Annotated in this window: 51 protein-coding genes (1 of these 51 running past the window's edge); 29 read left to right on the top strand and 22 right to left on the bottom strand. The window is 57.8% G+C overall.

Annotated features, from left to right (window positions below; genetic code table 11):
• From BMZ57_RS27155 to BMZ57_RS27140, 4 genes are all read right to left on the bottom strand, one after another.
• Positions 1-611: the 5' portion of a YciK family oxidoreductase gene (locus BMZ57_RS27155; protein ID WP_010211973.1), read on the bottom strand. It extends 130 nt beyond the left edge of the window; the window shows 611 of its 741 coding nt (coding positions 1-611); it begins with the start codon at positions 609-611; its stop codon lies off the left edge, out of view.
• A 177-nt stretch (positions 612-788) separates the two neighbouring features.
• Positions 789-1,460, bottom strand: coding sequence for an N-acetylmuramic acid 6-phosphate phosphatase MupP (mupP, locus tag BMZ57_RS27150; protein WP_021490951.1), 672 nt, complete (start codon positions 1,458-1,460; stop codon positions 789-791).
• A 4-nt stretch (positions 1,461-1,464) separates the two neighbouring features.
• Positions 1,465-2,163: a bifunctional 2-polyprenyl-6-hydroxyphenol methylase/3-demethylubiquinol 3-O-methyltransferase UbiG gene (gene ubiG / locus BMZ57_RS27145; protein ID WP_010211967.1), complete on the bottom strand. Its 699-nt coding sequence runs from the start codon at positions 2,161-2,163 to the stop codon at positions 1,465-1,467.
• Between the two features lie 64 nt (positions 2,164-2,227).
• Positions 2,228-3,559, bottom strand: a complete 1,332-nt coding sequence (locus BMZ57_RS27140; protein WP_010211965.1) for a TRZ/ATZ family hydrolase — start codon at positions 3,557-3,559, stop codon at positions 2,228-2,230.
• 108 nt (positions 3,560-3,667) lie between these two features.
• On the opposite strand from BMZ57_RS27140, the gene mtnA reads away from it, so the two are divergent.
• The 17 genes from mtnA to BMZ57_RS27055 all read left to right on the top strand — a co-directional run bounded on the left by mtnA (position 3,668) and on the right by BMZ57_RS27055 (position 25,591).
• Positions 3,668-4,744, top strand: coding sequence for an S-methyl-5-thioribose-1-phosphate isomerase (gene mtnA, locus BMZ57_RS27135; RefSeq protein ID WP_021490949.1), 1,077 nt, complete (start codon positions 3,668-3,670; stop codon positions 4,742-4,744).
• A gap of 424 nt (positions 4,745-5,168) precedes the next feature.
• Complete coding sequence (gyrA, locus tag BMZ57_RS27130; RefSeq protein ID WP_010211963.1) at positions 5,169-7,823, top strand: DNA gyrase subunit A; 2,655 nt, start codon at positions 5,169-5,171, stop codon at positions 7,821-7,823.
• A gap of 243 nt (positions 7,824-8,066) precedes the next feature.
• A complete protein-coding gene (gene serC / locus BMZ57_RS27125) occupies positions 8,067-9,152 on the top strand; it encodes a 3-phosphoserine/phosphohydroxythreonine transaminase (RefSeq protein WP_010211962.1) in 1,086 nt (361 codons plus the stop codon).
• On the top strand, positions 9,152-10,246 hold the full coding sequence (pheA, locus tag BMZ57_RS27120; RefSeq protein WP_003172650.1) for a prephenate dehydratase: 1,095 nt from the start codon (positions 9,152-9,154) through the stop codon (positions 10,244-10,246). The genes serC and pheA overlap by 1 nt, the downstream gene beginning before the upstream one ends.
• Before the next feature lie 9 nt (positions 10,247-10,255).
• Entirely contained in the window at positions 10,256-11,368 is a 1,113-nt protein-coding gene (gene hisC, locus BMZ57_RS27115) for a histidinol-phosphate transaminase (protein WP_010211961.1), read from the top strand.
• A 28-nt stretch (positions 11,369-11,396) separates the two neighbouring features.
• Positions 11,397-13,607, top strand: a complete 2,211-nt coding sequence (locus BMZ57_RS27110; RefSeq protein ID WP_038452970.1) for a bifunctional prephenate dehydrogenase/3-phosphoshikimate 1-carboxyvinyltransferase — start codon at positions 11,397-11,399, stop codon at positions 13,605-13,607.
• A complete protein-coding gene (gene cmk / locus BMZ57_RS27105) occupies positions 13,604-14,293 on the top strand; it encodes a (d)CMP kinase (RefSeq protein WP_010211955.1) in 690 nt (229 codons plus the stop codon). Before BMZ57_RS27110 ends, cmk begins: the two co-directional genes overlap by 4 nt.
• A gap of 120 nt (positions 14,294-14,413) precedes the next feature.
• Entirely contained in the window at positions 14,414-16,099 is a 1,686-nt protein-coding gene (gene rpsA / locus BMZ57_RS27100) for a 30S ribosomal protein S1 (protein ID WP_010211953.1), read from the top strand.
• Positions 16,100-16,261: 162 nt separating this feature from the next.
• On the top strand, positions 16,262-16,546 hold the full coding sequence (locus BMZ57_RS27095; RefSeq protein ID WP_042570764.1) for a lipoprotein: 285 nt from the start codon (positions 16,262-16,264) through the stop codon (positions 16,544-16,546).
• 132 nt (positions 16,547-16,678) lie between these two features.
• Complete coding sequence (ihfB, locus tag BMZ57_RS27090; protein WP_003218804.1) at positions 16,679-16,975, top strand: integration host factor subunit beta; 297 nt, start codon at positions 16,679-16,681, stop codon at positions 16,973-16,975.
• 20 nt (positions 16,976-16,995) lie between these two features.
• Complete coding sequence (locus tag BMZ57_RS27085; RefSeq protein WP_010211950.1) at positions 16,996-17,226, top strand: lipopolysaccharide assembly protein LapA domain-containing protein; 231 nt, start codon at positions 16,996-16,998, stop codon at positions 17,224-17,226.
• A 510-nt stretch (positions 17,227-17,736) separates the two neighbouring features.
• Positions 17,737-18,771 (top strand): polysaccharide biosynthesis protein, encoded by a 1,035-nt coding sequence (locus BMZ57_RS27080; RefSeq protein ID WP_010211948.1) that lies wholly within the window; start codon positions 17,737-17,739, stop codon positions 18,769-18,771.
• Positions 18,772-18,774: 3 nt separating this feature from the next.
• Positions 18,775-19,893, top strand: coding sequence for a UDP-2-acetamido-2,6-beta-L-arabino-hexul-4-ose reductase (gene wbjC / locus BMZ57_RS27075; RefSeq protein WP_038452973.1), 1,119 nt, complete (start codon positions 18,775-18,777; stop codon positions 19,891-19,893).
• A gap of 68 nt (positions 19,894-19,961) precedes the next feature.
• Entirely contained in the window at positions 19,962-21,092 is a 1,131-nt protein-coding gene (gene wecB / locus BMZ57_RS27070; protein WP_010211946.1) for a non-hydrolyzing UDP-N-acetylglucosamine 2-epimerase, read from the top strand.
• 6 nt (positions 21,093-21,098) lie between these two features.
• Positions 21,099-22,358 carry a glycosyltransferase family 4 protein gene (locus BMZ57_RS27065; RefSeq protein WP_031290440.1) on the top strand — a complete coding sequence of 420 codons (1,260 nt, stop codon included), beginning with the start codon at positions 21,099-21,101 and terminating at the stop codon, positions 22,356-22,358.
• Positions 22,359-22,486: 128 nt separating this feature from the next.
• Complete coding sequence (locus BMZ57_RS27060) at positions 22,487-23,500, top strand: MraY family glycosyltransferase (protein WP_010211944.1); 1,014 nt, start codon at positions 22,487-22,489, stop codon at positions 23,498-23,500.
• 96 nt (positions 23,501-23,596) lie between these two features.
• On the top strand, positions 23,597-25,591 hold the full coding sequence (locus BMZ57_RS27055; RefSeq protein ID WP_010211942.1) for a polysaccharide biosynthesis protein: 1,995 nt from the start codon (positions 23,597-23,599) through the stop codon (positions 25,589-25,591).
• 73 nt (positions 25,592-25,664) lie between these two features.
• Here the strand turns inward: BMZ57_RS27055 and BMZ57_RS27050 are convergent, their stop codons facing one another.
• The 11 genes from BMZ57_RS27050 to BMZ57_RS27000 are packed head-to-tail and all read right to left on the bottom strand — an operon-like array spanning position 25,665 to position 37,539.
• The gene (locus tag BMZ57_RS27050; RefSeq protein ID WP_010211941.1) at positions 25,665-26,882 is read right to left on the bottom strand and encodes a glycosyltransferase family protein; all 1,218 of its coding nucleotides are present in this window, start codon (positions 26,880-26,882) and stop codon (positions 25,665-25,667) included.
• On the bottom strand, positions 26,875-27,672 hold the full coding sequence (locus BMZ57_RS27045) for a glycosyltransferase (protein ID WP_010211940.1): 798 nt from the start codon (positions 27,670-27,672) through the stop codon (positions 26,875-26,877). The genes BMZ57_RS27050 and BMZ57_RS27045 overlap by 8 nt, the downstream gene beginning before the upstream one ends.
• A 42-nt stretch (positions 27,673-27,714) precedes the next feature.
• Entirely contained in the window at positions 27,715-28,359 is a 645-nt protein-coding gene (locus BMZ57_RS27040; protein ID WP_010211938.1) for a DapH/DapD/GlmU-related protein, read from the bottom strand.
• Between the two features lie 43 nt (positions 28,360-28,402).
• A complete protein-coding gene (locus BMZ57_RS27035; RefSeq protein ID WP_021490942.1) occupies positions 28,403-29,383 on the bottom strand; it encodes a glycosyltransferase family 2 protein in 981 nt (326 codons plus the stop codon).
• Positions 29,380-30,705 (bottom strand): hypothetical protein, encoded by a 1,326-nt coding sequence (locus tag BMZ57_RS27030; protein WP_231501102.1) that lies wholly within the window; start codon positions 30,703-30,705, stop codon positions 29,380-29,382. The genes BMZ57_RS27035 and BMZ57_RS27030 overlap by 4 nt, the downstream gene beginning before the upstream one ends.
• On the bottom strand, positions 30,687-31,619 hold the full coding sequence (locus BMZ57_RS27025) for an NAD-dependent epimerase/dehydratase family protein (RefSeq protein WP_038452977.1): 933 nt from the start codon (positions 31,617-31,619) through the stop codon (positions 30,687-30,689). The genes BMZ57_RS27030 and BMZ57_RS27025 overlap by 19 nt, the downstream gene beginning before the upstream one ends.
• Complete coding sequence (locus BMZ57_RS27020; RefSeq protein WP_069673327.1) at positions 31,619-33,334, bottom strand: thiamine pyrophosphate-binding protein; 1,716 nt, start codon at positions 33,332-33,334, stop codon at positions 31,619-31,621. Before BMZ57_RS27020 ends, BMZ57_RS27025 begins: the two co-directional genes overlap by 1 nt.
• 3 nt (positions 33,335-33,337) lie before the next feature.
• Positions 33,338-34,651 carry a lipopolysaccharide biosynthesis protein RfbH gene (gene rfbH, locus BMZ57_RS27015; protein WP_021490939.1) on the bottom strand — a complete coding sequence of 438 codons (1,314 nt, stop codon included), beginning with the start codon at positions 34,649-34,651 and terminating at the stop codon, positions 33,338-33,340.
• 24 nt (positions 34,652-34,675) lie between these two features.
• Positions 34,676-35,761 (bottom strand): CDP-glucose 4,6-dehydratase, encoded by a 1,086-nt coding sequence (gene rfbG, locus BMZ57_RS27010; protein WP_042570770.1) that lies wholly within the window; start codon positions 35,759-35,761, stop codon positions 34,676-34,678.
• A gap of 2 nt (positions 35,762-35,763) precedes the next feature.
• Positions 35,764-36,537, bottom strand: a complete 774-nt coding sequence (rfbF, locus tag BMZ57_RS27005; protein WP_010211927.1) for a glucose-1-phosphate cytidylyltransferase — start codon at positions 36,535-36,537, stop codon at positions 35,764-35,766.
• 12 nt (positions 36,538-36,549) lie between these two features.
• A complete protein-coding gene (locus BMZ57_RS27000) occupies positions 36,550-37,539 on the bottom strand; it encodes an FAD-binding oxidoreductase (RefSeq protein WP_010211926.1) in 990 nt (329 codons plus the stop codon).
• 559 nt (positions 37,540-38,098) lie between these two features.
• On the opposite strand from BMZ57_RS27000, the gene BMZ57_RS26995 reads away from it, so the two are divergent.
• Positions 38,099-38,431 carry a ComEA family DNA-binding protein gene (locus BMZ57_RS26995; protein ID WP_010211925.1) on the top strand — a complete coding sequence of 111 codons (333 nt, stop codon included), beginning with the start codon at positions 38,099-38,101 and terminating at the stop codon, positions 38,429-38,431.
• A gap of 18 nt (positions 38,432-38,449) precedes the next feature.
• Here BMZ57_RS26995 and BMZ57_RS26990 read toward each other — a convergent pair whose 3' ends face one another.
• Complete coding sequence (locus tag BMZ57_RS26990; protein ID WP_010211924.1) at positions 38,450-39,028, bottom strand: TetR/AcrR family transcriptional regulator; 579 nt, start codon at positions 39,026-39,028, stop codon at positions 38,450-38,452.
• 120 nt (positions 39,029-39,148) lie between these two features.
• Between BMZ57_RS26990 and BMZ57_RS26985 the strand changes: the two genes are divergently transcribed.
• Positions 39,149-39,793 (top strand): GntR family transcriptional regulator, encoded by a 645-nt coding sequence (locus tag BMZ57_RS26985; protein ID WP_029529202.1) that lies wholly within the window; start codon positions 39,149-39,151, stop codon positions 39,791-39,793.
• A gap of 15 nt (positions 39,794-39,808) precedes the next feature.
• Complete coding sequence (locus BMZ57_RS26980; RefSeq protein ID WP_010211920.1) at positions 39,809-40,657, top strand: urea carboxylase-associated family protein; 849 nt, start codon at positions 39,809-39,811, stop codon at positions 40,655-40,657.
• Positions 40,658-40,665: 8 nt separating this feature from the next.
• Here BMZ57_RS26980 and BMZ57_RS26975 read toward each other — a convergent pair whose 3' ends face one another.
• Positions 40,666-40,833 carry a DUF2897 family protein gene (locus BMZ57_RS26975; RefSeq protein ID WP_003172675.1) on the bottom strand — a complete coding sequence of 56 codons (168 nt, stop codon included), beginning with the start codon at positions 40,831-40,833 and terminating at the stop codon, positions 40,666-40,668.
• A gap of 112 nt (positions 40,834-40,945) precedes the next feature.
• Positions 40,946-42,310 carry an ethanolamine permease gene (eat, locus tag BMZ57_RS26970; RefSeq protein WP_010211919.1) on the bottom strand — a complete coding sequence of 455 codons (1,365 nt, stop codon included), beginning with the start codon at positions 42,308-42,310 and terminating at the stop codon, positions 40,946-40,948.
• Between the two features lie 394 nt (positions 42,311-42,704).
• Between eat and kdpF the strand changes: the two genes are divergently transcribed.
• The 6 genes from kdpF (at position 42,705) to BMZ57_RS26940 (ending at position 50,703) form a co-directional block, all read left to right on the top strand.
• Complete coding sequence (gene kdpF / locus BMZ57_RS26965) at positions 42,705-42,794, top strand: K(+)-transporting ATPase subunit F (protein WP_010211917.1); 90 nt, start codon at positions 42,705-42,707, stop codon at positions 42,792-42,794.
• Positions 42,795-42,803: 9 nt separating this feature from the next.
• A complete protein-coding gene (gene kdpA / locus BMZ57_RS26960; protein ID WP_010211915.1) occupies positions 42,804-44,498 on the top strand; it encodes a potassium-transporting ATPase subunit KdpA in 1,695 nt (564 codons plus the stop codon).
• Between the two features lie 12 nt (positions 44,499-44,510).
• A complete protein-coding gene (gene kdpB / locus BMZ57_RS26955) occupies positions 44,511-46,568 on the top strand; it encodes a potassium-transporting ATPase subunit KdpB (protein ID WP_010211913.1) in 2,058 nt (685 codons plus the stop codon).
• Positions 46,569-46,632: 64 nt separating this feature from the next.
• Complete coding sequence (kdpC, locus tag BMZ57_RS26950; protein ID WP_045791171.1) at positions 46,633-47,178, top strand: potassium-transporting ATPase subunit KdpC; 546 nt, start codon at positions 46,633-46,635, stop codon at positions 47,176-47,178.
• Positions 47,179-47,324: 146 nt separating this feature from the next.
• Positions 47,325-49,976 carry a DUF4118 domain-containing protein gene (locus BMZ57_RS26945; protein WP_010211911.1) on the top strand — a complete coding sequence of 884 codons (2,652 nt, stop codon included), beginning with the start codon at positions 47,325-47,327 and terminating at the stop codon, positions 49,974-49,976.
• Positions 49,977-50,013: 37 nt separating this feature from the next.
• A complete protein-coding gene (locus BMZ57_RS26940; protein ID WP_069673328.1) occupies positions 50,014-50,703 on the top strand; it encodes a response regulator in 690 nt (229 codons plus the stop codon).
• A gap of 131 nt (positions 50,704-50,834) precedes the next feature.
• Here the strand turns inward: BMZ57_RS26940 and BMZ57_RS26935 are convergent, their stop codons facing one another.
• Positions 50,835-51,872, bottom strand: a complete 1,038-nt coding sequence (locus BMZ57_RS26935) for a patatin-like phospholipase family protein (RefSeq protein ID WP_010211909.1) — start codon at positions 51,870-51,872, stop codon at positions 50,835-50,837.
• 216 nt (positions 51,873-52,088) lie between these two features.
• Between BMZ57_RS26935 and BMZ57_RS26930 the strand changes: the two genes are divergently transcribed.
• The 3 genes from BMZ57_RS26930 to BMZ57_RS26920 all read left to right on the top strand — a co-directional run bounded on the left by BMZ57_RS26930 (position 52,089) and on the right by BMZ57_RS26920 (position 54,061).
• Entirely contained in the window at positions 52,089-52,367 is a 279-nt protein-coding gene (locus BMZ57_RS26930; RefSeq protein WP_003172685.1) for a hypothetical protein, read from the top strand.
• 44 nt (positions 52,368-52,411) lie between these two features.
• Positions 52,412-53,173 (top strand): CHAD domain-containing protein, encoded by a 762-nt coding sequence (locus BMZ57_RS26925; RefSeq protein ID WP_069673329.1) that lies wholly within the window; start codon positions 52,412-52,414, stop codon positions 53,171-53,173.
• Positions 53,174-53,263: 90 nt separating this feature from the next.
• On the top strand, positions 53,264-54,061 hold the full coding sequence (locus BMZ57_RS26920; protein ID WP_010211907.1) for an acyl-CoA thioesterase: 798 nt from the start codon (positions 53,264-53,266) through the stop codon (positions 54,059-54,061).
• 2 nt (positions 54,062-54,063) lie between these two features.
• Here BMZ57_RS26920 and BMZ57_RS26915 read toward each other — a convergent pair whose 3' ends face one another.
• The 3 genes from BMZ57_RS26915 to BMZ57_RS26905 all read right to left on the bottom strand — a co-directional run.
• Complete coding sequence (locus BMZ57_RS26915) at positions 54,064-54,426, bottom strand: Mpo1-like protein (RefSeq protein ID WP_010211905.1); 363 nt, start codon at positions 54,424-54,426, stop codon at positions 54,064-54,066.
• Between the two features lie 123 nt (positions 54,427-54,549).
• On the bottom strand, positions 54,550-54,975 hold the full coding sequence (locus BMZ57_RS26910) for an Imm50 family immunity protein (RefSeq protein WP_044286853.1): 426 nt from the start codon (positions 54,973-54,975) through the stop codon (positions 54,550-54,552).
• The coding region (locus BMZ57_RS26905) for an RHS repeat-associated core domain-containing protein (protein WP_175497157.1) at positions 54,972-57,671 on the bottom strand (2,700 nt) is incomplete at its 5' end. The genes BMZ57_RS26905 and BMZ57_RS26910, both read right to left, overlap by 4 nt.

The following is a 57,671-nucleotide window of genomic DNA, read 5'->3' as shown; positions in this document are numbered from 1 at the left end:
ATGCTGGTGCGAGTGCCGCCGGGGTTGATGCTGTTGGCGCGTACCGCGGCCACATCCTCCAGTTCATCGGCCAGGGTTTGCATCAAGCCTTCGGTGGCAAACTTCGACACACCATAGGCGCCCCAGTAAGCCCGACCCTTGCGCCCGACACTGCTGGAAGTGAACACCACCGACGCATCCTGGGACAACTTGAGCAGCGGCAGCAGCGTGCTGGTCAACATGAACATCGCGTTGACGTTCACGTGCATCACGCGCATGAAATTCTCGCCGGACAATTGCTCGATCGGCGTGCGTGGGCCGATGATCGAGGCGTTGTGCAGCAGGCCGTCGAGGTGGCCGAATTCCTTTTCGATCATCGCGGCCAGTTCATCGTACTGATGGGGCAGGGCGGTCTCCAGGTTGAACGGGATCACCACCGGTTGCGGCTGGCCCGCCGCTTCGATTTCGTCATACACCTGGGCCAGGTTGGCTTCGGTCTTGCCCAGCAACAGCACCGTGGCACCATGGGCGGCATAGGTTTTCGCCGCCGCCGCGCCGATCCCGCGACCGGCACCGGTCACCAGGATCACCCGGCCTTTGAGCAGTTCTGGACGTGCGGAGTAATCAAACATAAATAGCCTCGACAAAATTCAAGGTGATACAGCTCTCAATGTGGAATCCAATTCCTGTGGGAGCTGGCTTGCCTGCGATAGCGGTCTGTAAGCTGGCATATGTGCTGGCTGACACTGCGCTATCGCAGGCAAGCCAGCTCCCACATTGACCTCAGTGTTTGCAGGGGCGGCAAACAATTAGCAGCTGCACAGCGCGTTATCCAATACCTTGCGCAGTTCCAACGGGTGATCCACCACCACATCGGCGCCCCAATGGCGTGGGTTGTCGTCCGGGTGGATGTAGCCGTAGGTGACCGCTGCAGTGCGCGTGCCGGCGTCGCGGCCGGATTCGATATCGCGCAGGTCATCACCCACGAACAGCACGCTGGCCGGGTCCAGGTCGAGCATCTTGCACGCCAGGATCATCGGCTCCGGGTCCGGCTTGCTGTTCTTCACGTGATCCGGGCAGATCAGCAGCGCCGAGCGCTCGGCCAGGCCCAGTTGCTGCATGATCGGCTCGGCAAAGCGCAGTGGCTTGTTGGTCACCACGCCCCAGATCAGCTTGGACTTCTCGATGTCCTCCAGCAGCTCGGCCATGCCGTCGAACAGTTTGCTGTGGACCGCGCAGCCCACAAGGTAGCGTTCGAGGAATTCCTGGCGCAGTTCTTCAAAGCCTGGAGATTCCGGGTCCATCGAGAAGGTCACGGCCACCATCGCCCGCGCACCGCCGGAGATTTCATCGCGGATGTGCTGGGGGTTGATCGGCGCCAGGTCGCGGTCGGCGCGCATGGCCTGGCAGATGGCGATAAAGTCCGGCGCGGTATCCAGCAGGGTACCGTCCATGTCGAAGAGAACCGCTCGCAACTTCACAGGCTCACTCCTCGCGCAGGGTCTGGATCATGTAGTTGACGTCAACGTCGTTGGCCAGCTTGTAGTGCTTGGTCAGCGGGTTGTAGGTGAGGCCGATGATGTCCTTGACGGTCAGCCCGGCCTGGCGGCTCCAGGCACCCAGCTCGGACGGGCGGATGAATTTCTTGAAGTCATGGGTGCCGCGCGGCAGCAGCTTCATGATGTATTCGGCGCCGATGATCGCGAACAGGTAGGCCTTGGGGTTGCGGTTGATGGTGGAGAAGAACACCTGGCCCCCCGGCTTGACCATGCGGAAGCAGGCGCGGATCACCGAGGACGGGTCCGGTACGTGTTCCAGCATTTCCAGGCAGGTAACCACGTCGAACTGCTCGGGCATCTCTTCGGCCAGGGCCTCGGCGGTGATCTGGCGGTATTCCACGTTCACGCCGGATTCCAGCTGGTGCAGCTGGGCCACGGCCAGGGGCGCTTCGCCCATGTCGATGCCCATTACGGTGGCGCCGCGCTGCGCCATGGCCTCGCTGAGAATGCCGCCGCCGCAGCCTACATCCAGCACCTTCTTGCCGGCCAGGTTGACGCGTTCATCAATCCAGTTGACCCGCAGCGGGTTGATGTCGTGCAGGGGCTTGAACTCACTCTCACGGTCCCACCAGCGGTGAGCCAGGGCTTCGAATTTGGCGATTTCGGCGTGGTCGACGTTGCTCATGGTGAATCCTCTAAATCTGATAAATCGGTTTGTCAGTCCTGAACCTCAGGGTTCAAAACCTTCGTTATTCGTGGTGCCCGCTGATGCGCTGGCCCCAGGCGATGGCCGTGGCGGTCAACTGTTGTTCATCCATGCGGGTCAATTGCCGGTCGTCGAGCAATTGCTTGCCGGCGACCCAAAGGTGTTTCACGCAGTCGCGTCCGGTGGCATATATAAGCTGTGAGACCGGATCGTAGATCGGTTGTTGCGCCAGCCCGGAAAGATCGAAGGCCACGATATCCGCCGCCTTGCCGACCTCCAGCGAGCCAATTTTGCTTTCCAGGCCCATGGCCCGCGCACCGTTGAGCGTCGCCATGCGCAAGGCGCGATGGGCATCCAGCGCGGTGGCCGAGCCGGCGACGGCCTTGGCCAACAGTGCGGCGGTGCGGGTTTCGCCCAGCAGGTCGAGGTCATTGTTACTGGCAGCGCCATCGGTGCCGATGGCCACGTTCACGCCAGCCTGCCACAGACGCTCCACCGGGCAAAAGCCGCTGGCCAATTTCAGGTTGGATTCCGGACAGTGAACGATGCTGGTGTTGCTTTCTACCAGCAAAGCCAGGTCATCCTCGCTGATTTGGGTCATATGAACGGCCTGGAAGCGCGGCCCCAACAGCCCGAGGCGACCCAGACGCGCCAATGGCCGTTCGCCAGTCTGCTCGACCGCTTGCTGCACTTCAGAGGCGGTTTCGTGAACATGCATGTGGATCGCGGCGTCCAGCTCTTCGGCGATCACCCGGATTTTCTCCAGGTTGTCATCACACACGGTGTAAGGCGCGTGCGGGCCGAAGGTGATCTTGATGCGTGGGTGGTGCTTGAGATCGCCGAACAGCTCGACGCCTTGGCGAATCGCCTCGTCGGGCGTACTGGCGCCGGGGATCGGGAAGTCGAGGATCGGAATTGCGATCTGCGCGCGGATGCCGCTGTTGTGCACGCAGTCACTGGCGACTTTGGGGTAGAAGTACATGTCGGAGAAGCAGGTGATGCCGCCCTTGAGCTGTTCGGCGATGGCCAGGTCGGTGCCATCGCGCACAAAGGCTTCATCGACCCACTTGGCCTCGGCAGGCCAGATGTGTTTTTCCAGCCAGGTCATCAGCGGCAGGTCGTCGGCCATGCCGCGAAACAGGCTCATCGCCGCATGTCCGTGGGCGTTGATCAGGCCGGGGCTGAGCAGCATGCCCGGCAGTTCGCGCACTTCGTTGGCCACCAGCTTGAGCGCTGCCGCCCGTGGCCCGATAAAGGCAATGCGCCCATCGCGAATGCCCAGGCCATGTTCCTTGAGCACCACGCCAGCGGGTTCGACAGGCACCAGCCATGTAGGCAGCAACAATAAGTCGAGCGGGGCGGCAGTGGCGGTCATCGCAGGCTTCTTCCCAGGCAGCTATAAAAGAAGGGCGAAGTATACCCGAGCGTCCTGGCTGGCGGATCGCTATAATCGGCGGCTTTGTTTATGAGTGCGGAGTAAGGGATGCGCGATCGACTGTTGGCAGCGGAGAAAGTGAAGGCCATCGATTGGCGTGATGGCGCGCTGTACCTGCTCGATCAGCGTGCCTTGCCATCCCGGGAAAGCTGGGTGGCTTGCTCTACGGTCGATGATGTGGCGGCGGCCATTCGTTCGATGGTGGTGCGCGGTGCACCGGCCATTGGTATCAGCGCGGCGTATGGCCTGGTGCTGGCGGCGCGTGAGCGGATCGCCGAGGGCGGTGACTGGCAGGCAGCGTGGGAAGAAGACTATGCACTGTTAGCCGATACCCGACCGACCGCGTCGAACCTGTTCTGGGCGTTGAAACGCATGCGTGACCGCCTGGATCGCGTCAAAAAGCACGCCGACCCGCTGGCGGTGCTTGAAGCAGAAGCCATTGCCATCCATGAAAGTGATCGCGAAGCCAATCTCACCATGGCTCAACTGGGGGTCGATTTGATCCGCAAGCACCAGGGCAATGCCCAGGCGATCCTCACCCACGGCAACGCTGGCGCCCTGGCGACCGGCGGTGTGGGTACGGCGCTCGGGGTGATTCGTGCGGCCTATCTGGAAGGCATGGTCGAGCAGGTCTACGTCAATGAAACCCGGCCCTGGCTGCAAGGTTCGCGGCTGACCGCCTGGGAGCTGGCGGGCGAGGGCATCCCTGTGACGGTGAATGCCGATTCCGCTGGCGCGCATATCCTCAAGACCAAAGGCGTGACCTGGGTGATCGTCGGTGCTGATTGCATTGCCGCCAATGGCGACGTGATCAGCAAGATCGGGACGTACCAGTTGGCAGTGTGTGCCATGCACCACGGCGTGCGGTTCATGGTGGTGGCGCCGAGTTCGACCCTGGACATGATGATGGCAACTGGCGATGACGTAGCGCTGGAAGAGCGCGACGCCGGTGAGTTGCTGGAAGTCGCCGGCCAGCGCTTCGCCGCGGATGTCGTCGCCTTCAATCCAGTGTTTGACGTGACCCCGGCCGACCTGATTGACGTGATCGTGACCGAAAAAGGCATCGTCGAACGGCCGGACACCGCCAAGCTGGCCAAGTTGATGTGCCGTAAACGCCTGCATTGAGGGCGTTGGCGCCTGTCCGATTGCATTCGCGAGCAAGCCCGCTCCCACATTTTGAATGTGTTCACCACTCAAATGTGGGCGCGGGCTTGCTCGCGAAGGGGTCTATAAGTCAAGAAAACCTTCGGATCTGCCTTCAAAAAATAGCACGACCCTGCCTCTGAGCCCCTCTCGTCGCCCTCAAGCCTGTCATCCGTCAACTTACTATGCTCCATGCGCATCAGGGGGATAGGTGCGTGGCGGCGATTGTGATAACATCCGGCGGTTTCCAGGGTCGCCCCGAGGGGTGGCCTATAACGTGCAGATCCGTGTCATAACTCGTTGATTTGTCGTAAGTCGTTGTCAGGCACTCTGCCGGCAGCGGCGAGCTTCGTTCGTCCCATATGGATGTGACGAGGTTTCACCCGAAAAAGGAATCAGGCTTCTCATGGGCGAACTGGCCAAAGAAATCCTCCCGGTCAATATCGAAGACGAGCTGAAACAGTCCTACCTCGACTACGCGATGAGCGTAATTGTCGGTCGGGCACTGCCTGATGCGCGCGATGGCTTGAAGCCCGTGCACCGGCGTGTGCTGTTCGCGATGAGCGAGCTGGGTAACGACTGGAACAAGCCGTACAAGAAATCTGCCCGTGTTGTCGGTGACGTGATCGGTAAGTATCACCCTCACGGCGACACTGCGGTGTACGACACCATCGTTCGGATGGCCCAGCCGTTTTCCCTGCGCTACCTGCTGGTAGACGGCCAGGGCAACTTCGGTTCGGTCGACGGCGACAACGCCGCGGCCATGCGATACACCGAAGTGCGCATGACCAAGCTGGCGCATGAGCTGCTGGCCGACCTGCATAAAGAAACCGTGGACTGGGTGCCGAACTACGACGGCACCGAAATGATCCCGGCGGTCATGCCGACCAAGATCCCCAACCTGCTGGTCAACGGTTCCAGCGGTATCGCCGTGGGCATGGCCACCAACATCCCGCCGCACAACCTCGGTGAAGTCATCGACGGTTGCCTGGCCCTCATCGACAACCCGGAGCTGACCGTCGATGAGCTGATGCAATACATCCCCGGCCCGGACTTCCCGACTGCCGCGATCATCAACGGTCGCGCCGGCATCATCGAAGCCTACCGCACCGGTCGCGGCCGCATTTACATGCGCGCCCGCTCGATCATCGAAGACATCGACAAGGTCGGTGGCCGCCAGCAGATCGTTATCACCGAACTGCCGTACCAGCTGAACAAGGCGCGCCTGATCGAGAAGATCGCCGAGCTGGTCAAAGAGAAGAAGCTCGAAGGCATCACCGAACTGCGCGACGAGTCCGACAAAGACGGTATGCGCGTGGTGATCGAGCTGCGTCGTGGCGAAGTGCCTGAGGTGATCCTCAACAACCTCTATGCCCAGACCCAGCTGCAAAGCGTGTTTGGTATCAACGTGGTTGCGCTGATCGACGGCCGCCCGCGCATCCTGAACCTCAAGGACCTGCTGGAAGCCTTCGTGCGTCACCGTCGCGAAGTGGTCACACGCCGCACCGTGTTCGAACTGCGCAAGGCCCGCGAGCGCGGCCACATCCTGGAAGGCCAGGCAGTTGCGCTGTCGAACATCGACCCGGTAATCGCCCTGATCAAGGCCTCGCCAACCCCGTCGGAAGCCAAGGAAGCGTTGATCAGCACGCCTTGGGAATCCAGCGCCGTGGTGGCCATGGTTGAACGTGCCGGCGCCGACTCGTGCCGTCCGGAGACCCTGGACCCGCAATACGGTCTGCGCGAAGGCAAGTACTTCCTGTCGCCGGAACAGGCCCAGGCCATCCTGGAGTTGCGCCTGCACCGCCTGACCGGTCTGGAGCACGAGAAGCTGCTGGCCGAGTACCAGGAGATCCTCAACCAGATCGGCGAGTTGATCCGCATCCTCAGCAGCGCCGTGCGCCTGATGGAAGTGATCCGCGAAGAACTGGAAGTGATCCGCGCCGAATACGGTGACGTGCGCCGTACCGAAATCCTCGATGCGCGCCTCGACCTGACCCTGGGTGACATGATCCCGGAAGAAGAGCGTGTGGTGACCATCTCCCACGGTGGCTACGCCAAGACCCAGCCATTGGCTGCGTACCAGGCCCAGCGTCGTGGTGGTAAAGGTAAATCGGCGACCGGCGTGAAGGATGAGGACTACATTGCTCACCTGTTGGTCGCCAACAGCCACACCACGCTGCTGCTGTTCTCCAGCAAAGGCAAGGTGTACTGGCTGAAAACCTACGAAATCCCGGAAGCGTCCCGTGCTGCCCGTGGTCGCCCACTGGTCAACCTGCTGCCACTGGACAGTGATGAATACATCACCACCATGCTGCCGGTCGAGGAATACACCGAAGGTCACTTCATCTTCATGGCCACCGCCAAAGGCACCGTGAAGAAGACCCCGCTGGAATCCTTCAGCCGTCAGCGCAGCGTGGGCCTGATCGCCCTGGAGCTGGACGAAGGCGACGTGCTGATCTCTGCGGCCATCACCGATGGCGAGCGTGAAGTCATGCTGTTCTCCGACGGCGGCAAGGTCACGCGCTTCAAGGAATCCGACGTTCGCGCCATGGGCCGTACCGCCCGCGGTGTGCGCGGCATGCGCCTGCCAGAAGGGCAGAAGCTGATTTCGATGCTGATCCCGGAAGAAGGCAGCCAGATCCTCACCGCTTCCGAGCGCGGTTATGGCAAACGCACCGCCATCAGCGAGTTCCCGGAGTATAAGCGTGGCGGCCAAGGCGTGATCGCCATGGTCAGCAACGACCGCAATGGCCGTCTGGTCGGCGCGGTCCAGGTGCTCGATGGCGAGGAGATCATGCTGATTTCCGACCAGGGCACCCTGGTACGTACCCGTGTGGCTGAAGTGTCGAGCCTGGGCCGTAATACCCAGGGCGTCACCCTGATCAAGCTGGCCAAGGACGAGAAACTGGTCGGCCTGGAGCGTGTCCAGGAGCCATCGGAAGTCGAAGGCGAAGAGCTGGAAGGCGAGGAATTCGAAGGCGAGGTGATCGCAGCAGGCGATGACAACGTCGACGAGCCAACCCTCGACGCTGCCGCAGACGAAGAAGAACCGCAGGAATAAGCGGACACACAGGGGGCGGATGAAGATTCGCCCCCTTGTTGTTTGTCCCTTGTGAAATAGCACGTCTTTTGGCTGGACGCGGTCAATGTGGGAGCTGGCTTGCCTGCGATGGCAGCGCCGCGGTATCACTGCGCTACCGAGGTGCCCTTATCGCAGGCAAGCCAGCTCCCACAAGGGTTCGCTCCAGAGAAAGGTTGTTGCCGAACATGATTGCAGCCCCACCAAATCAGAGTGAGATTGGATGTGAGCAAGAGAGCCTATAACTTCTGTGCCGGTCCCGCGGCGCTTCCTGAAGCAGTCCTGCAGCGTGCGCAGGGTGAACTCCTCGACTGGCATGGAAAAGGCCTCTCCGTGATGGAAATGAGCCATCGCAGCGATGAGTTCGTGTCCATCGCCACCAAGGCCGAGCAGGATCTGCGTGACTTGCTGGACATCCCATCCAACTACAAAGTGTTGTTCCTGCAGGGCGGCGCCAGCCAGCAGTTCGCCCAGATCCCGCTGAACCTGCTGCCGGAAGACGGCACGGCTGACTATATCGACACGGGTATCTGGGGTCAGAAGGCTATTGAAGAGGCCTCGCGTTACGGTCACGTCAATGTCGCGGGTACCGCCAAGCCGTACGACTACTTCGCCATTCCCGGTCAGAATGAGTGGAAGCTGTCGAAGGACGCGGCCTACGTGCACTACGTCGCGAACGAAACCATCGGCGGCCTGGAGTTTGATTGGGTGCCGGAAGTCGGTGACGTTCCGCTGGTGTGCGACATGTCCTCGGACATTCTCTCGCGCCCTATCGATGTGTCCAAGTACGGCATGATCTACGCCGGCGCCCAGAAGAACATCGGTCCGAGCGGCATCCTGGTCAACATCATCCGTGAGGACCTGTTGGGTCGCGCCCGTTCGCTGTGCCCGACCATGCTCAACTACAAGGTCGCGGCCGATAACGGCTCGATGTACAACACTCCGCCAGCGTTTGCCTGGTACCTCTCCGGCCTGGTGTTCGAATGGCTGAAAGAGCAGGGCGGTGTCGCCGCCATGGGCAAGCTCAACGAAGAGAAGAAGCGCGTCCTGTACGACTTCATCGACGCCAGCGGCCTGTACAGCAACCCGATCAACCTGACTGATCGCTCGTGGATGAACGTGCCGTTCCGCCTGGCTGATGATCGCCTGGACAAGCCGTTCCTGGTCGGTGCCGAAGAGCGTGGCCTGCTGAACCTCAAGGGGCACCGTTCGGTCGGTGGCATGCGCGCCTCCATCTACAATGCCGTCGACATCCACGCGATCAACGCGCTGGTTGAGTACATGGCAGCGTTCGAAAAGGAACACGGCTAATGTCTGAGCAAGAACTCAAGGCCCTGCGCGTGCGCATTGACAGCCTGGACGAGAAAGTCCTGGAGCTGATCAGTGAGCGCGCGCGGTGCGCCCAGGAAGTGGCACGGGTGAAGATGGCCTCCCTGGCCGAAGGCGAAGTGCCGGTGTTCTACCGTCCCGAGCGTGAAGCCCAGGTGCTCAAGCGTGTCATGGAGCGTAATAAGGGCCCACTGGGCAACGAAGAGATGGCGCGGTTGTTCCGCGAAATCATGTCTTCGTGCCTGGCGCTGGAACAACCGCTGAAAGTGGCTTATCTGGGTCCCGAGGGCACTTTCACCCAAGCGGCGGCCATGAAGCACTTCGGTCACGCGGTGATCAGCAAGCCAATGGCGGCGATCGATGAAGTGTTCCGTGAAGTGGCGGCCGGCGCGGTGAATTTTGGCGTGGTGCCGGTGGAAAACTCCACCGAAGGCGCGGTCAACCACACGCTGGACAGCTTCCTCGAACACGACATGGTCATCTGCGGCGAAGTCGAGCTGCGCATCCACCATCACCTGCTGGTGGGCGAGAATACCAAGACCGACAGTATCAGCCGCATCTACTCCCACGCCCAGTCCCTGGCCCAGTGCCGCAAGTGGCTGGACGCGCATTATCCGAATGTCGAGCGGGTAGCTGTCTCCAGCAACGCCGAGGCCGCCAAGCGGGTCAAGGGTGAGTGGAATTCGGCGGCCATCGCCGGTGATATGGCCGCTGGGCTGTACGGCCTGACGCGCCTGGCCGAGAAAATCGAGGACCGCCCGGACAACTCCACGCGCTTCCTGATGATCGGCAGCCAGGAAGTGCCGCCCACTGGCGACGACAAGACCTCGATCATTGTCTCCATGAGCAACAAGCCTGGCGCGCTGCATGAGCTGCTGGTGCCGTTCCATGATAACGGGATTGACCTGACGCGCATCGAGACTCGTCCTTCGCGCAGCGGTAAATGGACTTACGTGTTCTTTATCGACTTCATCGGCCATCACCGCGACCCGCTGGTCAAGGGTGTGCTGGAGAAAATCAGTCAGGAAGCCGTGGCACTCAAGGTGCTGGGCTCTTACCCGAAAGCGGTTTTGTGAGGCTTTAACATGAGTGGTAACTTCCTCACCCTGGCTCAGCCGGGCGTGCAACAACTGTCGCCTTACGTTCCGGGCAAGCCTGTGGATGAGCTGGCGCGTGAGTTGAACCTGGATCCGGCGAACATCGTCAAGCTGGCCAGTAACGAAAACCCGCTGGGCCCGAGCCCGAAGGTGTTGGCGGCGATTCGTGAAGAGTTGGCTGAGCTGACCCGCTATCCCGATGGTAACGGCTTTGCCTTGAAGTCTCTGCTGGCACAAAAGTGCGGTGTCGAGCTGAACCAGGTCACCCTGGGCAATGGCTCCAACGACATTCTTGAGCTGGTTGGTCGTGCGTATCTGGCGCCAGGTTTGAATGCGGTGTTCAGCGAGCATGCGTTTGCGGTCTATCCGATCGTGACCCAGGCGGTGGGCGCTGATGCGAAAGTGGTCCCCGCGAAAGAGTGGGGTCATGACCTGCCGGCCATGCTGGCGGCCATTGATGCCCAGACCCGCGTCGTGTTTATTGCGAACCCTAACAACCCGACCGGCACCTGGTTCGACGCGCAAGCGCTGAGCGACTTCCTGCAAGACGTGCCGGAGCATGTGTTGGTCGTGCTGGACGAGGCATACATCGAGTACGCCAAAGGCAGTGATCTGCCGAACGGCCTGGATTTCCTGGCGGCGTACCCGAACCTGCTGGTTTCGCGCACGTTCTCCAAGGCTTATGGCCTGGCATCGCTGCGAGTCGGCTACGGTTTGTCCACGGCAGTGGTTGCCGACGTGCTGAACCGTGTGCGTCAGCCGTTCAACGTCAACAGCCTCGCGCTGGCTGCAGCCTGTGCGGCGGTGAAGGATGCCGAGTACCTGGAAGAAGGCCGTCGCCTCAACGAAAGCGGCATGCTGCAGTTGCAGGAAGGCTTCCGTGAGTTGGGCCTGGGCTGGATTCCGTCCAAGGGCAACTTCATTTGTGTCGACCTCGGCCAGGTCGCTGCGCCGGTATTCCAGGGCCTGTTGCGCGAAGGCGTCATTGTGCGTCCGACCGCCAACTACGGCATGCCGAACCACCTGCGCATTACCATCGGTCTGCCGGCAGAAAACGCCCGCTTCCTGGAGGCGCTGGCCAAGGTTCTGGCCCGTGGTTGATGTCACTGCATTGAAACCTGCTGTGCCTATGATCGGTCGCCTGGTGGTGATCGGTCTGGGGTTGATCGGCGGCTCCTTCGCCAAAGGCCTGCGTGAAAGTGGGCTGTGTAGCGAAGTGGTTGGTGTGGACCTGGACCCGCAATCGCGCAAGTTGGCGGTTGAGTTGGGGGTGGTGGATCGCTGTGAAGCGGACCTGGCGCTCGCCTGCCAGGGCGCTGATGTGATCCAGTTGGCCGTGCCGATCCTGGCCATGGAGAAATTGCTCGGCGTACTGGCCGGCATGGACTTGGGGCAGGCGATACTGACGGATGTCGGCAGTGCCAAAGGCAATGTGGTGCGCGCGGCGCAACGGGCCTTTGGTGGTATGCCGGCGCGCTTCGTGCCGGGTCATCCGATTGCGGGCTCCGAACAGAGCGGAGTAGAGGCGTCCAATGCGCAGCTGTTCCGTCGCCATAAAGTCATCCTGACGCCGCTGGAACAGACCGATCCGGCTGCACTGGCGGTGGTGGACCGTCTGTGGCGTGAGCTGGGTGCGGATGTCGAGCATATGCAGGTCGAGCGTCACGACGAAGTGTTGGCCGCAACCAGCCATCTGCCGCATTTGCTCGCATTTGGCCTGGTGGACTCGTTGGCCAAGCGCAACGAGAACCTCGATATTTTCCGTTACGCCGCCGGTGGTTTTCGCGACTTCACGCGGATTGCCGGCAGCGACCCGGTGATGTGGCACGACATCTTCCTCGCCAATCGCGAAGCGGTGTTGCGCACCCTGGACACCTTCCGCAGCGACCTCGACGCCTTGCGCGACGCAGTTGATGCCGGAGATGGCCATCAATTATTGGGCGTGTTTACCCGTGCGCGGGTGGCGCGTGAGCATTTCAGCAAGATCCTGGCGCGCCGGGCCTACATGGAAACCGCTGTGACCGCTGATGAGCTGACCTTCCTCGCCGAACCGGGTGGCCGCTTGAGCGGGCGCATTCGGGTGCCGGGCGACAAGTCGATCTCCCATCGGTCGATCATGCTGGGTTCGTTGGCTGAGGGTGTGACTGAGGTCGAAGGTTTCCTTGAGGGCGAAGATGCCCTGGCGACCTTGCAGGCGTTTCGCGACATGGGCGTGGTGATCGAAGGTCCGCACCATGGGCGTGTGACCATTCATGGCGTGGGGCTGCATGGCTTGAAACCGGCGCCGGGGCCGATTTATCTCGGTAACTCCGGTACTTCCATGCGGTTGCTGTCTGGTTTGTTGGCAGCGCAGAGCTTTGACAGTGTGCTGACCGGCGACGCGTCCCTGTCCAAGCGCCCGATGAGTCGCGTGGCCAAGCCTCTGCGGGAAATGGGCGCGGTGATCGAGACGGGGCCGGAAGGGCGTCCGCCGCTGACCATTCGTGGTGGGCAGTCGTTGAAAGGCCTGGCTTACGCGATGCCGATGGCCAGTGCCCAGGTCAAATCCTGCCTGCTGCTGGCCGGGTTGTACGCTGAAGGTAAAACTGTGGTGGCCGAGCCTGCTCCGACCCGTGACCATACTGAACGCATGTTGCGCGGTTTTGGTTATCCGGTGGCGGTGGAGGGGGCGACGGCGTCCGTGGAGTCCGGTCATGCGCTGGCGGCTACCCATATTGAAGTGCCGGGGGATATATCTTCTTCGGCGTTCTTTCTGGTGGCGGCTTCGATTGCCGAGGGTTCTGAGCTGCTGCTGGAGCACGTCGGTGTCAATCCGACGCGTACCGGCGTGATCGATATTCTGCGGCTGATGGGCGCGGATATCACGCTGGAAAACCAGCGTGAGGTAGGTGGCGAGCCCGTCGCAGATCTGCGGGTGCGCGCGGCAGCGTTGAAGGGGATCGAGATTCCCGAAGCGCTGGTGCCGTTGGCGATCGATGAATTTCCGGTGCTCTTCGTCGCGGCGGCCTGTGCCGAGGGGCGAACCGTGTTGCGTGGGGCTCAAGAGCTGCGCGTGAAGGAGTCCGACCGTATCCAGGTCATGGCCGATGGTCTGTTGGCGCTGGGGGTGAAGTGTGAACCCACCGCCGATGGGATTATCATTGACGGTGGCCTGATAGGCGGTGGTGAAGTCCATGCCCATGGTGATCACCGGATTGCCATGGCGTTCAGTGTGGCCTCCCTGCGGGCGGCGACGCCGATTCGTATCCGTGACTGCGCCAATGTTGCTACGTCTTTTCCGAACTTTCTTACACTGTGTGCCCAAGTCGGCATCCGTGTTGCCCAAGAGGCTCAATTGTGAATATCAAAGCACCGGTGATTACCATCGACGGGCCAAGCGGCTCGGGCAAAGGCACGATCGCCGGCATCCTGGCCGAGCGCCTGGGCTGGTGCCTGCTGGATTCCGGCGCGCTGTACCGCCTGCTGGCATTCGCCGCACGCAACCATGGCGTCGACCTGACCAACGAAGAATCCCTGAAGCTGCTGGCAGCGCACCTCGATGTGCAGTTCGTCGGTGCGACGGAAGGTCATCCCCAGCGCATCATCCTCGAAGGAGACGATGTGACGGATGACCTGCGTAACGAACAAGTCGGTTCGTGGGCTTCCCAGGTTGCCGCGCTGCCGGCCGTGCGTGATGCGCTGCTGCAGCGCCAGCGGGCGTTCCAGGAGCCGCCGGGCCTGGTCGCCGATGGCCGTGACATGGGAACCGTGGTGTTTCCCGAGGCACCCTTGAAGATTTTCTTGACCGCCAGCGCCGAGGAGCGGGCTCGCCGCCGCTACTTGCAGTTGAAGGGCAAAGTCGATGGTGTTAGTCTGTCGAGTCTGCTAGATGAGATCCGTGCACGCGATGAGCGTGATACCCAGCGCGCAGTAGCCCCGCTCAAGCCGGCGGCTGATGCCATACAGCTGGATTCCACGGAGCTGTCCATCGAGCAGGTGCTGGAACGCATCTTGAGTGAAATCGCCATTCGCGATATCGCCGGGTGATCAAGAAGGCCGCAGGGGACCAGTCATAGTCCTGCGGTGGCTTCTTTTAACTGAAACTGACCCACACCGTCTGGGGTGTGGAGATGGGCGTATTCTTCGCCCTTATCAACAGGAATTAAAATGAGCGAAAGCTTTGCGGAACTCTTTGAAGAAAGCCTAAAAACCCTGAACCTTCAGGCAGGCTCCATCATCACCGGTGTTATCGTTGATATCGATTACCAAGCTCGCTGGGTAACCGTTCACGCTGGTCTGAAGTCTGAAGCTCTGATCCCGCTGGAACAGTTCTACAACGATGCTGGTGATCTGACAATCAATGTCGGTGACGAAGTTCACGTTGCTCTGGACTCGGTTGAAGACGGTTTCGGTGAAACCAAGCTGTCCCGTGAAAAAGCCAAGCGCGCTGAATGCTGGATTGTTCTCGAAGCAGCCTTCGCAGCTGAAGAAGTGGTCAAGGGCGTTATCAACGGTAAGGTTAAAGGCGGCTTCACTGTCGACGTTAACGGCATCCGTGCGTTCCTGCCAGGTTCTTTGGTCGACGTTCGTCCTGTGCGCGACACCACGCACCTGGAAGGCAAAGAACTCGAATTCAAGGTCATCAAACTCGACCAGAAGCGCAACAACGTTGTCGTTTCCCGTCGCAGCGTCCTGGAAGCAGAGAACTCCGCCGAGCGTGAAGCTCTGCTGGAATCCCTGCAGGAAGGCCAACAAGTCAAAGGTATCGTCAAGAACCTCACCGATTACGGCGCATTCGTCGATCTGGGTGGCGTCGATGGCCTGCTGCACATTACCGACATGGCTTGGAAGCGTATCAAGCATCCTTCCGAAATCGTCAACGTTGGCGACGAGATCGATGTCAAGGTTCTGAAATACGATCGCGAGCGCAACCGTGTTTCCCTGGGCCTGAAGCAACTGGGTGAAGATCCATGGGTTGCTATCAAAGCCCGTTACCCAGAAAGCACTCGCGTTACCGCGCGTGTGACCAACCTGACCGACTACGGCTGCTTCGCTGAGCTGGAAGAAGGCGTGGAAGGCCTGGTACACGTTTCCGAAATGGACTGGACCAACAAAAACATCCACCCTTCGAAAGTCGTACAAGTCGGCGACGAAGTGGAAGTTATGGTTCTGGACATCGACGAAGAGCGTCGTCGTATCTCCCTGGGCATCAAGCAGTGCAAATCTAACCCATGGGAAGATTTCTCTGGCCAGTTCAACAAGGGCGATAAAATCTCCGGCACCATCAAGTCGATCACCGATTTCGGTATCTTCATTGGTCTGGACGGCGGCATCGACGGCCTGGTTCACCTGTCCGACATCTCCTGGAACGAAGTGGGCGAAGAAGCTGTTCGTCGTTTCAAGAAGGGCGACGAGCTGGACACCGTTATCCTGTCGGTTGACCCAGAGCGCGAGCGCATCTCCCTGGGCATCAAGCAACTGGAAAGCGATCCGTTCTCCGAGTACGTTCAAGAGAACGACAAAGGCGCCATCGTTAAAGGCACTGTGAAAGAAGTTGACGCCAAAGGCGCCATCATCGTTCTGGCCGACGATATCGAAGCGACTCTGAAAGCCTCCGAAATCAGCCGTGACCGCGTTGAAGACGCGCGCAACGTTCTGAAGGAAGGCCAGGAAGTAGAAGCCAAGATCATCAGCGTTGACCGCAAGAGCCGCGTAATCCAACTCTCCATCAAGTCGAAAGACGAAGTGGAAGAGAAAGAAGCAATCCAGAGCCTGAAATCGGCTCCGGAAGCTGCACCAGGCGAGACCACCATGGCCTCCCTGCTGCGCGAAGCAATGGCTAAGCAGAACTAAGTTCTGTCAGGCCATAGAAAAAGGGCGACTTCGGTCGCCCTTTTTTGTGCCTGAAATTCGTTGAATCAACACCGAGAACCAAGGCGTATAGCTCAGTGTCAGAACTGATTGTAGTCTTAAGAAAAAAGCGGTTCTCGTGTTGTCGCTTCAATAAGGATTTGAATGAACAGGCTTATCGTAATGCTCGCAGTGGTCGTGCTTGCGGGCTGCTCCACCACCAGCGCGAAGACCCACGCCAAGCGCGGCGTCGGCGGCATCGAGATCGATTGCTCGGGCCTGGGTAACAAGTGGGAGAAGTGTGAAAAGCGCGCTGCACGAGAGTGCAAGATGCAGGGGTACAGGGTCATCACCAAGTCCAGCGACGCCGCGGACGAAGAGGGCGACTACCTGTTCGGCTGGAACCCCGCCGGCGCAGTAACTCGCACCATGCTGGTTATCTGTAATTGATGATGGAATGCGCCTATAGGAGGTTGCCATCGGTCCTGCAGATAAGTTGTCTAACGGGCTGTTCAAATTCATCAAGTCATGCTAAAACCTTCGAAGCGCTTTTCCTAGCTGCTTGAAAAAGAAGGGAAAAATATGACGAAGTCGGAGTTGATCGAACGAATTGTCACCCATCAAGGGCTGCTCTCATCCAAGGATGTCGAGCTGGCTATCAAGACTATGCTTGAGCAAATGTCCCAATGCCTGGCGACCGGTGATCGCATTGAGATCCGTGGGTTTGGGAGTTTTTCACTTCACTATCGCGCACCTCGTGTGGGTCGTAATCCAAAAACCGGCCAGTCCGTCAGTCTTGACGGCAAATTCGTACCTCATTTCAAGCCGGGGAAGGAATTGCGTGATCGGGTGAACGAAGACGAGGAAGAAGGCGTCTGATTGACTTTCAGGAGAACGTTATGGCTAGACTCAGGCGCTTTGCATCGATTGTATCTGTTTTGTTCTTCGCGCTCGTCGTCGTTTTTTTTGTGCTCGAGAATCAGCAAGGTGCAACACTGTCGTTTTTCGGTTGGTCCACGGTTGAGCTGCCAGTTTCAGTTTTCACCTTATTGGCGTTGCTGGTGGGAATGATCGTTGGTCCGGCGATAGCGGTCGTGTTCGGTCGTAAGAAAACCCGTCAGAAGGCTTGATCGGTATGTGCTTGGGGGCTGCCGTAGTCTAATGCTTGAACCCTGCGGCGTTCTATTCTCTTGGTAGACGTAACCTGACATAAGTCTGAGTTATTCCTCCTGTTTTAAGGTGAGAGTCTTTACTGTACTGATCAGGCTGTTGAGCGTTTATCTGTATGAAAACTTTCGTCATGTCACATCAATAACCAGTAGGCGTTAATCCCCCAAGGTGTCGGGTCTGGTTCCCGTCCTCTCATTACCGTTGAGGCATGCCCTCACGCATCTGTGTTCGCTTTTGACTTTAAGGACGCAGGCCTTAAAATAGCCACCAATTTCCATGCCCTTCATCTTTAACTGCACCACACAAAGCTTATTTTTCGGGCTGTTTGCTAACGAGCTTCGACGTTTTCCTTGAACCTCTTCACCGTTGAGTATTCCGGGGCGGCATGTTGGCTTTGTTGGTCTGCAGGCATTGAGGTGAGTGGCCGACTAGAAGCTTGTCGTGCTGTGCGCGTTGCTTTAGGACTTACTATGTTCAGCGGAAAAACGCTTCTAATCACCGGTGGCACCGGTTCATTCGGCAACGCCGTCCTCAAGCGTTTCCTCGACAGTGGTATCGCAGAAATCCGCATCTTCAGTCGCGATGAGAAGAAGCAGGACGACATGCGCAAGCGCTATGCCGACACCAAGCTGAAGTTTTACATAGGTGATGTGCGCGACTACCAGAGCGTTCTCAATGCCACTCGCGGCGTGGATTACATTTTTCACGCTGCCGCGCTGAAGCAGGTGCCTTCCTGTGAGTTTCATCCCATGGAGGCGGTCAAGACCAACGTTATTGGCACTGAAAATGTCCTGGAAGCCGCTATCCAGAATTCGGTCAAACGAGTGGTTTGCCTGAGTACCGACAAGGCTGTCTACCCCATCAATGCCATGGGTATCTCCAAGGCCATGATGGAAAAAGTCATGATTGCCAAATCTCGTAACGTGGATGATGCAAAGACAGTTATCTGCGGTACTCGCTACGGTAACGTCATGGCGTCACGGGGTTCTGTAATTCCTTTGTTCATCGAGCAGATTCGTGCAGGTAACGCGTTGACGTTGACCGACCCGAGCATGACTCGCTTCATGATGACGCTGGCTGATGCCGTAGACCTTGTGTTGTATGCTTTTGAACATGGTCGCAATGGTGATCTTTTTGTTCAGAAGGCACCGGCGGCGACAGTTGAAACCCTGGCCAAGGCCTTGACCGCAATGGTCGGCAAGCCTGAGCATCCTATTCAGGTTATCGGCACTCGTCATGGCGAAAAGTTGTTTGAAGCGTTGCTGAGCCGTGAAGAAATGGCTTGCGCTGAAGACAAGGGTGATTACTACCGCATCCCCCCTGATCTGCGTGACTTGAACTATTCGAAATTCGTGGAGCAGGGGGAAGAAAAAATCTCTCGCACGGAAGACTACAACTCTCATAACACCGAGAGGTTGGATGTGGCCGGCATGCAACGGCTGCTGCTCAAACTTGAGTTCATGAAGGCGATCCAGCGTGGCGAACTCGCTACGCCGGAGGAGTGAGTGATGAAGGTACTGATCACCGGCGCCAACGGTTTTGTCGGTAGGAACCTGATTGCGCATTTAAGTGAGCGCAATGATATCGACGTGGTCGCCTTCACCCGTGATAACAGCATCTCTCAATTGCCCGCGCTGGTTGCCGAGGTCGATTTTGTCTTCCACCTTGCAGGGGTCAATCGTCCGCAATCGTCCGATGAGTTCAAGGTGGGCAACACTGACTTGACCTTGGCCCTGTGCGACGCGATCAAAATGAGTGGCAAGCCCACTCCCGTGCTTTACACCTCCTCGACGCAGGCGGATCGAGATAATCCTTACGGTATCAGCAAGCTGGCTGCTGAGCATGCGTTGCACGATCTACAGGCGAGCCACGGTTCCAAGGTTCATGTCCTGCGCCTGCCCAACGTGTTTGGAAAATGGGCTCGGCCTGATTACAACTCGGCCGTGGCGACTTTCTGCCACAACATCACCCGAGGTCTGCCGATCCAGGTCAATGATCGACACGCGATGGTCAGCCTGGTTTACATCGACGATGTGGTCGACTGTTTCACTCAGCTAATGGACGCCGGCTCGCCTCAGGACTCAGTTGCTCAGGTGTCCCCGGTGTACAGCATTTCTGTGGGCGAGTTGGCGGATCAGTTGCATGCGTTTCGCGACAGTCGCGACACGCTGATCAGCGAGGCTGTGGGCACAGGCCTCGTGCGAGCACTTTACTCGACCTACGTCAGTTACCTGCCGGTCGAGCAATTTACCTACGACGTTCCGAAGTACGGTGACCCGCGCGGTGTTTTTGTTGAAATGCTGAAGACGCGGGACAGTGGGCAATTTTCTTATTTCACCGCCCACCCTGGCGTGACGCGTGGCGGTCATTACCACCACTCCAAGACCGAGAAATTCCTGGTAATCAAAGGCAAGGCCTGCTTTCGCTTTCGCCATATAGTATCAGGGGAGTTTTATGAGCTGTTTACCGAGGGTGAGCAGCCGCGGATAGTGGAAACGGTGCCAGGCTGGACTCACGACATTACCAATGTCGGGGAGGAAGAGATGATTGTCATGCTCTGGGCCAACGAGATCTTTGATCGTGAGCGCCCGGACACCTTTGCAATGCCGGTGGGTACTCAAGCCTGAGCATGGGTGCATCAGGCAATGCATGGGGCGGACGGCGCCGATGCCAATGATTCTGGAAGAGTGTTGAAATGAAAAAAATGAAAGTTGTCACGGTTGTGGGGACACGCCCTGAAATCATTCGATTGTCACGAGTGATTGCCAAGCTTGACGAACACTGTGAACACATTCTGGTGCATACCGGGCAGAACTACGATTACGAATTGAACGAGATTTTTTTCCAGGACCTCGGTATTCGCAAGCCTGACCATTTTCTCAACGCTGCTGGCGCAAGTGGTGCGCAAACGATCGGCAACGTGATCATTGCGGTGGATCAGGTGCTGGAGGAGGTGAAACCCGAAGCCCTCTTGATCCTCGGTGATACCAACAGCTGCATGGCTGTGATCCCGGCCAAGCGTCGTAAGATCCCGACATTTCACATGGAAGCCGGCAATCGCTGTTTTGACATGCGCGTGCCTGAAGAAATCAATCGCCGCATCGTTGATCACACCGCTGACATCAACCTGACCTACAGCAGCATTGCGCGTGATTACCTGTTGAGCGAAGGGCTGCCGCCGGACAGGGTGATAAAGACGGGCAGTCCTATGTTTGAAGTGCTCAATTACTACCGCGATGGCATCGAGGCTTCGGATGTACTGGGGCGGCTTGACTTGGAGGCCGGCAAGTTTTTCGTCGTGAGTGCGCATCGCGAAGAGAATATTGATTCCGACAAGAACTTCCTCAAGTTGGTCGAAGTATTGAACACCGTTGCTGCGCATTACGACTTGCCGGTGATCGTGACCACTCACCCTCGTACGCAAAAGCGCGTCGATGCCATGGGCGTTAGCTTCCACAAGAATGTGCAATTGCTCAAGCCGTTGGGGTTCAAGGACTACAACAAGTTGCAACTGACAGCCAAAGTGGTGTTGTCGGACAGCGGCACCATCAACGAAGAATCATCGATCCTCAATTTCCCCGCGCTGAATCTGCGTGAGGCCCATGAGCGGCCGGAAGGGATGGAAGAGGCGGCGGTCATGATGGTCGGTCTGGAAGTCGAGCGCGCCATGCAAGGCTTGCAGCTTCTGGAAAGCCAGGCCGCGGGGCAAGAACGGACGTTACGGCTTGTCGCGGATTACAGCATGCCCAATGTCGCTGAAAAAGTCGTTCGGATCATCCATAGTTACCGTGACTACGTCATGCGCACTGTATGGAAGCAATATTGAGTGGACATGCTCTCCCAGCAAAAGCCACTCAAGATTCTGGTGGTGACCCAGTACTTCTGGCCCGAAAATATGCGCATCAACAACATGGTCGAAGGCTTTGTCGCCAAAGGCCATGCGGTGACAGTGCTCACAGGTGTGCCCAATTATCCGGAAGGGCAGGTCTTTACCGATTTTCGGCGTGAGCCCGCGCAGTTTTCGAACTTTCGAGGGGCTCGTGTGATCAGGGTGCCGATGCTGGCGCGCGGCAAGGGCAACTTCACGCTGGCCTTGAATTACCTTTCGTATTTCAGCAGTGCCTCTATCGTGGGCAGTTACAAACTGCGTGGTGAGTCATTCGATTCGATTTTTGTGTATGGGGTATCGCCAATCATGGGGGCGATCCCGGCCCTGTTGCTTGGCCGCTTGAAAAAGGCCCCGGTACTCATTTGGGTGTTGGATCTGTGGCCGGAGAGCCTGAGGGCGGTTGGGGTTGTCAAGAGTCCCAGACTGCTTGGGCTTGTCGGCAAAGTGGTGTCCTGGATCTACAACCGTACCGATTACTTGTTGTTACAGTCGCGGTCGTTCGAGGAGAACGTCAAACAATACTGTACACGTGCAATGGGCGCAGATCGGCTCGTGTATTTTCCCAGTTGGGCTGAGGATGATTTTTCCGGCGAGGTACAGGCGTCTTCCGATCTGCTACAGAGCGACGATGCCGTGTTTACGATCCTCTTTGCCGGCAATATCGGTGATGCTCAGGATTTTCCGGCCATCATGGCTGCAGTCAAGGCTGTGAAGACAGACCTACCCGTGCGCTGGGTAATTGTGGGGGATGGCCGAGCCAGTCAATGGTTGGCCAAGCATGTGGCGGAAAACCGCATGGACAACGTCTTGCTGCTCGGCCGGCACCCTTTGGAAAAAATGCCGGCGCTGTTCGCCGTGGCTGACGCACTGCTGGTTTCGTTAAGGACAAACGACGTTTTCGAGAAAACCATCCCGGGTAAGGTCCAGGCTTACCTGGCATCGGGAAAACCCGTGATCGCCATGATTGACGGCGAAGCGGCCAACGTCGTTACCAGGTCGGGGGCAGGCATGGTCTGTGGTTCAGGCGATGCCCAGGGACTGGCAAGTATCGTGCGTACCATGGGCGCCTTGCCCAAGTCCGAGCTCGAGAGCATGGGCCTTTTGGGAAGGCGTTACTACCTTGAGCATTTTTCCAAAGAGAACTTGTTCGACCGCCTTGAAGCACTTTTCAGGAAGGCGACGTTGAGGCGGAACGAAAAATGACCGGAAATCTATGCTCACCGGCACCGCTCTTGGCAGTACAGCCTGGGCGATGCCTGCGCCAGTCAGTGTCGATCAGCAATGAATGCTAAGCCCTTTTGCCCGCATCTGTTTCAGGAACTGTTTCCTACATGACCATTTGGTTAGTGTTTACCGCCGTGCTCTCAGCATCGCTTCTATTGACTTGGGTCCTACGCCGTTATGCCCTATCGCGTAGTTTGATGGACATTCCCAATGGTCGCAGTTCGCATTCTGTACCGACGCCGCGAGGGGGGGGAGTCGCAATCGTACTGACCTACCTGGTGGCGTTGGTAGTCGTAGCTATTGCTGGCTGGATCAGTTGGGGTGTCGCGTGGCCATTGTTGGGGGCTGGGGCGTTGATCGCGGTCGTTGGTTTTCTCGACGATCATGGTCATATCGCAGCGCGCTGGCGTCTATTGGCCCACTTTGGCGCAGCGATCTGGGCGTTGGCCTGGATGGGAGGACTGCCCACGATCAGTCTTTTCGGCAATGAATTGGACCTTGGCTGGTTCGGGCACTTACTGGCAGCCTTGTATCTGGTCTGGATGCTGAACTTGTATAACTTCATGGACGGTATTGACGGTATTGCCAGCATCGAGGCCGTCTGCGCTTGTGCAGGCGCGTGCCTGGTGTACTGGCTGACTGGTCATGAAAACCTCATGCTTGCACCGATGCTGTTGGCGGTTGCGGTGCTTGGGTTTTTATACTGGAACTTCCCTCCCGCCCGCATTTTCATGGGCGATGCTGGGAGTGGCTTCCTGGGAGTGGTGATTGGCATCTTGTCGCTTCAGGCGGCGTGGGCTGCACCTGAGATGCTTTGGGTCTGGTTGATTTTGCTGGGCGTATTCGTTGTTGATGCGACCTTCACTTTAGGTCGACGCCTGTTGCGTGGGGACAAGGTCTATGAAGCGCATCGCAGTCACGCCTATCAGTTTGCATCCCGCGTGGCGGGGCGCCATTTGCCGGTTACGCTGACGGTGATGGCGATTAATTTGTTGTGGCTATTGCCTATCGCCCTCTTTGTCGGCCTGGGGTTTGACGGCGTTTTGGGGCTGCTGGTGGCGTATATTCCGTTGGTGTTGCTGGCTATCAAGTTTCACGCGGGGGAGCTTGAGAAAGCGTGATAATTGACTGGCGCTGTAGTTTCATGGGGCTGCTGCACACTCACATGACTGTCGTTTTTTGCTGGCAGTACTAGGGACTGAGGTATAAAAGGGTTTATGGATAGTTTACGTGCCCGATTGGTGGGCTTGCCGCGCAGGCAGAAACGTTTCTTGCAAGTGGCGACCGACATCGTTCTGGTATGGGCGGCGTTATGGTTGGCATTTGTCGTGCGCCTCGGGTTTGATGACCTCAACAACCCCTTCGTAGTCCATTTGTGGCTCTTTCTCAGTGCGCCGGTGATTGCCATCCCGCTTTTTATCCACTTTGGCATGTACCGGGCAGTCATGCGTTATTTCGGCAATGATGCGCTTATTGCGATCATCAAGGCCGTTAGTCTCTCCGCGTTGTTGCTGGCCCTTGTGGTGTACTTGTACAGCAATCACCAGACGGTGGTGCCACGTTCAATCGTATTCAACTATTGGTGGCTAAGCATGGTCATCATTGGCGGCTTGCGTTTGGCAATGCGTCAGTACTTTCAGGGGGACTGGTTTACCGCTGCGCAGCACGTGCCTTTCACCAGTCGTGATGATGGCCTTATCAAGGTGGCTATCTACGGGGCCGGTGCGGCGGGTAATCAATTGGTAGCGGCCTTACGCATGGGGCGGGTAATGCGTCCGGTCGCTTTTATCGATGATGACAGTGGCATCTCGGATCGCATCATTTCGGGGTTGCAGGTGTACAAACCCAAACGTATCCAGCAGATGATCGACGAGACTGGCGCTGAGGAACTGCTGCTGGCGATACCGTCATCCACGCGGGCTCGTCGCAGAGAGATACTGGGTTATCTGGAGGGTTACCCGCTGCATGTACGCAGTGTTCCCGGTTTTATGGACTTGGCCAGCGGTCGAGTCAAAGTCGACGATATCCAGGAAGTGGACATTGCTGACCTGCTGGGCAGAGATCCCGTCCCGGCGCAGCCTGAGTTGCTGGAGCGCTGCATCAAGCACCGTGTCGTGATGGTGTCCGGCGCGGGTGGCTCGATCGGATCGGAACTCTGCCGCCAGATTCTGACGCTGGAGCCTACCAGCCTGTTGTTGTTCGATCACAGTGAGTACAACCTTTACTGCATCCTCTCCGAACTTGAACAGCGCGTTCAATCAGAATCATTGAATGTAACGCTGCTGCCGATACTGGGTTCGGTGCGGCATCAGGACAAACTGCTGGAGGTCATGAATACCTGGTCGGTCGATACGGTCTACCATGCAGCAGCCTATAAACATGTGCCTATGGTGGAGCACAATATTGCCGAAGGTATTCTCAATAATGTAATTGGCACCCTTAATACCGCTCAGGCCGCCCTGCAGGCGGGTGTCGAGAACTTTGTACTTATTTCGACCGACAAGGCCGTGCGGCCAACCAACGTCATGGGTAGCACCAAACGGTTGGCGGAACTTGTTCTGCAAGCCTTGAGCAAAGAAGTGGCACCGACGTTGTTTGGTGATGCCTCGAACATCTCGCGGGTCAACAAGACCCGTTTCACCATGGTTCGCTTTGGCAACGTGCTGGGCTCGTCAGGTTCGGTCATTCCGCTGTTCCATAAGCAGATCCAGGCCGGCGGGCCCTTGACAGTGACCCATCCGAAAATAACCCGCTATTTCATGACGATACCCGAGGCGGCACAGCTGGTTATTCAAGCGGGTTCGATGGGGCAGGGGGGGGATGTCTTCGTGCTCGACATGGGCGAGCCTGTGAAAATCGTAGAGCTTGCCGAGAAGATGATTCATCTATCAGGCCTGAGTATCCGCTCCGACACCAATCCGCATGGGGATATCCTGATCAATTTCAGTGGGCTGCGGCCCGGTGAAAAACTGTATGAAGAATTGTTGATCGGCGACAACGTGGCTGCTACTCGTCATCCGATGATCATGCGGGCCAATGAAGAACTGTTGGGGTGGGAAGTGCTCAAAGCCCGGTTGCACGGGTTGTTGACGGCGGTTGAAGCGGGTGATTTTGCGCTCGTCAGGCAGCTCTTGAAAAACACCGTCAGTGGCTACAGTCCGGAAGGTGAAATTGTCGACTGGATGCACATTCAGCGACACCGCGAAGTCTGACATCGCCATGCCGCTCTGATGGGCCTGTCTTCCGGTCCATCAGAGCTCACAATAGAGCGCGATAGCCTTTACATTAGAGCTTCCACAACTTTTTGTTCAGTCGGAAGCTCGACAGGTAGACGAACAGCCTCGATAGGTTCATGAACCGATTGGGGCCTACCACGTACAGAATTCCCTTCAGTAAAGAATTGATGATCTGGAGCTTTCCGGAGTGAGTTTGCGCATCGCCAAACCCGGCGGGTTTGTATTGCCCACCTGCCTCGAACAAGTAGTTCTTCTTGGCAAATGTGTAAACAGGGCCGTTGGCATCAAAGGGGTCATGGCCGGTGGGTAGCTCATCCAGTACGCTGGCGTAGGCCCTTCTCAGCGTGGGGGATATGTATTTTCCATCGCTCATGTAATCAAATGCATAGGCTGCGCTGGAGGGGAAGGATGAGAAGTTGGAGAGTCGTTCTTTGTAATAGAAACTAACTTCCTGAAGGTCTTCACGTTTTTTCTCTCTTCCCGCAAATGCACGCTTGCTCAACAGTGCCGGGTTCTTCTCGTCAAACGAACTGAAATGGAAGAAAACCAGTGGGCATTCCCCGTTTACTGTATAGCCACCCCGGCCGTCAGGCGAGAGGGTTCGTTCATGGCTATTCCAAAAAGCCACGTTGTAACCAAGATTGAATGACACGTGCAGGGTCGGGAAGAAACAGGGAGCGATACTGACCCATTTCTGATCTGTCGAAAGTCCGAATTGCGTTTCGAAATAGCAGTGCTCCAGGCAGCGCTCATTCCACCACTGGAGAAACCGTATGCCTTCTGAGGTATTGGAAACCGCGTAGAAGCCCAGGTTGAAGGAGCCAAAGCGCAGCATCCCGATATCACCTTCAACATGAGGTGTGACGTAGTGGGGCGTTAGAATGATATCCCGCGTGTCGAGCTCTCTCCATAAGCCATCGAGGCGGCTAAATACGCAGGTATCCGGGTCCAGGAAGACCACCTTGTCGTGCTGCTCAAGGAGCTTTAAGGTGATCCAGGGCTTGAGGCTGGTGCTGAACTCGACGATGTCGTATTTGAAGGCGTAGTGCCGTACGTCGGCCAATCCGATCTCTTCAACCCAATAAAACTCCGCCAGGTCGGTCGGGAGGTCTATCTCGACCTTGCGATCAAAAATATAGATCTTCAGTTTCGGCTGATCGAATTTATCCAATGACTCGGCCAGCACCAGCGCCTTGGATAAATAAGCCAGATTACATACGGTAAAAATGGCTGAGCGCTCGCCGGTCATGCCTTTTTCATCAGTCACGTTTAAAAATTCCTAATGTATTGATTACCCTGACGAGGATCTGGGAGGCGCAATAGAGGGTCAGTAATCTAGTTATTCTCAGCGCGAAACCAACCTGGCGGCTCTTGAGCGCAGAAAAGATAAGTTTGAGATTCGAAGCAACAGTGTCTTTTATTCTGGACCCTGAATAGGCCCGCATTGAATACGTGCGGCCCGCGATGCGATAGCGACTATCAGCCTGCTCCGTGACATGATCGAAACCCGGTGTGGCACCGCAGACGCCAATGCGATAGCCCTTGTTTAACGAATCCAGGCAGAGCTTATAATCCACACTGTCGACGAAGTAGCTGCAGTCCATCCAATCAAGGGCATTGAGTTTATCCAGAAAGTAAAGGCTGCCGCTGTTGATCAGTAAAGGTACATCCCGTACCCGGGCGCTTCCATCGGCTTTAAAGGCAATTGCGCTGAACTCGCTGTAGGCGTCGATGTTGTCGGCATAGTTGTTTTCTATATAAGACAGTGTTTCGCTGCTGAACCCGGTGTCCTGATCAAAAAACAGCAGCGCTGAATGACCTTGTTGGTAGGCATTGGCACACACTGTTGAAATGCCGATGCCCAGCCCCAGATTTTTGCCACAGGTGAAATAATGGATGCGCGGGTCAGGCTCAGCGAGTTCTCGCACGTTGGTAACGTCAGGTGAGTTGTCGAACACGTAGACTTCAAATCCATTCGACGACGTCAATTCGAGCCTGCGCAATAATTCAGCGCCTGCGTGATAGACAACAATACCTACTGCAATCTTACGCGTCATGCCATACCTTTGATGTGTGGAGCCGCCTGTGCTGGGTCACGCTTAAACATTCAACCATTTGCTCTCTTTATCGCTCCAGACTTTCACGACCCTGGCAGGGCAGCCCACAGCAATGACATGACTGGGGATATCTTTGGTGACAATGCTGTTGGCGCCGATGATCGACCCATTGCCAATAGAGGTGTTCGGCAGTACGACGACATTGTCCCCGATCCATACGTTATCGCCAATGGTCACGGGGCCGCTGCTGGCCAGCTTTCTTTCAAAAGGTGTTTCGTAGGGGCTGGATTGGTTCTCCCCCGAGTAGGCGCCGTGGGAATGGTCGGTGATGTGAATCTTGCTGCCCATCAAGACATTGCGACCAATCGTTATTTTGTTGCAACACGCTATATGCAAATGGTCGCTGGCGGAGAAGTTCTCACCAATGTCGACCTGCGGCTGGTACTTGAACGTAAGGTATTGAGAGATCGCGTGTAGCCAGAGCCCTTCACCTACCCTGAAGTTATTACCCAGCGTAATGTGTTCCAGGCCAAAGACCTTGGGCGCACGGCCAAGGTAGGCACGTCGCCCGGGGGCTGGGAAGGCTCTGAGATGAATAAACGCTCGCCATACTAAAAGACATTGCCCGAACACCATAGGAACGATAAAGACGTGATGTTGCTTGAGTTTTTTTAAAAAATAGGACACCGCGGTCTACTCATGTTGGCTGGCGTAAACAGGTGGAAGCAAACTATTGGTTTGTCACCGGTAGAGTGCGTGTGCGTTTGAGATAGAGGTTGACCACCTTGCTGAGCATCGATCTTGGTACGACTGATATCACCATGACGATCCAGCTAGGGTAGGCTACGGAAAGCCTGAGGTCCGGTCGGTACGCTTTATAGATGCCGTAGTTTAACAACCCCCTGGCCCTCAGAGACAGCATACCCTTGATCGTGAACGCGCCGGATACTTGGCCAAAGCGGGTGCAGGCTTCAAGTTTTCCTTGCAATGAATAGCTGACCGGTAACGAAAATATAAAGTTAACCCAGCAGGTCAGGCCGATCTTGAATATTTTGTCTGTGTGGGCCCAGCTGGTTTTTGTGAGGTGCGGGCTTTCAAGTGACGTAATGGACACCTGGGGTAACCAATGAATTTGAAAGGGGCGGTTCGCAATAGACTCGAAGATGATACCTGTTTGTATGAAGTTTGAATCGTGATAGCGAGAAAAGTTGGCATCATTTATCAGTGCTTTGCTATAGATCAAGCAACTCATGCAGCTCATGAGCCCTGCGAGATCTTGTAACAATGCATTGGCGTCTTGATAGGTGGATTCTGGCGTTTCAATCTTGCCTACCAGATTTACCAGTACGGCGTCGTAAGGGGTGTTTGTATTTAAGCGAGTCAATACCTTGTCGAGGTCGTCGGCACAGAATTGAGAGGTATCGCCCAACAGCCATGTGTACGCGGTGTCCGATAAAGACAGTGCTTTTTCAAAGTTTAAATCAGCACCCAGGTTTTCGTGGTTACGTGAGTAGTGCAACAGGGGGTATTCGGCTTTCCATTTCTCGACAACCTGAAAGGTTTCATCTGTCGAGGCATTATCGGAAATGAAAATTTGAATGTTGTGGTGCTTTAGTATCGGCAGGTGTGCGGCCAGCGAACTGTCAAGGAAGTCCGCTCGGTTGTAGGTAGGCAGTGCAATGGACAATACAGGGTTAGGCTGAAGACTCATGATGAACGCCTTTTGAAAGATCTAAAAATCCAATAAACCCACGGCAAGACCAAGACGTACGCACTTGTGAAGCCAGAGAACAGGTATTCAAATGGAAGGTACTTCGCAGCCAGCAAGGTAGTGATCGCGACATATAGCCCGTTGACGACCGATACCACGACCAATGGTTCTTTTTTATAGGCCCTCATGTAGATCGCCATTGCATTGACGATTAACTGCATCAGCCATCCTGTACTGACCATCAACAGAGGGAGGGAGGGCAGCAGGCGGTTCTCTATCAACGGCTGGCCCTCCATCAGCCATAGGCCAGTGAAGAGCGTTACCATACCCATTGCATAAGTCGCTATTGCCAGTGCTAAGCCTTTTTTGAAGGCTTGATCGAGCGCCGTTGTATTACGATGGGCCGCATACATATTTATTTTTGGGGTGATAATGGTTACCCATATGTTCGCGATGCTGAACATGGCCATGCAAATCGCCATTGAAAAGCCAACTTGGCCCGCTTGTACGGCCCCGTGATAGCTGAAGGACAGGGGGGTAAATATAGACAGTACAAAATAGCCGCTGATCCAGCTCAATGCGAAGCGCCACAGGAGCGGCATTATTTCCTTGAACCAAGGGTGGCTGTTGACTTTTGTCAGTTTATAAAGCTGTCCCAACATGGCTTTGTAGCGATGAAGGATTATTGAGGTGCCTGCCAGTGCACCGGCTAATAACGAAAAGGCCAGAGCATACAAGTCTGCGCCGCTGATCAGCAGGATGACGGTCACGCACACACTGATCACGCTGATGTGGAAACGAATTTTCTGAATGTCACCAACACTGTCGCATCCTTCGATGAATGACAGTGCAATGCTATTAATGAATACAATGACGGATGCCACACCGTACACCAACCACGGTAGTTGCCAGTTGACCAGGGAGGTCTTTCCATTGAGTATGAAATACCCGATCAACAGCACGGCCGGGAAAACAACGAGCGCCATGGCGCCGGCCCAGCGCATGGCGAACGATAATAATGTCGCCAATCGGCTGATGTGCTCAGGTGTGCCACAAAGTTCTTTCTGATTGTTGAACTTGAGGTGTGCAAACTCATGCGAGGCGAACAATAGCAGTACGGCAGAAAATCCCATGTCTGCGAACACGGCGAGTGCGGCCATACTGATGAAGGTGTACCAGTATCCTTGGGCTTCGGACGACAGGTAAAGGGGGACTAGGATGAGCAACGCAGGTCCCGAGAGTAATCGCCATAACTGATTTATTGCAGTGTTGCGAAAGTCATGATCGAATATTTTTTTATAGTTCATTTGATGAATTGACATCTTTCGATTTCATGAGTCAATCCTTCAATGGAATTGAAATGTGGGGTGTAGCCCAATGTCGATGCCATTCTGTTTTCGGAGTAATAGTGCTGCTTTGCGCCGGTAGCATTAATGTGTTGGGTGGCTTTTTCGGTGGTGTATTGCAGGCCGAAATTACTCTGAAGATGGTCGAGTATTGAGAACTTGTCGGCTGGGGCTTTGGTATAGCAATCGACAGCTATATTGAGGTCGCCATTGAAGGCCAATGCCTTGGATATCAGCGTGTAAAAGTCCAAAGGGGTTATGTAGTCACGAAACATGTTGGCGGGAGACGTCGTCAGTACGGTGTTGTCCTTGATTGCGCGGACAGCGTCGGTCATGAAGTAACGTGCACTCAAGTCTTGTGTGTGACTGAAGTAGTTGAATACCCGGATATCCACAATGCTAAGACCCTGAAGCGCTCGGTGCCTCGTCTCGGCATAAAACTTTGCGACAGCGTACCAATCCGTTGTTTTCAAATTGTTTATGTCAAACGTGGCGAGTGTCTGGGCTTGCGCGGGGGTTTCGAAATCACCGCCATAAGCTGCACCACTGCTCAGAAATATATAGCGGCACTTGTTGTTGGCTTTGAGATAGTCGAGTGCGAGTTTGTCATACTCATAGGTGATATCGAAAATGGCAGACCCCATTTTCGATGCCACTGCAGGGTCACCGACCCCTACAAAGTTAATGATTGCATCGAACGCAGTGTTGCGATCGAAATCGGCGTATTCAAAGATTTTGATACTTCGTTGTCCTGTGGGTATCAATGCCGATGTGTCGAGTTTGTTTTTGTCCCGCACGAACAGGCTCAGGTCGAACGTTCGAGCTGCGGCGAGTGAACGGGTCAGGTCCTGGGCAATTTGGCTGTTCGCGCCGAATATTGCGATGTGCATCAGCGTGCTGTCCGCGTTTTTTCAGGCAACTGCTGATCAATCGAGCGGCCAAATTCCAGCCGAGGACGGCATTCTCGGGCGTCGGGCATCATCAGTTCGATCAGTGCGGGACGGGGTGATTCAATAAACATCCCGACCTGCGCCGCAAATTCCTCATGGGTGCCCACGACCGTGGAGCTGATGCCGTAAGCCTCACCAATGGCTTTGAACTGTGAGGTGTAGCCGTTCCAGTAGGTCGACGAGTTACGGCCTTCGAAATACATTTCCTGGAACCCGCGGACCATTCCCAGAGAGTGATTGTTAAGCACAATGATCAAGACGGGCAGTTGATCGCGGGCGATGATATCCAGTTCCTGGATATTGAGCTGGGCGCCCCCGTCACCTGTTATGACAATGACAGGTTTGTTGCCTGCATTGCAGGCGCCAATGGCCGCGGGGATCGCGAACCCCATGGTGCCCAGGCCACCTGAGTGGTGCATGGATTGGCCAGGGCTCAATCGCAACGTGTGTGCTGCCCACATCTGATTGTTGCCGACGTCGGCGACGAAATCGACACCATGCCCTTTGGTCAAAGCGCCAAGGGTTGAGCAGATGACGAAGGGGCTCACTGACCAATCAGTGTATTCATCGACAAAGCTCTGATCGAAATCAGCTCGCAAATCAGCAGCCCAGGCAGCCCATGCCGCGTTTTCTTGCACTTCGCAAAGGGGGAAGTCTGCGAAGAAGGTGTTCAGTTCCATCACGTAGGAGGCGTGCGCCTTAACGCGGTTGTTCAGTTGCCCTTCCATCAGGTCGATCTGGAAAACCTTGGCTTTGCGGGCGAAGTCCTCGGGTTTGGCACCGGTTTGCCGAACATCCAGGCGGCTGCCCAGTACCAGCAGAAAGTCGCAATTCTGCACGGCATGATTGGCTGCACGCGTTCCATAAGCGCCGAGCATGCCCAGGTAATTGGCGCTCGCCGGGATCTTTTCAGCCCCTTTCAAGCTGGCTACGTAAGGGATACCAGACGTCTCCAACTGATTGAGCCAATGTGCGAAGTTAGGCGTGTTGACGGCCCCCCCGCCCAGCAGGATCAACGGGTTCCGAGCGCAAGCCAGTGCATTGCTGATCGTCTCGAGGTCGGCTGCTTGCAGTGGCGCTGCAATCTGTTGCGCGCAAGGCAACAAAAACGCGCTGACCGCGGCATCATCGATGTCGGTTCGCTGAATATCCATCGGGATATCCAGCAGTACCGGGCCTGGTCGTCCTTCCCTGGCGAGGTCGATAGCCTTTTGTAAGCACGGAAGCAACTCGTCTACATGCCTGACCTGATAGGCGTACTTGGTAATACTGCTGACCAGCGCCACGCTATCCAGCTCCTGGAAACCCTGTTGGCGGATATTTCTCTCGCCCTTGAGTTCGTAGGTGTTGACCTGGCCCGTCAAGAAAAGACACGGATGGCTATCAAGCCAGCAATCGGCGATGCCGGTGATCAGGTTGGTGGCGCCGGGACCACTTGTGCCCAGGGCGACGCCGAGCACTTCGTGATGTGTGGCGCGGGAAACTGCGGATGCAGCAAACGCGGCCCCTTGTTCATGGTGAACCGAGACCAGCTTGGTCTTGCCCAACTGATTGATGCTGTCAACCAGGTGCGTGATCATTCCGCCGATCAACTCATAACCATACAGAACCTTGTTCTGCGCAAGAACCAACGCTACCGCATCTGATGCTTTCATTGTTTAGAAACCGATCCCGAAAAACTCTTCCAGCTTTTCACCCACAAAATCGAAATGTTCCTGGCCCAACGAAGGCTGTACACCGAGCCAGAAGGTCTGATTCATGGTGCGGTCGGTATTCGTCAGTTCGCCAACCACACGGTACTCCAGGTTCTGGAAGTAAGGCTGGCGTGTCAGGTTGCCGGCGAATAGCAGGCGCGTGCCGATTTTGTGCTGGTCAAGGTACTTGAGCAGGTCGACTCGTTTGACCCCGCTGCTTTCCTTGAGCGTCACCGGGAAACCGAACCACGATGGGTCGCTGTTAGGGGTTGCCTCGGCAATTTCGAGGAATTCGGACAGGCTGGACAAGCGCTCCTTGAGCAGCGCGAAGTTGCGCTTGCGCGTATCGATGAAGTCCTGGGCGCGTTCGAGCTGGGCCAGGCCGCAGGCGGCTTGCATGTCGGTGATTTTCAGGTTGTAGCCCAAATGCGCGTACACGTACTTGTGGTCATAACCTTGGGGCAAGCTGCCATATTGCTGGCCGAAACGGTCGCCGCAGGTGTTGTCACAACCCGGTGCGCAGTAGCAATCGCGGCCCCAGTCGCGGAACGACTCGGCAATCACCTTGAGCATCGGGTTGTTGGTGAACACTGCACCACCTTCGCCCATGGTGATGTGGTGCGCGGGGTAGAAGCTGAGGGTGGCGATGTCACCGAAAGTGCCTACCAGCTTACCGTCATAGGTTGCACCCAAGGCATCACAGCAGTCCTCCACCAGCCACAGGTTGTACTTTTCGCACAGGGCTTTGACCTTGCCCAGGTTGAATGGGTTGCCCAGGGTGTGGGCAAGCATGATTGCCTTGGTTTTTGGCGTGATGGCCGCTTCGATCAGGTCGGCGTTGATGTTGTGGGTGGCCATGTCAACGTCAACGAACACCGGGATCGCGCCGAATTGAACGATGGGGTTGACCGTGGTCGGGAAGCCCGCAGCCACGCCAATCACTTCATCGCCTTTCTTGATCGCGCGCTCACCGAGTTTGGGTGAGGTCAGGGTGCTGAAGGCAACCAGGTTGGCGGAAGAGCCGGAGTTGACCGACAGTAGGAATTTGACACCGATGAACTCAGCGAGCTTTTTCTCGAATTCGGCATTGAAACGGCCAGTGGTCAGCCATCCATCCAGGGAGGCCTCGACCATCAACTGCAACTCCCGCGCACCGATCACTTTGCCGGACGGTGGAATGACAGTTTCGCCGGCCACGAACGGCTTGCTCGCCAATGCAATGTTGGCGTACTGCTCGACGAGCTTGCTGATTTCCTGGCGGAGCATATCGGGTGTCATGAAAAATCCTGCTAAAAAATAGAGTTAGTTGCTGCTGGCATGCATGGCGAGCATGTAGGCATTGATTTCTTCCAGGCAAAGGGCCTGCATGTCGTTGCCGCTCAACCAGGCACGATGCCAGGTAACAATCCGGGCGAGCGTGGTTTCGAGGTTCCAGCTGGGGGCCCAGTGCAAGTGGGCGCGCGCCTTGGAAATATCTAGCTTGAGGTAGTTGGCCTCATGCGGTTGCGGGTCCTGGTCCAGTTGCCAACGGGCACCTGTACCCCAAGCCTGTACCATGTGATCGATGATCCACTCCACAGGGCGTGCATCTTCATCCTTGGGACCGAAATTCCAGCCCTGGGCAAAACGATGCCCATGGGTCCAGAGATGTTGTGCCAACACAAGGTAACCGCTCAGCGGCTCCAGCACGTGTTGCCACGGCCGGGTGGACTTCGGATTGCGTATCGTGACGGGCTGACCCTTCTCGAAGGCACCGAGAATATCAGGTATCAGCCGGTCTTCCGCCCAATCGCCGCCGCCAATCACATTGCCGGCCCTGCCGGACGCCAACGCAGCACCTTGCGGGTCATTGAAAAATGACTTGCGGTAGGCGCTGGTGATCAGCTCCACGCAGCCTTTGCTGTTGCTGTACGGGTCGTGACCACCCATGGGTTCGTCTTCACGATAGCCCCATTCCCACTCACGGTTTTCATAGCATTTGTCGGTGGTGACGTTGACGATAGCCCGCAGGTTGGGGCATTGGCGTGCGGCTTCCAGCACATGCAGGGTGCCCATTACGTTAGTGGCGTAGGTCTCGACGGGTTCGCGATAGGACAAACGGACCAACGGCTGCGCCGCCATGTGGATCAACACGTCGGGGTTGAAGCTCACCATGCTTTGGGCGATTACTGCGCGATCACGAATATCGCCTTGCTCCGACTCCATGCCTTGGGCCACCTTGGCCTCGACGAACAGGGCAGGGTGTGTCGGTGGCGCCAGGGCAAACCCCTTAACCTGCGCGCCCATGCTCGTTAGCCATAGCGCCAGCCAGCTACCTTTGAACCCGGTATGGCCGGTCAGGAAGACTCTTTTGCCTTGCCAGAAGGTAGGAGAAACGGTCGACTTCATATTCAGTCCCAGGATTTCCAGGGAGCTTTGCCAGACTGCCAAAGATCTTCCAGGTAGTGTTTGTCACGCAGCGTATCCATAGGTTGCCAGAACCCCGGGTGTTCGTAGGCCATGAGTTGGCCCTCGGCTGCAAGCTTCATCAGCGGCTCTTGTTCCCAGGTTGTGCTGTCGTCCTCCAGGTACTGGAGAACCGTGGGGCTCAAGACGAAGAAGCCGCCGTTGATCAGCGCGCCATCTCCTTTGGGTTTTTCCTTGAAGTTCAGCACTTGGCCTTTCTGGATATCCAGTGCGCCAAAACGGCCGGGGGGGAACGTTGCGGTGAGCGTTGCCGCCTTGCCATGTGCCTTGTGAAAGGCCAGGGTCGCGCTGATATCAAGATCGCTGACACCATCGCCATAAGTGAAGCAAAAGGCTTCTTCGTCCTTGACGTAGTCGGCGACACGACGCAGGCGACCGCCAGTCATGGACTCGTCGCCAGTATCGACCAGGGTGATGTTCCAGTCTTCAGCACGTTGGTCGTGCACTTTCATGGTGTTGTCGCGCATGTTGAACGTGACGTCGGACATGTGCAGGAAGTAGTTGGCAAAATACTCCTTGATCACATAGCCCTTGTAGCCGCAGCAGATAATGAAGTCATTGATGCCATGCGCGGAGTACATCTTCAGGATGTGCCAGAGGATGGGTTTGCCGCCGATCTCGACCATGGGTTTGGGGCGCACGCTGGTTTCTTCGCTTAGCCGTGTTCCCAGGCCACCGGCCAAAATAACTGCTTTCATGCTGTCTCCGGGTCAATTCGAGCTTACAAAGGCATCAGAATGGAAATGTTTGAGGGGCAGGCCAGCCTGTGTCAGCATCTCGCGCGCCGTATGGATCATGGCTTCAGAGCCACAGGCATAGACCGAGGTATCGGCCAGGTCAAGGTTTTCTGCAAGGACGGCCTGTTGAACGTATCCGGTGGCGCCTGGCCAGTGTTTACCCGCGCGTGAAAGCACGGGGCGGTAAGTCATGCCCAGCGTCGGGAAGTCAGGGAGCCAGTACAAGTCGTTTTCCGTACGCCCCCCCCAATAAACGTAAACGCGCTTGCCGATGAGGGGTTCGGATGTACTCGCCAAGGCTTCGAGCATGGCCTTTACGGGGGCGATCCCGGTACCTGTCGCCATGAACACCAAGTTTGTAGTGCTGGCGTTACGCAGGCAGAAGGTGCCAAGTGGGCCTTCCAGCCTCAGCAGGTCATTGACTTGGGCTTCACCAAACCAATACTGGCTCATCACTCCATCAGGTACTTGGCGGATATGCAGTTCGAGCTTGGCATCCTCGCGTACGGCGTTGGCAATCGAATAACTGCGGCGCACACCGTCTTTGCCTATGACGTCGATGTACTGCCCAGGAAGGTAGAACAGCGCGCTTTTGGGCGGTGTCCTGAGGACGACCCGTACCACGTCGTCCGCTAGGCGCTCCAGTGTATCGAGGCGGCAAGGCATGGTTTTGATCTGGATGTCGGCCAGCAAGCCCAAGTCTTCGATATCCAGTTCAACATCAGTCAACGCTGCTCGGCAGCACGTCAGGATGGCGCCGTTGGCACGCTCTTCGTCCGTAAGGGCGAGTTCTGGTTGCATCACCTCTGTATCACCCTGGAGCACGTTGGCCTTGCAGACGCCGCAACGACCGGTACGGCAGCTGTATTCCAGTACGGTACCTTGTGACTTTGCACACTCCAGAAGGCTTTTGCCGGATTCACCCGTGAATGACTTGTGGTTCGACAGCGTGACAATAGACATGCGTCAGGCACCACGCTCAACGTTGACGTCACAAGGATTCAATTCATCCCCTGACATGTGGGGAGCGGTGCACCTCTGCCCGAAGCTTTTGATACCCATGTACGTTTACATCTCCTGTCGTCATTACGCCGAACGTCATACCGCATTCAACGCGCAGACTACACCCCTGATGAGGGGCATTTTTAGTAGAGTTCAAAGCGGATAGAAGCAACCAGCGCTAACGCCCCACCGTTGAATCGCATACATAACAAACGGCAACATCGCAGTGAGTTGCCGTGTATTTAATAGTGAACGACCCGATGAGGCTTGCACTGTGTCGACCGGCGTTTAAGTTCGCATTGCGGCCGGGCTGCCCATAAGTGGCGGCAATTCTACCTGTTTGGGACCTTAACTGGAAATGCAGGATGGACGAGGCCTGAGCAGGCCGTCTCACTGGCCTTGCGGGTTGCGGTCATACTCTGTAACCCACCCGTTTTTGACTCCTACCCAACATCACCTAAGTTTGGGAGGCAGCTTAGGAAAGCTGCTTTTCCCTCATCGATGTCATGGAGCGTCACCAATGCAAAACACCTACATCTGCGCCCTTATCTTCGCGTTTCTCACCAGCATCTCCGCTACGACCACCGCAGCCCCTTCCATCAAGCCCGAAGCCCCAACCCCTATCGCCACTCAGATGTCCAAGGCCGAGCAATCCGCCAAGGTCAACCTGAACGCCGCTGATGCCGAAACCCTGCGCCGTGATCTCTTCGGCATCGGGGCTGCCAAGGCCAGGGCGATCGTTGCGTATCGCGAAAGCAATGGGCCGTTCACGGCGGTAGATGAGTTGTTGGAAGTGAAGGGGATTGGTAAGGCTTTGCTGGAGAAGAACCGCGAAAGGCTGGTGATCAATTAAGTCAGGCGAGAAAGCCGGTCACTGACCGGCTTTTTCACGCGTTGAAACCTGGGTTTTCAAACGCGCGCGCACAACCTCCAAGATTCGCATAGCCAATGCCGGATCTTCGACACTCCTGGCGAGCACCAATGCTCCGACCAGCGTCGACATCATCACCAGGCTTTGTTCATCACTCCGTCCATCCGCTAAAGCCGTATCAATCTGCTTTAGCCGCGCGTCGAGTACTGCGTCCGTCGTTGTACTGTGCTGGCCCCTTAGGCCGAGTTCGGAGGACATGGTAGGCAGTGGGCAGCCTTGGTCCGGAGACGTCATGTGCCATTTCGAGAGGTAACTGTCGATAAAGGCTTCCAGCGGCCGCTCCTGGCTGAACAGCATTTCGCAATGAGCATCCAGCTCTGCCGCAGCCGCCTGCAGCGCCTTCTCCACCAACTCATCCTTGGATTTGAAGTGCGCATAAAACCCACCATGCGTCAGGTTCAGCGCCTTCATCAATGGCTGTAAACCAGTCGCGCCGATGCCGTCGCGTCGAAAGCGTACGGAGGCTTCCTTGATGATACGTTGATGGGTCTGGGCTTTGTGGTCGGGTGAGTAACGCATGGGACGGCCTCAGTGACAGGTTGGCATTCTAACCAACTTGAATCTTTTTACACATCTGCACGTTGGCATGAAACGTGATTACCTAAACGTAAAAGATTGTTCAACAATCGTGAGGTGACCATGACGCTCAGCTTGTCGTTAGCCGACCAGATTGCCTTGGAGCTTCGCGCTGACATCATCGGTGGGCGGCTGCTACCAGGCATGCCGTTGATCGAAGTGGAGCTGGTGAAAGCCTATAACGCATCGCGCAATACCATCCGTGAAGCGTTGCACCGTTTAGGGCAAGAAGGCTTGACCCGTTATGTGCGCAACAAGGGGGTTATGGTGCGGCGGCTGGAGTGTGAGGAAGTGCGTGACTTATTTGTCGTTCGTCGCACCCTGGAACTGCAGGCCATCGCCCAGAGTGGTCCTCTGACAGAAGCCCAATCCGAACGCATGCAAAACGCCATCGACGCCACCACCCTGGCCCGTGAGCGCGAAGACTGGCGGGCGGTCGCCACCCACAGCCTGATGTTTCATCAGCAGATCGTAGGGTTGATGCGCAGCCCTTTGTTCGATGAGTTTTTTGCCCAGGTCATCGCCCAGTTGCGTCTGGTGTTCTGCGCTGCGCCTGATGAGCAACGCTTCCAATCGCCGTGGTTGGAGCGTGATCGTGAGATTTACACGTTATTGGTCCAGCAGGATAAACCGGCGGCAGGGGAGGCGATGAGCCTGTACCTGGATGACTCGGAACGCGTGTCCCTGGCCCTGTTCAACCATCCCTGATCGAGGATCTGCACCATGTACAAAGACTATCCGGCCGCTTATCAGGTCAGTAAAGGTTCGGCGCTGCAGGTCGATGCGGCGTTTTACGAGCGCATTCGTGATCGAAAAGATCAACGGCGCTTGATTGAGGCGTTTGAGGTGCCGATTCGCACGGGCAGGGCGTGGAAGGTGCCGGCCGGGCATGTATTCCGTGTGACCACGCCAGTCGGTCCGCAGGTGGGGGATTTCAACGTGTGGAACGCCAATGACCCCCGCGAGCGTTTGTGGGCGGCGCGTACGCGTCAGTTGCAGGGCGCGCATGTCAGCACTCATGACCGGCTGTGGTCGAACCTGCCATTTCTGCGGCCTTTGGTGACGATCACCGATGACAGCCTGGCCGGTTACGGCATCGATGAGCACGGCGGGCGTCTGCATGACTTGCTCGGTACGCGTTGCGATCCCTATGTGAACCGCATGCTCACCGGCGAAGACTTTCACCACCATTGCCATTCGAACCTGACCCGTGCAGTTTTGCCCCACGGTCTGACGGAATTCGACGTGCATGACGTGCTGAATATTTTCCAGTGCACGGGCCTCAATCACGACGATATGTACTTCATGAAAGCCTGCCCGGCGCAGAAGGGCGATTACCTGGAGTTTTTTGCCGAGATTGATTTGTTGTGCGCGCTGTCGACGTGCCCGGGTGGGGATCTGTCGTTGCCGATGTGGGGGCCGGATGCACAGGACCCGCTGACGGTATGCCGCCCGCTGGGGGTTGAGGTCTATACGTTGGAGGATGAGCTTCTGAGCGGTTGGAGTCAGCCCGAACGTGCTGCCTATAAGGGGCAGCACGGGTTGCATATTGCCAAGGCGTCCTGGGAATAGCCCAAGGTTCAGCGATCCTGCGCGTCCTTGGCATCCGCCTGGGCATTGCGCTCGGCCACGCGCTTGCGTTGTTCGTCGGTGAGTTCGACTTTGTTGGCGCTGTCGCGCAGCATCATCAGCCCACCGACGATCGACCCGATCGCAACTACCATAATCAACCACGCATACCACGGCATAAGGCTCTCCTTGAGGCAGATTGCCGTGGGAGAACTTTCCCACGGGAATAACTGCTTTGAGTGACGGGCTTTCTCACTAGTTCAGTGTAGGCCCGTTCTGCCTCTCAGTAGATCAGAGCCCGGTCAACATCGCATCTGCCGGTGCATCGGCGCGGTCTTGCGCAGTCATCTGGAAGTAGGCGAATCCCACCACCATGAAGCCCAGGAAGATCAGCCCGATCAGCGCGTTGAACCACGCCATAGCTACCAGGCACACCACCGCCAGTACCAGCGCAATACCCGGCACGATCGGGTAGCCTGGTGCGCGAAAGGTGCGTTCCAGCAGCGGTTCGGTCTTACGCAGTTTGAACAGACTGAGCATGCTCATGATGTACATCACAATGGCACCGAACACCGCCATGGTGATCATCGCTGCGGTCAGTGTCATGCCGCCCAGGTTGATCAGGCCATCGCTATAGATAGCCGCGATGCCGACCACGCCACCGGCGATAATTGCGCGGTGGGGTGTCTGAAAACGCGACAGTTTGGCGAGGAAAGACGGCAGGTAACCGGCGCGGGCCAGGGCGAAGAACTGACGCGAGTAGCCGAGGATGATGCCGTGGAAGCTTGCCACCAGGCCGAACAGGCCGATCCACACCAACATGTGCAGCCAGCCTGAGCTGTCGCCGACCACGGTTTTCATGGCTTGCGGCAAGGGGTCGTTGATGTTGGACAGGGTGCGCCAATCACCCACGCCGCCAGCAAAGAACATCACGCCCATGGCCAGGATCACCAGGGTCAGGATGCCGCTGATGTAGGCCTTTGGAATGGTGCGCTTCGGATCTTTCGCTTCTTCAGCAGCCATGGCCGCGCCTTCGATGGCGAGGAAGAACCAGATGGCGAAAGGGATCGCGGCAAACATGCCGGCAATCGCGGGTGCGCCAAAGGTGTCTGAGCCGGCCCAGCCGTTCAGGGCGAAGTTGCTGAAGCTGAATGCAGGTGCGACGACGCCCATGAACACCAGCAACTCGGCGACGGCGAGCACACACACCACCAGTTCAAAGGTGGCGGCGAGTTTGACGCCGAGGATGTTCAGGCCCATGAACACAATATAAGCACCGACGGCCGCGTGTTTCGGATCGAGTGCGGGAAATTGCACATTAAGATAAGCGCCAATGGCCAAGGCGATCGCAGGCGGTGCGAAGACGAATTCGATCAAGGTCGCGAGCCCGGCGATCAAGCCGCCTTTCTCACCAAAGGCACGGCGGCTGTAGGCAAAAGGGCCGCCAGCATGAGGAATGGCGGTGGTCAGTTCAGTGAAACTGAAGATGAAACAGGTGTACATCGCGGCGACCATCAATGAGGTCACCAGAAAGCCCAGGGTCCCTGCGACGCCCCAGCCATAGCTCCAGCCGAAGTATTCACCGGAGATCACCAGCCCGACGGCGATGCCCCACAAGTGCAGGGTGCCTAAAGTGGGTTTGAGTTGTGTGTTCATCGTGTTGCTCTCCCTGAACCGTTTGGAATGATTCAAGGTGTTGCAGCGGACATGCCAGGCTGAGAATCATTGTCGTAAAGCGGAGCAAGTGTCGTGCGTGGGATGGTTTAGTGTTTGAATTTTTCCAGCCTCGCACCAGTTGAGTGCGGTGGGGTTGCAACTGCCGTCATCGCGGGCAAGCCCGGCTCCCACAGGTTGACCGCATACCGATGTGGTAGCCGGGCTTGCCCGCGCTGAGGCCTTCCTAACGGCTAATCCCCCCTGTAAACCCCGCATAAACCCACTCTTTACGCCGTCTTTACGCCCCACCCACCCCCTCGCTCTCGTTCCTTTACACCACTCCTGCCGACAATTGCGCCACACGCGGCACTCGCCGCTAAACGGAGAGACTTCCATGAGCGTTCTGGACGGGGTGTCACTGCTATTGGCCGTGGCGCTGTTCATTTATTTGCTGGTTGCGCTGTTACGCGCGGATCGGACCTAGGAGCAGGCCATGCACAGTTATGACTATTGGCTGATCATTGCCTTCTTTGCGGTGGTGCTGGTGCCGGCTCCGTTCCTGGGGCGGTTCTATTACAAGGTGATGGAAGGGCAGCGCACCTGGCTTACGCCGGTATTCGGCCCGGTGGAGCGCGCCTGTTATCGCCTGTCGGGCGTGGACGAGCATCAGGAACAAAGCTGGCAGAAATACATGCTGGCCTTGCTCGCCTTCAACCTCGCGGGCTTTTTGCTGTTGTTCTCGATCCTGGTGTTCCAGGACTATCTCCCACTGAACCCGCAGAAATTGCCGGGTCAGGAATGGACTTTGGCCTTCAACACCGCGGTCAGTTTCATGACCAACACCAACTGGCAGTCCTACAGCGGTGAAGCGTCCCTGAGCTACCTCAGCCAGATGGCCGGCCTGACCGTGCAGAACTTCGTCAGTGCCGCCACCGGCCTGGCAGTCTTGGTCGCTCTTTGCCGTGGGATTGGTCGCAAATCGGCCCAGACCTTGGGCAACTTCTGGGTTGATATGACCCGTGCCACCCTCTACGGCCTGCTGCCGTTGTGCCTGGTGCTGGCGTTGTTCCTGGTGTGGCAGGGCGTTCCGCAAACCTTCGCCCACTATGTCGATGCCGTCACCCTGCAAGGCGTGGATCAAGTGATCCCTCTGGGCCCCGCAGCCAGCCAGATTGCGATCAAGCAATTGGGCACCAATGGCGGTGGCTTCTTTGGTGTCAACTCGGCGCACCCGTTTGAAGACCCGACTGCCTGGGCCAACCTGTTCGAAGTGGCATCGATCATCCTGATCCCGGTGGCGCTGGTGTTCACCTTCGGCCACTACGTCAAAGACCTGCGCCAAAGCCGCGCGATCCTCGGCTGCATGCTGGCGCTGTTCCTGATCGGCGGCGCGACCTCGTTGTGGTCTGAATACCAGCCCAATCCGACCCTGAACAACCCAGCCGTGGAGCAGACCGCTCCATTGGAAGGTAAGGAAGCACGCTTCGGCACCACCGGTACGGTGTTGTGGTCGGTGACAACCACCGCGGCGTCCAACGGTTCGGTCAACGGCATGCAGGACAGCCTCAGCCCCCTCAGCGGCATGGTTGCGCTGGTCAACATGATGGTGGGCGAGGTGATCTTCGGCGGCGTCGGCGCCGGTATGTACGGCATGTTGCTCAACGTGTTGATCGCCGTGTTTCTCGCCGGTCTGATGATCGGTCGCACCCCGGAATACCTGGGCAAGAAGTTGCAGGCCAAGGAAGTGCAATTGCTGGTGGTGACCTTGCTGGTGATGCCGGTAGGTGTGCTGGTACTCGGTGCCATCGCCGCTAGCCTGCCAGGCCCGGCCGGTGCCATCAGTAACCCCGGCCCCCACGGTTTCAGCCAATTGCTCTATGCCTACACCTCGGCCAGTGCCAACAACGGTTCGGCGTTCGGCGGCTTCAGCGCCAACACCCCGTTCCACAACCTGATGCTGGGCTTGGGTATGTTGATCGGCCGCTTCGGCTACATCCTCCCGGTACTGGCCCTGGCCGGCAGCCTGGCGATGAAGAAGACCGCACCGATCGGCCAGAACAGCTTCCCGACGCATGGCCCGCTGTTCGTGACCCTGTTGACCGTGACCATTTTGCTGGTGGGCGGCCTGAGCTTCCTGCCGACGCTGGCACTGGGCCCTATTGCTGAACACATGAGCATGGGCTTCTAAGGGGATATGAAAATGAATATGCCTGCAAAAAACGCGGCTCCGGTGCAAACCCAGGAACCCGCCAAAACCGCCATCTCCGCCCTGTGGCGCCCGGCGCTGGTCCAGGCTTTCGTCAAGCTGGATCCCCGCCAACTGCAACGCTCGCCGGTGATGCTGGTGGTCGAACTGACCGCGATCCTCACCACCGTGTTGTGCTTCGTGCCCGATACCACCGTGCCAACCTATGTCGCCGTGCAGATCGCGGTGTGGCTGTGGTTCACCGTGCTGTTCGCCAACTTCGCCGAAGCCTTGGCCGAAGGGCGTGGCAAGGCGCGTGCCGACAGCCTCAAGGCCGGCAGCGAAGGCCTGAGCGCTCGCCGCAAGGAGGCCGATGGCAGCTTCAAGGTCGTGCCGGCCACCAGCCTGCGCAAAGGCGATGTAGTGCGCGTCGCCGCCGGGGAAATGATCCCCGGTGACGGCGAAGTCATCGAAGGGATTGCGGCGGTCAATGAAGCCGCGATCACCGGTGAGTCCGCACCGGTGATCCGCGAGTCCGGCGGCGACCGTTCGGCCGTCACCGGTAACACCCGGCTGGTGTCGGACTGGCTGTTGATCCGCATCACCGCCAACCCTGGTGAGTCGACCCTCGACCGCATGATCGCCCTGGTGGAAGGTGCCAAACGCCAGAAAACCCCTAACGAAGTCGCGCTGGATATCCTGCTGATCGGCCTGACCCTGATCTTCCTGCTGGTGGTGGTGACCCTGCAGCCGTTCGCCCATTTCGCCAGCGGCAGCTTGCCCCTGGTGTTCCTGGTCGCACTGCTGGTGACGCTGATTCCTACGACCATCGGCGGCTTGTTGTCGGCCATCGGTATTGCCGGCATGGACCGCCTGGTGCGCCTCAATGTGATCGCCAAGTCCGGCCGTGCCGTGGAAGCGGCAGGTGACGTGCACGTGTTGCTGCTGGACAAGACCGGCACCATCACCTTCGGTAACCGTCGGTGTGCGGCGGTGGTCGCGGCGCCTGGCGTCAGCGGCAAGGAAGTGGCCGAGGGCGCGTTGTTTGCCTCCCTGGCGGATGACACTGCGGAAGGCAAATCCATCGTCGAATACCTGCGCGCCTTGCACCCTCAGGCCGAACCTTCTGCGGATGAGCTGACCGCCGTGCCGTTCAGCGCGGAAACCCGGTTGTCCGGTGTCGACTACCAGGGTCGTGTGTTCCGCAAAGGCGCGGTGGATTCGCTGTTGGCGTTTATCGGTCAGCCACGCCGCGACTTGCAACCGGCACTGTCGCGGGAAATCGACAAGATTGCCCAAAGCGGCGGCACCCCGTTGCTGGTGTGTGCTGATGGCAAGTTGCTCGGTGCGATCCACCTCAAAGACGTGGTCAAGCCCGGCATCCGTGAGCGTTTCGCCGAGCTGCGCAAACTGGGCATTCGCACCGTGATGGTCACCGGCGACAACCCGCTGACCGCCGCTGCGATTGCTGCTGAAGCGGGCGTGGACGACGTGCTGGCCGAAGCCACGCCGGAGAAAAAACTCGCGCGCATTCGCCATGAACAAAACGACGGTCGCCTGGTGGCAATGTGCGGCGACGGTGCCAACGACGCCCCGGCGCTGGCCCAGGCCGACGTCGGCATGGCAATGAATGACGGCACCCAGGCCGCTCGCGAAGCCGCCAACATGGTCGACCTCGACAGTGACCCGACCAAACTGTTGGATGTGGTGCAGATCGGCAAGGAATTGCTGGTGACCCGTGGCGCGCTGACCACCTTTTCCATCGCCAACGACGTGGCCAAGTACTTCGCGATCCTGCCGGCACTGTTCGCCTCGATCTATCCGCAACTGGGCGCGCTCAACGTGATGCACCTGCAAAGCCCACAGAGCGCGATTCTCTCGGCCATCGTGTTCAACGCGTTGATCATTGTGGTGCTGATTCCATTGGCGCTGCGCGGTGTGCGTGTGCAAGCGGCGAGTGCGGCGGCGCTGCTGCGTCGCAACCTGCTGATCTACGGGGTGGGCGGGATCCTTGTGCCGTTCGTGGGGATCAAGGCGATCGACATGCTACTGACTGCGTTGCACCTGGTTTGACCCGAATCCTGCGGGTACCCGATGGGTGCCCACAGGTTGCAATGACCGAATTGAGGAATCCGAAATGTCCAACATGATCCGTCCGGCCCTGAGCCTGCTGGTGCTCATGACCCTGATCACTGGCGTTGCCTACCCACTGGTGGTGACCGGCGTCGCCCAGGTCGCCTTCCCGGGCCAGGCCAATGGCAGCCTGGTGCGCGACGACAGTGGCAAGGTGCGCGGCTCCAGCCTGATCGCCCAGGATTTTACCGGCGACAGCTGGTTCCACCCACGTCCATCGGCCGGCGCTTTCGCGACGGTTTCCAGCAGTGCCAGTAACCTTGGCCCCAGCAACCCGGCGCTGGCGACGCGCATTTTTGATGACGCGAACAAGCAGTGGGTGCGCAGCCAAGGGCCGGTGCCTTTGGCGTCGCTGACTACCTCTGGCAGCGGTCTTGATCCACACTTGCCACCACAGGCGATTGCCTATCAACTGGCGCGGGTGGCGGCGGCGCGGAATGTGCCGGTGTCGACCCTGCAGCGGTTGCTCGATGAGCATATCGAAAGCCCGCTGGTGGGCCCGCCGGTGGTGAACGTGCTGGCGCTGAACATGGCGCTGGAAAAACTCTGAACCTCCTGTGGGTGCGGGCTTGCTCGCGAAAGCGATGTATCAGCCAATGTATTTGTTACTGATAGACCGCTTTCGCGAGCAAGCCCGCTCCCACATTGGATCTTCAGTGGGCCCGAATACTTGAATACCTGAAGGAACCCCCAAGCATGAGCGACTCCGGCCGCGCCGATGCCCTGCTAGCCGATCTGCCCCGGGACGGCCGTGGCCGACTCAAAGTATTCCTCGGTGCTGCACCCGGTGTGGGCAAGACCTACGCCATGCTCCAGGCCGCGCACACCCAGCTGCGCCAAGGCGTGAAGTTGATCGCTGGTGTGGTCGAAACCCACGGCCGCGCCGAGACCGAAGCCTTGCTCAGCGGCTTACCGCAGCAACCCTTGCTGCGCAGCGAATACCGCGGCGTGATGCTCGAAGAAATGGACCTCGACGGCCTGCTTGCCGCCAAGCCCAGGCTGGTGCTGGTGGACGAACTGGCCCACAGCAACGCGCCCGGCAGTCGCCATGAAAAGCGCTGGCAAGACATCCAGGAATTGCTCGCTGCCGGCATCAACGTATTCACCACGGTCAACGTCCAGCACCTGGAGAGCCTCAATGACCAGGTACGCGGCATTACCGGCGTGCAGGTGCGCGAAACCCTGCCGGACTGGGTGTTGCAAGAGGCCGACGAACTGCTGCTGATCGACCTGCCGTCCCGCGAGCTGCTGGAGCGTCTGCGCGACGGCAAGGTCTACGTGCCGGAGCAGGCCCGCGCGGCCATCGATGCGTTTTTCACCCAGACCAACCTCATGGCCTTGCGTGAGCTAGCGATGCAAACCGCCGCCGCCCACGTCGATGACGATTTGGCCCAAGGCTATCGCCAGCTCGGCCAGGCCGCGCCGGCGGTGCGCGGTCGCCTGCTGGTGGGGGTGGATGGTGATGCGCAGGCCGAGCGCCTGGTGCGCCATGCCAGCCGCGTCGCGCAGCGTCGGCATTTGCCGTGGAGCCTGGTGCATATCGATAACGGCCGCGCGCGGGACGAGCAGTTTCGCTTGCGCTTGCAGAATGCCCAGCAACTGGCCGAGCGTCTGGGGGGCGAGGTGGTGTTGCTGCGGGCGGGGGAGGTGGCCAAAACCCTGATCCAGCACGCCGCCGAGCGCCGTGCCAGCCTGGTGCTGGTCGGCCAGTCACGAATGCGTTGGCGTCGCCGACTGTTCGGTGGTGGCCTGGCCGCGCGTTTGCTGCGTAATGCGCGTGGCTTGGAAATCAACGTGCTCGACAGCGATGATATCCCGGCACCGCCAAGGTTGCCCGATGTGCGTGGGCTGGTGTGGTTCGACTATGCGCTGGCGGTCGTGGCGACGGTGGTGGCGGCTGCGGTGGCGTGGGCAGTGTCCAGCGTCCTGCCGCTGCCGAATATCTCGCTGGTGTTTCTCGCCGCTGTGTTGCTGGTGGCGGTGCGCAGCAGCCTGGGGCCATCGCTGGTGTGTGCGGCGTTGTCGTTCCTGACCTATGACTTTCTGTTCATTCCGCCGAATTTTTCTTTCTCGATCCAACGCGAAGAGGACGTGCTGACCCTGTTGTTCTTCCTGTTGATGGCGGCGTTGACCGGCAACCTGGCCGCGCGTCAACGCCGGCAGTTGCAGGCGTTGCGCGATACCCAGGAAGAAACCAGCGAACTGCTCGACCTGTCACGCAAACTCACCGCTGCTACTGATCGTCAGGCGGTGGTCAGCGCCGCTGCGCATCACTTGGAAGGCTGGAGCGACCTGGACCTGTGCCTGGTCAATCGCGATGGGCAGGGTGGTTGGACGATCGAGACCGGCGGCCCGCTGACGCTCACCGAAGCCGAGCGCGCCGCGGCTGATTGGGCTTGGCAACATGACCAGCCGGCGGGCATGGGCACCGGTACCTTGCCGTTCGGGCGTTGGTGGTGGTGGCCGTTGTCGGGCGAGGAGGGCCCGCTGGGGTTGCTGGGCGTCAGTCCCAAGCCTGGACTGGAGTTAAGTGGGCAACGCCGTCGCTTGCTCACCGCCTTGAGCCAACCGCTGGCTCAGGCTTTGGCGCGGGCGCAACTGGCCCAGGAGTTGGAGTCTGCCAGGCTGCACGGTGAGACCGAGCAACTGCGCAGTGCCTTGCTGGCGTCGGTGTCCCACGATCTGCGCACGCCCTTGACCTCTATGCGCGGCAGCATCGATAGCCTGCTGGCGCTCGGTGAGGCCATTCCATTGGAGGACCGCCGCGAGTTGCTCGAAGGCACACGTGATGAGGCCGAACGTCTCGATAGGTACATCCAAAACTTGCTGGACATGACGCGCCTCGGCCACGGCGCGTTGAAACTGGCGCGGGATTGGGTGTCGCCGGGCGATATTGTCGGCAGCGCCCTGGGCCGCCTGCGTGCGGTGCTGGCACCGTTAAAGGTGAGTACCGACGTGCCCGCTGAGTTGCCATTGTTGTATGTGCACGCCGCGTTGATCGAACAAGCGCTGGTCAATGTGTTGGAAAACGCCGCGCGCTTTTCGCCGCCGCAAGGCCGCTTGCAACTGAGCGCCGGCGTTGCTGACGACCAGTTGTTTTTCGCCGTGGCCGATGAAGGACCGGGTATTCCCGAGGAGGAGCGCGCAAAGATTTTCGACATGTTCTACACCGCCGCCCGAGGCGATCGCGGCGGGCAGGGCACAGGACTGGGCCTGGCGATCTGTCAGGGCATGGTCGGTGCCCATGGTGGGCATATCAGCGTGGCCGACGGGATCGACGGGCGTGGCACCTGCATCACCTTGTTCCTGCCTTTGCCGACACAACCTGGCCTGGAACGCGAGGCATGAGCTACCCTGTTTTCTTCACGGATTTTGATGGGACACCATGAGCCAGACCGCGACGATTTTGGTCATTGATGACGAGCCGCAGATCCGCAAATTCCTGCGCATCAGCCTGGCCTCCCAGGGCTACAAAGTGATAGAGGCCGGCACCGGCAACGAAGGTCTGGCCCAGGCGGCGCTGAGCAAGCCGGACTTGCTCGTGCTCGACCTTGGCCTGCCGGACATGGACGGGCAGCAGGTGCTGCGCGAGTTTCGCGAGTGGTCGACGGTGCCGGTGTTGGTGCTGTCGGTGCGGGCCAGTGAAGGGCAAAAGGTCGAGGCGCTTGACGGCGGAGCCAATGATTACGTGACCAAACCCTTTGGCATCCAGGAGTTTCTCGCCCGGGTGCGCGCGCTGCTGCGTCAGGCTCCAGCGGGGGAAGCCCAGGAAGCGGCCTTGCGTTTTGGTCCGCTGACCGTGGATCTGGCCTATCGCCGTGTGCTCCTGGACGGTGCCGAAGTGGCGCTGACCCGCAAGGAATACGCGGTGCTGGCCCAATTGGCGCGGCATCCGGGGCGGGTGATTACCCAGCAGCAATTGCTCAAAGATATCTGGGGGCCGACCCATACCGAAGACAGCCACTATCTGCGGATCGTGGTGGGGCATCTGCGGCAGAAGTTGGCGGATGATCCTACACAGCCACGGTTTATCGTGACTGAGGCGGGGGTGGGTTATCGGTTGCTGAGTGGCTAGATTTTTGGCGTCTGGCAGGGCCTCTTCGCGAGCAAGCCCGCCCCCACACTTGAACGAGTTCCGCCTTTGAAATGCGGTCGAATGTGGGAGCGGGCTTGCTCGCGAAGAGGCTATCAGCAGCACCACAGGTTTCAACTCTGCTCACTCTCATACCGATCCAACGTATCGCTGGCAATCTCCCGACCCAGTGCGATCAGCTCCGGCGCCTTGTAAAACTCGAAAAACCGACACACCCGCTTCGGCACGTTGATCAACACGTCAGGCGGGTAGCCAGCAATCTTGTACTGCGCCAGCGACGTCTGCATCACCTCGAAGCTCTGGTTGATCAAGTCGAGGAGCGACGCCGGGCCGACGTTATCGATGATAAATGACCCGGTCGCTGACTTTGGTGCGCCGGGTTTTTCCGGTGCGGCGGCGGGTTGCTGGGATTCCGGCTCGGCGGAGTCCAGCCAAGGGTTGATCTCCGCCGCCTGCGCTTCCAATGCCTCTTGCTCCAGCTTCATCAATTGTTCGGCCTGCTTGCGCCGGAACGGCAAGTGCGAACCGAGTGATTTCGCCAGGTTGTTGAAGCGACTCTTGAAGGCGGGCGGGCGCTGGATCACTGGCAATTGGTAGTGCTTCTGGTTGGTGGCGTTGAGGTTGACCGCGATGATCAAGTCGCAATGGCTCGACACCACCGGCACGATGGGCAGTGGGTTGAGCAGGCCGCCGTCCACCAGCATGCGGTTGCCCTGCATCACCGGGGTGAACAGGCTGGGAATCGCCGCCGAGGCGCGCATGGCCTGGTGCAGGCAGCCTTCCTGGAACCAGATTTCCTGCTGGTTGGTCAGGTCGGTGGCGACGGCGGTGTAGGGGATGCGCAGTTCTTCGATATTGATCTCGCCGACGATCTTGCGGATCTGGCCGAAGACCTTCTCACCGCGAATCGCGCCCAGGCGAAAACTCACGTCCACCAGGCGCAGTACGTCGAGATAATCGAGGCTTTCAATCCAGTTCCGATAGTCATCCAGCTTGCCGGCGGCGTAGATCCCGCCCACGACGGCCCCCATGGAGCACCCGGCGATACAGGCGATGTCATAGCCGCGCCGTTCGATCTCTTCGATCACGCCGATGTGGGCGTAACCACGAGCCCCGCCGGAGCCCAGCACCAAGGCAACACGTTTTTTCATGGTCCATGTCCTCCCCAAGGCAGGGTCCCACAATGCACCCATTGAGGGGGCGGCTTCAATCTTCGCAGGCGACCTGCGATATTTTTCCAGAATAGCCACGGTGCTCGGGTATGCTCTGGTATGTAGGTACTATCGATTTCAGGCTAGGGACAGGCACTTTTCCATGTAGGCAACGTCTACAACGTACGACTGTTTTTTCTATTTGAGGTGTCATCAATGAAAGCCTGGATGTGTGTACCTGTGATCATGCTGGCCCTGGCCGGTTGTGCCGGTAAGACCGCATACCGCGACAGCTGCGGCAGCCAATTGGACGCTGCCTGGAAAGAGCTGGATCTTGCCAAGGCTGAAGGCTTTGCTGGCACGGTGAGCTACTCTAAAGCGCTATCGTTATTGACGGGCGCCAAGACCCAGCAACAATTTGAAGCGTTTGAAGGCTGCTCCAACAAGGCCGAGAAAGCGCGGTTCTATATTCGTGAGTCTCGCGCCGGGCGTTGACCTGCAGCAGCGAGTAGGACTTTTCATCTGGAAGTGAGGGCAGGATGTCAGCTTTGGTCGATCAGTTAGTCGCTCAGGTCATTGGCCTGGAAGTAGGGTTACTGAGCTGCCAGGCTCGCCTCGCCGCCGTTACCGACGATGAAGCCCTGCATGACCTGCGCACCACCGTGCGGCGTCTGCGCAGCCTGTTGCGCCCCTTGCGCGGGTTGCCGGGGGTGGAACAGCTTGAGATGGCCGCCAGCACCGTCGGCCAACTGAAGACGCCGCTACGCGACCGCGAGGTGCTGGCGGCGTATTTGCACCAACACGGTCATCACGAGGCCGCCAACCGACGCTTGCGTCTGCAACCTGAGGCCTATCGCCAGGTGGCGAAAAGCCCTGAGCTTGCGCATTTGCTGCTGATCCTGGATGCCTTTCCGCGTTTTATCCGTGCTTCTGAACATCAGAAATTGCTCAAAGGCCTGCGCCCGCGCATTGAAAAACGTCTGGCCAAGCAATGGCAGCAACTCGGTAAGGCCTTGAAAGACCCTGACCATGACCGGCACCGCCTGCGGTTGTTGATCAAGCGGGTGCGCTATGCCGCCGAAGCCTATCCCGAATTGGATAAGTTGCCTGCCAACGCGATGTCACGTCTGAAAAACGCGCAGGGCGCTTTAGGGGATTGGCATGATTGCTGGCAATGGCTGGCCCAGGCTGAGCAGCAGGTGGACTTGCGACCTTGTGTTGCGGTGTGGCAGCGCACCATGGCCAAGGCTGAAGGGCAGGCGGACCGCGTGCTGGAAAAACTCAGCGCCGATTGTTTCTGAACCGGTCCGGCTTTTGGCCGGAATAGGCGCTGTACCTGGCTAGCCCGATGGTTAAGATCGCTCATCTGTTCCTGTTGATGTGAGACCGCCATGCGCTTTAGTGATTTACTCGACGCTGCCCGCAGCAACCCGCTGGATGTCATTATCCCTGCCGAATGGGCCCAGGGCCGCGCGACCTTTGGTGGCCTGGTGGCCGCATTGCAATACGAAGCGCTGCGTGCCCAGGTGCCCGCCGAGCGTCCGCTACGGTCGCTGGCCATCACCTTTGTCGGCCCTGTAGCGCCGGACGTTCCTGCCAGTTACCAAGTCGAAGTGTTGCGCGAAGGCAAGGCCGTCAGCCAATTGCTTGGCCGTGTGGTGCAGAACGGTGAAGTGGCGACATTGGTACAGGCCAGTTTCGGTGCGTCCCGTGAGTCGGAAATTGCTGTCGAGAGCGCAGCGCCACCGGTGTTCAAACATTGGGATGAATGCCAGGAGCTGCCCTACATCAAGGGCGTCACCCCCGAATTCATGCGCCACCTGGCGATGCGCTGGAGTGTCGGCGGCTTACCCTTCACCGGCAATAAATCCCGTGACATGGGCGGTTGGGTTCGCTTACGCGGAGATATCAAAGAAGAGCCACTGACTGAAGCGCATATCCTCGCCCTGGTCGATGCCTGGCCTCCGGCTTTGCTGCCGCACCTGAAAAAGCCGGCACCCGGCAGCACCCTGACTTGGACCATCGAATTTATCCAGCCCTTGCAGGATCTGACGACCCTCAATTGGTGCCAGTACCACGTCACCATCGAGCACGCCCGCGACGGCTACGGCCACGCCGCCGCCGCCCTTTGGAGCCCGAGCGGCGAGTTGATCGCCATCAGCCGCCAGACCGTAGTGGTCTTTGCCTGACCTCAATGCCGGTGGCGTTGTCGCCAGGCGCGCCACCAGCCACCACTTAGGACAAAACGCGGAAAGGTCACGAACTGCTCGACCACCAGTCGCTGCACCGCATCTTTACGATCACTGAACGGCTCACTGGCCTCGGCTTCCAGGCTATGGCCATGACGCTGCAACGCCAAACCGGCCAGGATCCCGACCACACCCACGGCGAAACTGGCCAGACTCAGGCTGAAAACCCCGGACACGATCAACAGAAACCCGATGATGAACAGCGGCACGGCAATCAGGTGCAACGCCAGATTGGTCGGGTGCTGATGGTTCTGCGGGTAGTTACGCCATTGCCAGGCGGGAAGGTTGGGGTGACGTTTGCCCATGGTGGTGAATCCTCTGTCCGTTGAAATGGCATGGAGAGAGTTTAGGTGGGGTTGGTCGGGTGGGCGAATTGGCGTTCGCTATAGCGTTCATAGGACCGGTTGCGTAATTCACGTTTTTGATTTTTATAGAGTATTGTCTGCCCAGTTATAGTCTCTTGGTTCGGGGTTATTTATATACACTGTCGGCCCTTCCATGGAAAGCCACTTGGCTGTGAGTTCAATAGAAGCATTTTTTGAGTTTGCGGTGAGCAAGAAGTACCCGTTTTCTCGCTTTATATTTATTATAAATATGTCCCTGTGCGGGAGGTTTACTATTTTTAAGTTGCTAACCTCGGAGCAGCTTAGTGCAATTCTGCACGTGTTATATCCTTTGTTCTTCCATTTTTCAGGCAACACATCAGGGAAGTCTGGTATGTCAAAACCTATTCCAAAAGAGGGTTGGTCATTTTCTATGCCCAGTGAATGAATGTAAGCTTTGCCGATTTCAATCGGTTGGCTGAACACTTTGTTAAAAAATATACTCCCGTCAAGATCGTTCCAGTGTTTCATTTTTTATCCTTGAATACGTAATGGTCTTTTGTTCCCGGAACACTGCCGGTTCGCGGTGTCTCAAATGGACGCAGATTGAAGTGAGCGCCTTGATTGCCAGCTCCGTTTGGAGCGCCGAATTTATGCCCGGCTGAATGGTCTTGTATTAACACTTTGGATCCATCAGCCCTCGTATATTGGTAGACCCTCGTGTGAATAGGTTTTCCCGAGCTATCTAAAATTGCTTTTCCGTTTATATCTGACATTTTCACAATGCTGTATTGTTTTTTTGTGCCAGACCTCGGAGCGGTAATTACATCAGGTTGTTGTGCCATCGGTATATTGGCGTCTCTTTTTGCTTCGCGGAACGCTCCTTTACGAGATATATCAGGTACGTCAGGTTCAACAGGTACAGCGCAGGTTGGGTTTTTCTTTACTGAGCCAGTGCAGTTAGCATTTAGCCCAAGGGGGTCCACCCAACCCGTAGGATTGGGCGCGTACTGGTACGTGTTGATCCCACCCGCCAGCTTCACCGGGTCCGGCGTCAGGTAACGGCCGATATCCGGATTGTAGTAGCGATGGCGGTTGTAGTGCAGCCCGCTTTCTTGGTCGAAGTATTGGCCTTGGAAGCGCAGCGGGTTGTCGACTTTTCCGATATCGACGCGGGTGATTTCACCGTAAGCACGGTAGTGCGCGGACCAGACGATTTCGCCGTCGGGGTTGGTGAGTTCCTGTGGGGTGCCGAGGTGGTCGAGTTGGTAGTGGTAGGCCTTGGTTTCCTTTGGGCCGAAGCCTTCCAGCAGGGCCAGCGGGCGAAAGGTGTCCGGTTCGTAGAGGTAACTGCGATGGCGGTTCGCGTGGTGCTCGGCGATGAGTGTGTCGCCCTGCCAGAAAAACTCCGTAGTGATGCCGTCAACGGTTTTGCTGATACGCCGCCCAAACGGGTCATAGCGGTAGCTGGCGGTCTGGCCATTGGGTTTTTTAATGCCGATCAGACGGTGCTGGCAGTCGTAGCGGTATTCGGTAACGAGGGTGTGGCCTTTGCCACGTCGTTCGCGGATGAGGTTGCCGAAGGCGTCGTAGTCGTAGTGATGGTCACCTTGGATCATCAGGCGGTTGCCGGCGACGATGTCGGGGCCGGGGCGGTTTTGCATGAGCAGGTTGCCGGCGGGGTCGTGGGCGAAGCGTTCCTGCTCACCTTGGGAGTGGTCGGCGCGGATGAGGCGGCTCAGTGCGTCATAGTGGTAGTGGTGTTCACCTTTACGGGTATCTAGGCGCCGGGTGAGGTTGCCGCATGTGTCGTAGTGATACTGGCGCTGGTAAATGGCACCTTCGACGTTGCACAGTCCGTGGTTGAACAGGCGCCCCTGAGTGTCGTACTGGTAACTGCTGAGCAGCTTTCCCTGGCCTCTTTGGTGTTCTCGACCGGTGTCGAATAGATGAGCGGTGAGCGTTTGGCCATTTACCTCGACCTTCCCAAGCAGGCCGCCTTTGGCATGATTGAACGTCACCCGGTTGTTGTCCGGTAGGCGCAAGGTTTGCAGGTTGTCACAGGCGTCGTAGCCGTAGCGCAGGGTGCCCCAGCCTTGGTGCTCGGCGGTGAGGCGGTTTTGGCTGTCGTACTCGTAGGCCAACACCCAGTGGCCGTCCTCGACGCTTAAGAGGTTGCCTTGGCGGTCGTAGGCGTAATCGACTTGGTTGCCGTCGGGCAGGGTTTTTCTTACGAGTCGACCGGCATAGTCGCGCTCGTAACGGGTAACCAGCTGACTGCCGTCATCGCCGTGTTCGGTCTTCTCCTGAAGGTTGCCGTTGAGGTCGTAGGCGTAAGCCGTGCGCTGGCCATCAAAGCCGGTTTCCTGTTGGATCAGGCCGTTGCTGTGGTATTGGAGTCGGTAGGTTTCGCCCACCTCGTTTTCGATCTCGGTCAGCAATAACCTAACGTTGTCGTACCGGTATTTGACCTGGGTGCCATCAGCGTTGATGCGACGGCTGATCAGGTGCAGGCCGTCGGCGTATTCGTAGCGGGTGAGGTGGCCCAGTTCATCGCGTTCGGAGGTGATTTTTCCGTAAGCGTTGTAGCTGTATTCCCGTGTGGCACCGCCCGGTAGCACAACACGGATCAACCGACCTACGCTGTCCCATTGATACTGGGTTAGCGCCCCCTGTGCATCTTCACGGGCAACCTGTCGCCCAAGGTCGTCATAGCGATAGCGCTTAACGCCACCGTTCGGCAACTGCTCCTCAAGCAACTGCCCACGCTCATTCCACACCAGCCGATGACAGCTGTGATCCGGGTACCAGACACCAACCAGTTGCCCATATTTGTTGTAGCTGTAGTCAGTAGCGTTGCCGTCAGGATCGGTCTTGCGCGTCACGTCGCCCTGGTCATTACGCTCGTATTTCCAGACCGCCTGACCCCGCCTTACAACCCGTACGAATCCATTGTCATGCTCGTAGGTCGTCGGCTCATCGTCCCCCGGAAACAGCGCCACCAAACGCCCGGCTTCGTCGTACTGATACGCCGTGATCGCTCCCAGCGGATCCTGCTCAACCGTCAGTCGGCCTTTGTCATCGTAGGATTTAAAGTGTTGGGCACCGTCAGGGTCCACGCGCTGCACCAGCCGCGCCCGCGGGTCATGCACGTAGACTTCCTGGCTTCCGTCGGCGTTAAACACCGTGACCTGCCCGTTGTCATCCCAGGCGTACCGCGTGTCCAT

The organism is Pseudomonas simiae (assembly GCF_900111895.1).
Classification (GTDB): domain Bacteria; phylum Pseudomonadota; class Gammaproteobacteria; order Pseudomonadales; family Pseudomonadaceae; genus Aquipseudomonas; species Aquipseudomonas simiae.
Note: the sequence above shows the minus strand (reverse complement) of the source record. Positions and strands in the feature narration are given on the sequence as shown.

What these genes read in the sequence shown, in the direction of transcription:
- ubiG (WP_010211967.1), bottom strand. Translation starts at nt 2,163, where the DNA reads ATGAGCAACGTCGACCACGCCGAAATCGCCAAATTCGAAGCCCTGGCT.
- BMZ57_RS27140 (WP_010211965.1), bottom strand. Translation starts at nt 3,559, where the DNA reads ATGACCGCCACTGCCGCCCCGCTCGACTTATTGTTGCTGCCTACATGG.
- mtnA (WP_021490949.1), top strand. Translation starts at nt 3,668, where the DNA reads ATGCGCGATCGACTGTTGGCAGCGGAGAAAGTGAAGGCCATCGATTGG.
- gyrA (WP_010211963.1), top strand. Translation starts at nt 5,169, where the DNA reads ATGGGCGAACTGGCCAAAGAAATCCTCCCGGTCAATATCGAAGACGAG.
- pheA (WP_003172650.1), top strand. Translation starts at nt 9,152, where the DNA reads ATGTCTGAGCAAGAACTCAAGGCCCTGCGCGTGCGCATTGACAGCCTG.
- hisC (WP_010211961.1), top strand. Translation starts at nt 10,256, where the DNA reads ATGAGTGGTAACTTCCTCACCCTGGCTCAGCCGGGCGTGCAACAACTG.
- BMZ57_RS27110 (WP_038452970.1), top strand. Translation starts at nt 11,397, where the DNA reads ATGATCGGTCGCCTGGTGGTGATCGGTCTGGGGTTGATCGGCGGCTCC.
- rpsA (WP_010211953.1), top strand. Translation starts at nt 14,414, where the DNA reads ATGAGCGAAAGCTTTGCGGAACTCTTTGAAGAAAGCCTAAAAACCCTG.
- BMZ57_RS27095 (WP_042570764.1), top strand. Translation starts at nt 16,262, where the DNA reads ATGAACAGGCTTATCGTAATGCTCGCAGTGGTCGTGCTTGCGGGCTGC.
- ihfB (WP_003218804.1), top strand. Translation starts at nt 16,679, where the DNA reads ATGACGAAGTCGGAGTTGATCGAACGAATTGTCACCCATCAAGGGCTG.
- BMZ57_RS27085 (WP_010211950.1), top strand. Translation starts at nt 16,996, where the DNA reads ATGGCTAGACTCAGGCGCTTTGCATCGATTGTATCTGTTTTGTTCTTC.
- BMZ57_RS27080 (WP_010211948.1), top strand. Translation starts at nt 17,737, where the DNA reads ATGTTCAGCGGAAAAACGCTTCTAATCACCGGTGGCACCGGTTCATTC.
- wbjC (WP_038452973.1), top strand. Translation starts at nt 18,775, where the DNA reads ATGAAGGTACTGATCACCGGCGCCAACGGTTTTGTCGGTAGGAACCTG.
- wecB (WP_010211946.1), top strand. Translation starts at nt 19,962, where the DNA reads ATGAAAAAAATGAAAGTTGTCACGGTTGTGGGGACACGCCCTGAAATC.
- BMZ57_RS27065 (WP_031290440.1), top strand. Translation starts at nt 21,099, where the DNA reads ATGCTCTCCCAGCAAAAGCCACTCAAGATTCTGGTGGTGACCCAGTAC.
- BMZ57_RS27060 (WP_010211944.1), top strand. Translation starts at nt 22,487, where the DNA reads ATGACCATTTGGTTAGTGTTTACCGCCGTGCTCTCAGCATCGCTTCTA.
- BMZ57_RS27055 (WP_010211942.1), top strand. Translation starts at nt 23,597, where the DNA reads ATGGATAGTTTACGTGCCCGATTGGTGGGCTTGCCGCGCAGGCAGAAA.
- BMZ57_RS27045 (WP_010211940.1), bottom strand. Translation starts at nt 27,672, where the DNA reads ATGACGCGTAAGATTGCAGTAGGTATTGTTGTCTATCACGCAGGCGCT.
- BMZ57_RS27035 (WP_021490942.1), bottom strand. Translation starts at nt 29,383, where the DNA reads ATGAGTCTTCAGCCTAACCCTGTATTGTCCATTGCACTGCCTACCTAC.
- BMZ57_RS27030 (WP_231501102.1), bottom strand. Translation starts at nt 30,705, where the DNA reads ATGTCAATTCATCAAATGAACTATAAAAAAATATTCGATCATGACTTT.
- BMZ57_RS27025 (WP_038452977.1), bottom strand. Translation starts at nt 31,619, where the DNA reads ATGCACATCGCAATATTCGGCGCGAACAGCCAAATTGCCCAGGACCTG.
- BMZ57_RS27020 (WP_069673327.1), bottom strand. Translation starts at nt 33,334, where the DNA reads ATGAAAGCATCAGATGCGGTAGCGTTGGTTCTTGCGCAGAACAAGGTT.
- rfbH (WP_021490939.1), bottom strand. Translation starts at nt 34,651, where the DNA reads ATGACACCCGATATGCTCCGCCAGGAAATCAGCAAGCTCGTCGAGCAG.
- rfbG (WP_042570770.1), bottom strand. Translation starts at nt 35,761, where the DNA reads ATGAAGTCGACCGTTTCTCCTACCTTCTGGCAAGGCAAAAGAGTCTTC.
- rfbF (WP_010211927.1), bottom strand. Translation starts at nt 36,537, where the DNA reads ATGAAAGCAGTTATTTTGGCCGGTGGCCTGGGAACACGGCTAAGCGAA.
- BMZ57_RS27000 (WP_010211926.1), bottom strand. Translation starts at nt 37,539, where the DNA reads ATGTCTATTGTCACGCTGTCGAACCACAAGTCATTCACGGGTGAATCC.
- BMZ57_RS26995 (WP_010211925.1), top strand. Translation starts at nt 38,099, where the DNA reads ATGCAAAACACCTACATCTGCGCCCTTATCTTCGCGTTTCTCACCAGC.
- BMZ57_RS26990 (WP_010211924.1), bottom strand. Translation starts at nt 39,028, where the DNA reads ATGCGTTACTCACCCGACCACAAAGCCCAGACCCATCAACGTATCATC.
- BMZ57_RS26985 (WP_029529202.1), top strand. Translation starts at nt 39,149, where the DNA reads ATGACGCTCAGCTTGTCGTTAGCCGACCAGATTGCCTTGGAGCTTCGC.
- BMZ57_RS26980 (WP_010211920.1), top strand. Translation starts at nt 39,809, where the DNA reads ATGTACAAAGACTATCCGGCCGCTTATCAGGTCAGTAAAGGTTCGGCG.
- BMZ57_RS26975 (WP_003172675.1), bottom strand. Translation starts at nt 40,833, where the DNA reads ATGCCGTGGTATGCGTGGTTGATTATGGTAGTTGCGATCGGGTCGATC.
- eat (WP_010211919.1), bottom strand. Translation starts at nt 42,310, where the DNA reads ATGAACACACAACTCAAACCCACTTTAGGCACCCTGCACTTGTGGGGC.
- kdpF (WP_010211917.1), top strand. Translation starts at nt 42,705, where the DNA reads ATGAGCGTTCTGGACGGGGTGTCACTGCTATTGGCCGTGGCGCTGTTC.
- kdpA (WP_010211915.1), top strand. Translation starts at nt 42,804, where the DNA reads ATGCACAGTTATGACTATTGGCTGATCATTGCCTTCTTTGCGGTGGTG.
- kdpB (WP_010211913.1), top strand. Translation starts at nt 44,511, where the DNA reads ATGAATATGCCTGCAAAAAACGCGGCTCCGGTGCAAACCCAGGAACCC.
- kdpC (WP_045791171.1), top strand. Translation starts at nt 46,633, where the DNA reads ATGTCCAACATGATCCGTCCGGCCCTGAGCCTGCTGGTGCTCATGACC.
- BMZ57_RS26945 (WP_010211911.1), top strand. Translation starts at nt 47,325, where the DNA reads ATGAGCGACTCCGGCCGCGCCGATGCCCTGCTAGCCGATCTGCCCCGG.
- BMZ57_RS26940 (WP_069673328.1), top strand. Translation starts at nt 50,014, where the DNA reads ATGAGCCAGACCGCGACGATTTTGGTCATTGATGACGAGCCGCAGATC.
- BMZ57_RS26935 (WP_010211909.1), bottom strand. Translation starts at nt 51,872, where the DNA reads ATGAAAAAACGTGTTGCCTTGGTGCTGGGCTCCGGCGGGGCTCGTGGT.
- BMZ57_RS26930 (WP_003172685.1), top strand. Translation starts at nt 52,089, where the DNA reads ATGAAAGCCTGGATGTGTGTACCTGTGATCATGCTGGCCCTGGCCGGT.
- BMZ57_RS26925 (WP_069673329.1), top strand. Translation starts at nt 52,412, where the DNA reads ATGTCAGCTTTGGTCGATCAGTTAGTCGCTCAGGTCATTGGCCTGGAA.
- BMZ57_RS26920 (WP_010211907.1), top strand. Translation starts at nt 53,264, where the DNA reads ATGCGCTTTAGTGATTTACTCGACGCTGCCCGCAGCAACCCGCTGGAT.
- BMZ57_RS26915 (WP_010211905.1), bottom strand. Translation starts at nt 54,426, where the DNA reads ATGGGCAAACGTCACCCCAACCTTCCCGCCTGGCAATGGCGTAACTAC.
- BMZ57_RS26910 (WP_044286853.1), bottom strand. Translation starts at nt 54,975, where the DNA reads ATGAAACACTGGAACGATCTTGACGGGAGTATATTTTTTAACAAAGTG.